Origin of the sequence: Mesorhizobium sp. LNHC209A00 (genome assembly GCF_000502915.1) — a bacterium.
Classification (GTDB): Bacteria; Pseudomonadota; Alphaproteobacteria; order Rhizobiales; family Rhizobiaceae; genus Mesorhizobium.
In genome coordinates, this window is record NZ_AYWT01000004.1 from 57,225 (window position 1) to 111,984 (window position 54,760).

The 54,760-nt window shown below is 63.1% G+C and carries 61 protein-coding genes, 2 pseudogenes and 1 riboswitch (2 of these 64 only partly in view); of the genes and pseudogenes, 21 read left to right on the top strand and 42 right to left on the bottom strand.

All coding sequences use genetic code 11. The features are described 5' to 3' along the window. The 11 genes from X739_RS153925 to coxB all read right to left on the bottom strand — a co-directional run. Window positions 1-108, bottom strand: partial view of a homoserine kinase gene (locus tag X739_RS153925; RefSeq protein ID WP_023772913.1) — the 5' portion only. Its footprint begins 870 nt before the window's first position; only the first 108 of its 978 coding nucleotides appear in the window; it begins with the start codon at window positions 106-108; its stop codon lies beyond the left edge, outside the window. Window positions 109-114: 6 nt separating this feature from the next. Next, entirely contained in the window at window positions 115-1,125 is a 1,011-nt protein-coding gene (gene ispH, locus X739_RS153920; protein ID WP_015318789.1) for a 4-hydroxy-3-methylbut-2-enyl diphosphate reductase, read from the bottom strand. Window positions 1,126-1,212: 87 nt separating this feature from the next. Further along, window positions 1,213-1,968 carry an SURF1 family protein gene (locus X739_RS153915; protein ID WP_023772914.1) on the bottom strand — a complete coding sequence of 252 codons (756 nt, stop codon included), beginning with the start codon at window positions 1,966-1,968 and terminating at the stop codon, window positions 1,213-1,215. After that, window positions 1,965-2,351 (bottom strand): DUF983 domain-containing protein, encoded by a 387-nt coding sequence (locus X739_RS153910; RefSeq protein WP_015318791.1) that lies wholly within the window; start codon window positions 2,349-2,351, stop codon window positions 1,965-1,967. The genes X739_RS153915 and X739_RS153910 overlap by 4 nt, the downstream gene beginning before the upstream one ends. A gap of 21 nt (window positions 2,352-2,372) precedes the next feature. Beyond that, window positions 2,373-2,591: a hypothetical protein gene (locus X739_RS1000000169285; protein WP_023772915.1), complete on the bottom strand. Its 219-nt coding sequence runs from the start codon at window positions 2,589-2,591 to the stop codon at window positions 2,373-2,375. Window positions 2,592-2,676: 85 nt separating this feature from the next. Further along, window positions 2,677-3,558, bottom strand: a complete 882-nt coding sequence (locus X739_RS153900) for a cytochrome c oxidase subunit 3 (protein ID WP_015318792.1) — start codon at window positions 3,556-3,558, stop codon at window positions 2,677-2,679. Between the two features lies 1 nt (window position 3,559). After that, on the bottom strand, window positions 3,560-4,192 hold the full coding sequence (locus X739_RS153895; RefSeq protein WP_023772916.1) for a cytochrome c oxidase assembly protein: 633 nt from the start codon (window positions 4,190-4,192) through the stop codon (window positions 3,560-3,562). Next, a complete protein-coding gene (locus X739_RS153890; protein ID WP_084056264.1) occupies window positions 4,192-4,353 on the bottom strand; it encodes a hypothetical protein in 162 nt (53 codons plus the stop codon). Before X739_RS153890 ends, X739_RS153895 begins: the two co-directional genes overlap by 1 nt. Before the next feature lie 2 nt (window positions 4,354-4,355). Further along, window positions 4,356-5,300, bottom strand: coding sequence for a heme o synthase (locus X739_RS153885; protein WP_023772918.1), 945 nt, complete (start codon window positions 5,298-5,300; stop codon window positions 4,356-4,358). Between the two features lie 77 nt (window positions 5,301-5,377). Next, window positions 5,378-7,030 (bottom strand): cytochrome c oxidase subunit I, encoded by a 1,653-nt coding sequence (ctaD, locus tag X739_RS153880; RefSeq protein WP_023794583.1) that lies wholly within the window; start codon window positions 7,028-7,030, stop codon window positions 5,378-5,380. Window positions 7,031-7,068: 38 nt separating this feature from the next. Then, entirely contained in the window at window positions 7,069-7,935 is an 867-nt protein-coding gene (gene coxB / locus X739_RS153875) for a cytochrome c oxidase subunit II (RefSeq protein ID WP_023794584.1), read from the bottom strand. A 378-nt stretch (window positions 7,936-8,313) separates the two neighbouring features. Between coxB and X739_RS153870 the strand changes: the two genes are divergently transcribed. Both X739_RS153870 and tldD read left to right on the top strand, forming a co-directional pair. Continuing rightward, a complete protein-coding gene (locus X739_RS153870) occupies window positions 8,314-8,874 on the top strand; it encodes an invasion associated locus B family protein (RefSeq protein ID WP_023772920.1) in 561 nt (186 codons plus the stop codon). A 168-nt stretch (window positions 8,875-9,042) separates the two neighbouring features. Continuing rightward, window positions 9,043-10,455, top strand: a complete 1,413-nt coding sequence (gene tldD, locus X739_RS153865; RefSeq protein WP_023772921.1) for a metalloprotease TldD — start codon at window positions 9,043-9,045, stop codon at window positions 10,453-10,455. 25 nt (window positions 10,456-10,480) lie between these two features. Here the strand turns inward: tldD and X739_RS153860 are convergent, their stop codons facing one another. After that, window positions 10,481-10,765, bottom strand: coding sequence for a hypothetical protein (locus X739_RS153860; protein WP_031248058.1), 285 nt, complete (start codon window positions 10,763-10,765; stop codon window positions 10,481-10,483). 181 nt (window positions 10,766-10,946) lie between these two features. Here X739_RS153860 and X739_RS153855 point away from each other — a divergent pair, with 181 nt between their 5' ends. After that, complete coding sequence (locus X739_RS153855) at window positions 10,947-11,222, top strand: AbrB/MazE/SpoVT family DNA-binding domain-containing protein (RefSeq protein WP_023772923.1); 276 nt, start codon at window positions 10,947-10,949, stop codon at window positions 11,220-11,222. Then, complete coding sequence (locus tag X739_RS153850) at window positions 11,209-11,598, top strand: type II toxin-antitoxin system VapC family toxin (RefSeq protein ID WP_023772924.1); 390 nt, start codon at window positions 11,209-11,211, stop codon at window positions 11,596-11,598. Before X739_RS153855 ends, X739_RS153850 begins: the two co-directional genes overlap by 14 nt. A gap of 93 nt (window positions 11,599-11,691) precedes the next feature. Here the strand turns inward: X739_RS153850 and X739_RS153845 are convergent, their stop codons facing one another. After that, window positions 11,692-12,933: a class I SAM-dependent RNA methyltransferase gene (locus X739_RS153845; RefSeq protein WP_023772925.1), complete on the bottom strand. Its 1,242-nt coding sequence runs from the start codon at window positions 12,931-12,933 to the stop codon at window positions 11,692-11,694. Further along, entirely contained in the window at window positions 12,930-13,694 is a 765-nt protein-coding gene (locus tag X739_RS153840) for a TlyA family RNA methyltransferase (RefSeq protein ID WP_023772926.1), read from the bottom strand. Before X739_RS153840 ends, X739_RS153845 begins: the two co-directional genes overlap by 4 nt. Window positions 13,695-13,868: 174 nt before the next feature. Here X739_RS153840 and X739_RS153835 point away from each other — a divergent pair, with 174 nt between their 5' ends. Then, a complete protein-coding gene (locus X739_RS153835) occupies window positions 13,869-14,270 on the top strand; it encodes a GFA family protein (RefSeq protein WP_023772927.1) in 402 nt (133 codons plus the stop codon). Here X739_RS153835 and X739_RS153830 read toward each other — a convergent pair. The 6 genes from X739_RS153830 to X739_RS153805 all read right to left on the bottom strand — a co-directional run bounded on the left by X739_RS153830 (window position 14,267) and on the right by X739_RS153805 (window position 19,206). Then, window positions 14,267-14,548, bottom strand: coding sequence for a hypothetical protein (locus X739_RS153830; protein WP_023772928.1), 282 nt, complete (start codon window positions 14,546-14,548; stop codon window positions 14,267-14,269). The two genes, X739_RS153835 and X739_RS153830, sit on opposite strands and share 4 nt — an antisense overlap. Window positions 14,549-14,696: 148 nt before the next feature. Continuing rightward, window positions 14,697-16,634 carry a 1-deoxy-D-xylulose-5-phosphate synthase gene (gene dxs, locus X739_RS153825; protein ID WP_198019215.1) on the bottom strand — a complete coding sequence of 646 codons (1,938 nt, stop codon included), beginning with the start codon at window positions 16,632-16,634 and terminating at the stop codon, window positions 14,697-14,699. Between the two features lie 72 nt (window positions 16,635-16,706). Next, entirely contained in the window at window positions 16,707-17,627 is a 921-nt protein-coding gene (locus X739_RS153820; protein WP_023772930.1) for a pirin family protein, read from the bottom strand. 39 nt (window positions 17,628-17,666) lie between these two features. Further along, the gene (locus X739_RS153815) at window positions 17,667-17,933 is read right to left on the bottom strand and encodes a DUF2277 domain-containing protein (RefSeq protein ID WP_023772931.1); all 267 of its coding nucleotides are present in this window, start codon (window positions 17,931-17,933) and stop codon (window positions 17,667-17,669) included. Window positions 17,934-18,024: 91 nt separating this feature from the next. After that, on the bottom strand, window positions 18,025-18,276 hold the full coding sequence (locus tag X739_RS153810; RefSeq protein WP_015318808.1) for an exodeoxyribonuclease VII small subunit: 252 nt from the start codon (window positions 18,274-18,276) through the stop codon (window positions 18,025-18,027). 3 nt (window positions 18,277-18,279) lie between these two features. Beyond that, window positions 18,280-19,206: a histone deacetylase family protein gene (locus tag X739_RS153805; protein ID WP_023772932.1), complete on the bottom strand. Its 927-nt coding sequence runs from the start codon at window positions 19,204-19,206 to the stop codon at window positions 18,280-18,282. A gap of 178 nt (window positions 19,207-19,384) precedes the next feature. Continuing rightward, a riboswitch (cobalamin riboswitch) is annotated at window positions 19,385-19,567 on the top strand. Window positions 19,568-19,638: 71 nt separating this feature from the next. Between X739_RS153805 and bluB the strand changes: the two are divergent. Beyond that, window positions 19,639-20,244: pseudogene (gene bluB / locus X739_RS1000000170465) on the top strand (5,6-dimethylbenzimidazole synthase); the annotation flags it as partial. A gap of 116 nt (window positions 20,245-20,360) precedes the next feature. Here bluB and X739_RS153800 read toward each other — a convergent pair. Both X739_RS153800 and X739_RS153795 read right to left on the bottom strand, forming a co-directional pair. After that, window positions 20,361-21,344 carry a hypothetical protein gene (locus X739_RS153800; protein WP_023794587.1) on the bottom strand — a complete coding sequence of 328 codons (984 nt, stop codon included), beginning with the start codon at window positions 21,342-21,344 and terminating at the stop codon, window positions 20,361-20,363. Window positions 21,345-21,433: 89 nt separating this feature from the next. Next, complete coding sequence (locus X739_RS153795) at window positions 21,434-22,042, bottom strand: TetR/AcrR family transcriptional regulator (protein ID WP_023794588.1); 609 nt, start codon at window positions 22,040-22,042, stop codon at window positions 21,434-21,436. Between the two features lie 120 nt (window positions 22,043-22,162). Between X739_RS153795 and X739_RS153790 the strand changes: the two genes are divergently transcribed. After that, complete coding sequence (locus tag X739_RS153790; protein ID WP_023794589.1) at window positions 22,163-23,383, top strand: MFS transporter; 1,221 nt, start codon at window positions 22,163-22,165, stop codon at window positions 23,381-23,383. A gap of 20 nt (window positions 23,384-23,403) precedes the next feature. Here the strand turns inward: X739_RS153790 and ribB are convergent. Together ribB and aroC are read right to left on the bottom strand one after the other, a co-directional pair. Next, window positions 23,404-24,368, bottom strand: a pseudogene (gene ribB / locus X739_RS01000000166035) (3,4-dihydroxy-2-butanone-4-phosphate synthase). Window positions 24,369-24,477: 109 nt separating this feature from the next. Next, on the bottom strand, window positions 24,478-25,575 hold the full coding sequence (gene aroC / locus X739_RS153785; protein ID WP_023794590.1) for a chorismate synthase: 1,098 nt from the start codon (window positions 25,573-25,575) through the stop codon (window positions 24,478-24,480). A gap of 184 nt (window positions 25,576-25,759) precedes the next feature. Here aroC and X739_RS153780 point away from each other — a divergent pair, with 184 nt between their 5' ends. Beyond that, on the top strand, window positions 25,760-26,023 hold the full coding sequence (locus tag X739_RS153780) for a DUF1344 domain-containing protein (RefSeq protein WP_023783490.1): 264 nt from the start codon (window positions 25,760-25,762) through the stop codon (window positions 26,021-26,023). Window positions 26,024-26,044: 21 nt separating this feature from the next. Here X739_RS153780 and X739_RS153775 read toward each other — a convergent pair whose 3' ends face one another. The 4 genes from X739_RS153775 to X739_RS153760 all read right to left on the bottom strand — a co-directional run bounded on the left by X739_RS153775 (window position 26,045) and on the right by X739_RS153760 (window position 29,103). Continuing rightward, complete coding sequence (locus X739_RS153775) at window positions 26,045-26,632, bottom strand: histidine phosphatase family protein (RefSeq protein WP_023772938.1); 588 nt, start codon at window positions 26,630-26,632, stop codon at window positions 26,045-26,047. Between the two features lie 52 nt (window positions 26,633-26,684). Further along, the gene (fabI, locus tag X739_RS153770) at window positions 26,685-27,503 is read right to left on the bottom strand and encodes an enoyl-ACP reductase FabI (protein ID WP_023772939.1); all 819 of its coding nucleotides are present in this window, start codon (window positions 27,501-27,503) and stop codon (window positions 26,685-26,687) included. A 105-nt stretch (window positions 27,504-27,608) separates the two neighbouring features. Beyond that, window positions 27,609-28,541, bottom strand: coding sequence for a J domain-containing protein (locus X739_RS153765; RefSeq protein WP_023772940.1), 933 nt, complete (start codon window positions 28,539-28,541; stop codon window positions 27,609-27,611). A gap of 100 nt (window positions 28,542-28,641) precedes the next feature. Beyond that, a complete protein-coding gene (locus X739_RS153760) occupies window positions 28,642-29,103 on the bottom strand; it encodes an RT0821/Lpp0805 family surface protein (RefSeq protein WP_023783489.1) in 462 nt (153 codons plus the stop codon). Between the two features lie 40 nt (window positions 29,104-29,143). Between X739_RS153760 and pdxH the strand changes: the two genes are divergently transcribed. Further along, the gene (pdxH, locus tag X739_RS153755; protein ID WP_023772942.1) at window positions 29,144-29,761 is read left to right on the top strand and encodes a pyridoxamine 5'-phosphate oxidase; all 618 of its coding nucleotides are present in this window, start codon (window positions 29,144-29,146) and stop codon (window positions 29,759-29,761) included. Between the two features lie 8 nt (window positions 29,762-29,769). Here pdxH and X739_RS153750 read toward each other — a convergent pair whose 3' ends face one another. Further along, complete coding sequence (locus X739_RS153750) at window positions 29,770-30,522, bottom strand: crotonase/enoyl-CoA hydratase family protein (protein WP_023772943.1); 753 nt, start codon at window positions 30,520-30,522, stop codon at window positions 29,770-29,772. Between the two features lie 1,927 nt (window positions 30,523-32,449). On the opposite strand from X739_RS153750, the gene X739_RS1000000170470 reads away from it, so the two are divergent. Together X739_RS1000000170470 and X739_RS153740 are read left to right on the top strand one after the other, a co-directional pair. Continuing rightward, complete coding sequence (locus X739_RS1000000170470) at window positions 32,450-32,686, top strand: hypothetical protein (RefSeq protein WP_084056266.1); 237 nt, start codon at window positions 32,450-32,452, stop codon at window positions 32,684-32,686. A gap of 133 nt (window positions 32,687-32,819) precedes the next feature. Next, window positions 32,820-33,932 carry a glycoside hydrolase family 25 protein gene (locus tag X739_RS153740; RefSeq protein ID WP_031248062.1) on the top strand — a complete coding sequence of 371 codons (1,113 nt, stop codon included), beginning with the start codon at window positions 32,820-32,822 and terminating at the stop codon, window positions 33,930-33,932. Window positions 33,933-33,951: 19 nt separating this feature from the next. Here X739_RS153740 and purD read toward each other — a convergent pair whose 3' ends face one another. Both purD and X739_RS153730 read right to left on the bottom strand, forming a co-directional pair. Then, window positions 33,952-35,229, bottom strand: a complete 1,278-nt coding sequence (gene purD / locus X739_RS153735) for a phosphoribosylamine--glycine ligase (protein ID WP_023772946.1) — start codon at window positions 35,227-35,229, stop codon at window positions 33,952-33,954. Between the two features lie 153 nt (window positions 35,230-35,382). Beyond that, complete coding sequence (locus X739_RS153730; protein WP_023772947.1) at window positions 35,383-36,204, bottom strand: phytanoyl-CoA dioxygenase family protein; 822 nt, start codon at window positions 36,202-36,204, stop codon at window positions 35,383-35,385. 90 nt (window positions 36,205-36,294) lie between these two features. Here X739_RS153730 and X739_RS153725 point away from each other — a divergent pair, with 90 nt between their 5' ends. Then, complete coding sequence (locus tag X739_RS153725) at window positions 36,295-37,206, top strand: LysR family transcriptional regulator (protein WP_023772948.1); 912 nt, start codon at window positions 36,295-36,297, stop codon at window positions 37,204-37,206. Between the two features lie 82 nt (window positions 37,207-37,288). Continuing rightward, entirely contained in the window at window positions 37,289-38,272 is a 984-nt protein-coding gene (ubiA, locus tag X739_RS153720) for a 4-hydroxybenzoate octaprenyltransferase (protein WP_023772949.1), read from the top strand. 37 nt (window positions 38,273-38,309) lie between these two features. Here the strand turns inward: ubiA and X739_RS153715 are convergent, their stop codons facing one another. From X739_RS153715 to X739_RS153705, 3 genes are all read right to left on the bottom strand, one after another. Further along, on the bottom strand, window positions 38,310-38,876 hold the full coding sequence (locus X739_RS153715; protein WP_023772950.1) for a DUF6101 family protein: 567 nt from the start codon (window positions 38,874-38,876) through the stop codon (window positions 38,310-38,312). 190 nt (window positions 38,877-39,066) lie between these two features. After that, complete coding sequence (locus X739_RS153710) at window positions 39,067-40,497, bottom strand: FAD-binding oxidoreductase (RefSeq protein WP_023772951.1); 1,431 nt, start codon at window positions 40,495-40,497, stop codon at window positions 39,067-39,069. Between the two features lie 9 nt (window positions 40,498-40,506). Next, the gene (locus tag X739_RS153705; protein ID WP_023772952.1) at window positions 40,507-41,481 is read right to left on the bottom strand and encodes an L-threonylcarbamoyladenylate synthase; all 975 of its coding nucleotides are present in this window, start codon (window positions 41,479-41,481) and stop codon (window positions 40,507-40,509) included. A gap of 154 nt (window positions 41,482-41,635) precedes the next feature. Between X739_RS153705 and X739_RS153700 the strand changes: the two genes are divergently transcribed. Beyond that, complete coding sequence (locus tag X739_RS153700) at window positions 41,636-42,112, top strand: hypothetical protein (protein ID WP_245273834.1); 477 nt, start codon at window positions 41,636-41,638, stop codon at window positions 42,110-42,112. 175 nt (window positions 42,113-42,287) lie between these two features. After that, window positions 42,288-42,674, top strand: coding sequence for a hypothetical protein (locus X739_RS153695; RefSeq protein WP_023772954.1), 387 nt, complete (start codon window positions 42,288-42,290; stop codon window positions 42,672-42,674). A 73-nt stretch (window positions 42,675-42,747) separates the two neighbouring features. On the opposite strand, the gene X739_RS153690 is transcribed toward X739_RS153695, so the two are convergent. Both X739_RS153690 and glyS read right to left on the bottom strand, forming a co-directional pair. Further along, window positions 42,748-43,044 carry a hypothetical protein gene (locus tag X739_RS153690; protein WP_023772955.1) on the bottom strand — a complete coding sequence of 99 codons (297 nt, stop codon included), beginning with the start codon at window positions 43,042-43,044 and terminating at the stop codon, window positions 42,748-42,750. A gap of 175 nt (window positions 43,045-43,219) precedes the next feature. Beyond that, window positions 43,220-45,451, bottom strand: a complete 2,232-nt coding sequence (glyS, locus tag X739_RS153685) for a glycine--tRNA ligase subunit beta (RefSeq protein ID WP_023783482.1) — start codon at window positions 45,449-45,451, stop codon at window positions 43,220-43,222. Between the two features lie 195 nt (window positions 45,452-45,646). Here glyS and X739_RS1000000169950 point away from each other — a divergent pair, with 195 nt between their 5' ends. Continuing rightward, window positions 45,647-45,823, top strand: a complete 177-nt coding sequence (locus X739_RS1000000169950) for a hypothetical protein (protein WP_023772957.1) — start codon at window positions 45,647-45,649, stop codon at window positions 45,821-45,823. A 3-nt stretch (window positions 45,824-45,826) separates the two neighbouring features. Here the strand turns inward: X739_RS1000000169950 and X739_RS153680 are convergent, their stop codons facing one another. After that, entirely contained in the window at window positions 45,827-46,771 is a 945-nt protein-coding gene (locus X739_RS153680) for a glycine--tRNA ligase subunit alpha (protein ID WP_023772958.1), read from the bottom strand. A 202-nt stretch (window positions 46,772-46,973) separates the two neighbouring features. Between X739_RS153680 and X739_RS153675 the strand changes: the two genes are divergently transcribed. After that, on the top strand, window positions 46,974-47,435 hold the full coding sequence (locus X739_RS153675) for a GNAT family N-acetyltransferase (protein ID WP_023794592.1): 462 nt from the start codon (window positions 46,974-46,976) through the stop codon (window positions 47,433-47,435). 84 nt (window positions 47,436-47,519) lie between these two features. Here X739_RS153675 and X739_RS153670 read toward each other — a convergent pair whose 3' ends face one another. From X739_RS153670 to X739_RS153650, 5 genes are all read right to left on the bottom strand, one after another. Then, the gene (locus X739_RS153670; RefSeq protein ID WP_023772960.1) at window positions 47,520-49,295 is read right to left on the bottom strand and encodes a tetratricopeptide repeat protein; all 1,776 of its coding nucleotides are present in this window, start codon (window positions 49,293-49,295) and stop codon (window positions 47,520-47,522) included. A gap of 142 nt (window positions 49,296-49,437) precedes the next feature. After that, window positions 49,438-49,881 (bottom strand): DUF1284 domain-containing protein, encoded by a 444-nt coding sequence (locus tag X739_RS153665; protein WP_023794593.1) that lies wholly within the window; start codon window positions 49,879-49,881, stop codon window positions 49,438-49,440. A 1-nt stretch (window position 49,882) separates the two neighbouring features. Beyond that, window positions 49,883-50,476, bottom strand: a complete 594-nt coding sequence (locus X739_RS153660) for a biotin transporter BioY (protein WP_023794594.1) — start codon at window positions 50,474-50,476, stop codon at window positions 49,883-49,885. 106 nt (window positions 50,477-50,582) lie between these two features. Continuing rightward, window positions 50,583-51,251: a GntR family transcriptional regulator gene (locus X739_RS153655; RefSeq protein ID WP_023794595.1), complete on the bottom strand. Its 669-nt coding sequence runs from the start codon at window positions 51,249-51,251 to the stop codon at window positions 50,583-50,585. Between the two features lie 97 nt (window positions 51,252-51,348). Further along, window positions 51,349-52,365: a polyprenyl synthetase family protein gene (locus X739_RS153650; protein WP_023772962.1), complete on the bottom strand. Its 1,017-nt coding sequence runs from the start codon at window positions 52,363-52,365 to the stop codon at window positions 51,349-51,351. A gap of 185 nt (window positions 52,366-52,550) precedes the next feature. On the opposite strand from X739_RS153650, the gene X739_RS153645 reads away from it, so the two are divergent. The 4 genes from X739_RS153645 to X739_RS153630 form a co-directional block, all read left to right on the top strand. Beyond that, window positions 52,551-52,775: a DUF2007 domain-containing protein gene (locus X739_RS153645; protein WP_015318845.1), complete on the top strand. Its 225-nt coding sequence runs from the start codon at window positions 52,551-52,553 to the stop codon at window positions 52,773-52,775. Then, a complete protein-coding gene (locus X739_RS153640; protein WP_023794596.1) occupies window positions 52,775-53,575 on the top strand; it encodes a tRNA1(Val) (adenine(37)-N6)-methyltransferase in 801 nt (266 codons plus the stop codon). Before X739_RS153645 ends, X739_RS153640 begins: the two co-directional genes overlap by 1 nt. A 78-nt stretch (window positions 53,576-53,653) precedes the next feature. Then, the gene (locus X739_RS153635) at window positions 53,654-54,517 is read left to right on the top strand and encodes a S49 family peptidase (protein ID WP_023794597.1); all 864 of its coding nucleotides are present in this window, start codon (window positions 53,654-53,656) and stop codon (window positions 54,515-54,517) included. 82 nt (window positions 54,518-54,599) lie between these two features. Continuing rightward, a protein-coding gene (locus X739_RS153630) for a membrane protein (protein WP_023772965.1) crosses the window boundary here: on the top strand, window positions 54,600-54,760 show its 5' portion. 25 nt of this gene lie beyond the right edge of the window; the window shows 161 of its 186 coding nt (coding positions 1-161); its start codon is at window positions 54,600-54,602; its stop codon lies beyond the right edge, outside the window.

The following is a 54,760-nucleotide window of genomic DNA, read 5'->3' on the forward strand; positions in this document are numbered from 1 at the left end:
ATTCTCGGTGCCTTCGGCGATGCCCTTGTAGGATAGGAGATCGCCGACCGGATAGTGCTTCAGGAAAGCGCCGAGTTCGCCCTCCGCAACGTCGGTGTAGACCGCCATGGCCGTTCACGCGGTCCCGTTGACAAAGGCCATGTCGGCCGGCGTCAGTTCGACATCGCGCAGTACCCGCATGACCGGAAAATCCTCTGTTTCGGTGGCCGTGACGGCCAGGTCGATGGTGACGTCGAAACGCTGGCGGAACGCGTCGATGATCTCATCGACGATGATCTCCGGCGCCGATGCTCCCGCCGACAGGCCAAGCGTCGAAATGGTGCCGATGTCATTCCACGGAATTTCGGCGGCGCGCTGCACGAGAAGCGACATCGAGGCACCTGCCCGTTCCGCAACTTCGACAAGGCGGCGCGAATTCGAGGAATTGGGGGCGCCGACGATCAGATAGAGATCAGCACCGGGCGCCGTGTCCTTGACCGCTTCCTGGCGGTTGGTGGTGGCGTAACAGATCGATTCCGCCGCCGGCGCCTGCAGGTCCGGAAAGCGCTCCTGCAATGCGCGGATGATGCCGGCGGTATCCTCGACCGAGAGCGTGGTCTGGGTGACGAAACCAAGTGCTTTTGGATCGGCGGGCACAAGCCGGGCGGCGTCGGCCTCGGTCTCGATCAGCGTTACCGCGCCTTCCGGTAACTGCCCCATGGTGCCGATCACCTCGGGGTGCCCGGCATGACCGATCAACAGCACATGGCGGCCAAGCCGCTGGTGACGCATCGCCTGCTTGTGGACCTTGGAAACCAGCGGACAGGTTGCGTCGAGATAGAACAGGTTGCGCGCCTGCGCGTCCGCCGGCACGGACTTGGGCACACCGTGCGCGGAGAAGACGACCGGCGACTGCCGATGTTCGGCCGGGATTTCGGAAAGTTCCTCTATGAAAACGGCTCCAAGGCTCTGCAGCCCCTCGACGACATAGCGGTTGTGGACGATCTCGTGGCGGACATAGACCGGGGCGCCATATTTCTTCAGCGCCAGCACGACGATCTGGATGGCACGGTCCACGCCCGCGCAAAAACCGCGCGGCTGGCAGAGCCGGATCGTCAGAGGAGGCTTGGCGATTGTGTGAAGCATCAAATCCTGCCGGTTGGTCAGCGCCGAAATGAGGTGCCTACCCCTACCCTGTCAAGGGTATCGGTGGAAAGGGAGCGTAGCTTGCGTTCATTCCTCTTTCGCGGGCCGGCGAAGCCGGAGGACAAGCACCGCGGCGAGTGCCGCGGCAAGCCCGTACCAGGTGACGGCATATTGCAGATGGCTGTTCGGCAGGTCGATGATGGTGACGCCCCCGATCGGAAGGCCGCCGGGATTTGGCGTCTTGTCGGCATCGATGAAGACCGGCACCAAGTTGAACCCAGCCGGCAGGCCGGCGCTCGCGGCCATGACGTCGCGGTCCTTCCAGTAGAAGATGTTCTTCCCCACATCATTGTCGGGAAGCATCATGGAGGGCTTTGTCGGCAGCGGGTTGCGGGCCAGCCCGGTGACCGCGACCCTGCCTGTTACCTGTCCCTTGGCGCGTGTCGTCGCGTCCTTGAGGTCGTAGGGAACAAAGCCGCGGTTAATCAGGACGAAACGGCCGTCGTCGAGGACCAGCGGCGTATACACATTGAAGCCGGCATCCCCTTCCCAGGTCGCGTAGAAATGCCGCTCGCCGGAATGCAGGAAAGTGCCGGTGACCGTGACCGGGGTGTAGTCGACGTCACCGGTCGAGGCGAATTCCTTCTCGACCTCGGAAAGCGGTCGTGGCGCCGAATGGGTGCGCTGGTCGATGGTCTGTAGCAGGCCTTCCTTCCAGTGCAGGCGCTGGACCTGCCAGGTGCCCAGCGCCAGCAGAATCAAGAACAGCACAAGGCCAAGGACGAACAACAGTGCCGATCGTGGCCGCGAATGGCCGCGATCTTTGAAGGATGCTTCGCTCATTCGCCGCGATCCAGCCGCCCCTCGGCTGCTTTGTTGCTGTATTGCAGGGTGAGCAGAACGCCCTTGATCAACCGAAGCGCCGTCAGACACAGCACCAGTGCCAGTGGGATCCATATCAGCAGATGCAGCCAGAGCGGCGGGCTCAGCGTCACTTCCACCCAGAGCGCCAGACCGACGATGATGAAGCCGATGATCAGGATGACGAACACCGCCGGTCCATCGCCGGCATCGGCGTAGGAATAGTCGAGGCCGCAATTGACACAGCGCTTGCCTACGGTGAGAAAGCCGGAAAACAGCCGCCCCTCGCCGCAACGCGGGCAGCGGCCGTGCAGGCCGGCCGAAATCGGATCGATCGGAGGCCAGATCGCCTTGTCCTCACTCATGCGTAGTGCCGTCATTCATGGCTATTGCTCGATCTCGATCGGCGCCCCATCGGCCACCATCGCCCAGACTTGGTCCATGTCGGACTCCGTAACCCCAATGCAGCCATCGGTCCAGTCGACCAATTGAAGCAGCCAGCCCGACCAGCCGAAGCCGCTTCGCCCGGTCGACGCGCACCAGACCTTCTCAGCGGCAAGAGCCGGAATGCCAATGCGCAAATCGAAGTCAGCCGCATCTTTCATTGATCGGCTGCCCTTGCGCCGAAAAGAAGAAAGGCGGCCACGTCGCCGCGACCGCCTTCCCGAAATCGACATCCAAAAGGCTGGATCAGTGGCCTTCGATCACCGCGCCGACCGATCCCCAGACGTAGATCGAGGCGAACAGGAACAGCCAGACCACGTCAACGAAGTGCCAATACCAGGCGGCCGCCTCGAAGCCGAAATGCTGCTTGGGGGTGAAGTCGCCCTTCATCGCCCTGATCAGGCAGACCAGCAGGAAGATGGTGCCGATGATGACATGGAAGCCATGGAAGCCGGTCGCCATGAAGAAGGTGGCGCCGTAGATGGAATCCTTGAAGCCGAACGGCGCGTGCATGTACTCGTAAGCCTGCACCATGGTGAACAGCATGCCGAGCCCGACGGTCAGCACCAGGCCGTTGATCAGGCCCTTGCGGTCGCCATGGATGAGCGAGTGGTGCGCCCAGGTAACCGTGGTGCCCGACAGCAGCAGGATGATGGTGTTGTAGAGCGGCAAATGGAAGGGATCGAGAACCTCCATGCCCTTCGGCGGCCAGACACCACCGGTAAACGTGTGACGCGCGTAGTTTTGCACCTCACCGGCAAAAAGACTGGCATCGAAATAGGCCCAGAACCAGGCAACGAAGAACATCACCTCCGAGGCGATGAACATGATCATGCCATAGCGCAGGTGCAGCGACACGACGCGCGTATGGTGGCCCTCATGCGCTTCCTTGATCGTGTCCGACCACCAGGCGAACATGGTGTACAGCACGATCACAATGCCGATGAAGAACAGCCACGGATTGGCGATGTTGACGCCGAAGATCGGGAAGGAGCCGCCTTTCAGGTATTCCATGAGGCAGACACCGCCAAAAGCGGTGACAAGCGCCCCGACCGATCCCAGGAAGGGCCACGGGCTCGGGTCGACGAGATGGTAGTCATGGTGTGGTTTTGCGTGCGCGTCTGCCATATCAACCCCCGAGATTTCCTTCGGTATCTGAAACTGTCTTGCTATTGCCCTGGGCCGGCCCGGACGACGCCACCGGCTTGGTCTTCTCGACCGGGAACATCGTATAGGACAGGGTGATCGTCTTCACGTCCTTCAGTTCCGGCACATTCACGATGTCGGGGTCCACATAGAACAGGACCGGCATGTCCAGCGTCTCGCCCGGTTTCAGCGTCGTATCGGTGAAGCAGAAGCATTCGACCTTGTTGAAATACGGGCCCGCCAGTTCCGGCTGCACATTGAAGGTCGCGCGGCCGGTGACGGGGCGATCGAACTTGTTGGTCGCCTGATAATGCGCCTGCACGGTCTGCCCGATCTTCATGGTCATCGAGCGTTGGACCGGCTGGAACTCCCATGGCACGCCGGCGATGTTTGCGTCGAAGCGGACGGTGATCTCGCGGTCGAGCACGCGGCCGGCATATTGCTTCTCGACACGTTGCGTCGTGCCGCCATAGCCGGTCGCCTGGCAAAACATCTTGTAGAGCGGCACGGCGGCATAGGCCATGCCGATCATGCCGGTGAAGAAGGCAAGGCAGACAGCCGCGACAACGCGGTTGCCGGTCTTGCCTACCGTCTTCTTGGACGTCTCGGCGCTCATCACATCGAGCCCGACAAATTGTGGCCGAACTTCACGATTGTCGCGATGTAGAAGATCACGACCAGCACCGCCAGCGCCACGCCGATGGCGATAGAACGGCTGCGCTGGGCCTTCTTCTGGCGATCGGTCAAGGTGACCGTTTCGAGTTCTTTCTCGACCATGGTCATGCCCCACCCATGGCAAGCGCGCGTTCGACGACACTGTCAGCCAGATAGACAGCGAAGATCGCGAAGAGATAGAGCAGCGAATAGGCGAACAGGGCCTTGGCCGGCTTCATGGCGCGGTCATCGTCGGCCATGCCAAGCACTTTCCAGGCATACCAGACGAAACCAGCCCCCAGCAGCAAGGCGGCCACGCCATAGAACGGCGTCGTGTAGCCGAGCAGCCAGGGCAGCACGCCGACCGGAGCCAGCACCAGTGCGTAGGCGAAAATCTGACGGCGGGTCGATGCATGGCCGGCGACGTTGGGCATCATCGGGATGCCGGCGCGGCCATAGTCCTCGGACTTGAACAGCGCGAGCGCCCAGAAATGCGGCGGCGTCCACAGGAAAATGATCAGGAACAGGATGATGCTTTCGAGGCTGACCGACCCGGTCACCGCGGCCCAGCCGATAACCGGTGGGATGGCGCCCGCTGCACCGCCAATGACGATATTCTGCGGCGTCGAGCGTTTCAGCCACATCGTGTAGACCACGGCATAGAAGAAGATGGTGAAGGCCAGCAGCGTCGCCGACAACCAGTTGACCAACACGCCGAGCGTCATCACCGACAGCACCGACAACACCAAGCCGAAGCTCAGCGCCTCGTGCGGCTGGATCCGGCCGGAAGGCACCGGGCGGCTGGCGGTCCTGGTCATCACCGCGTCGATGTCGGCGTCGTACCACATGTTGAGCGCGCCAGAGGCGCCGGCCCCAATCGCAATGGCCAGGATGGCGATCACCGCCAGCAGCGGATTGATGGTCACCGGTGCCGCGACCAGTCCGACAAAGGCGGTGAACACCACCAGCGACATGACGCGCGGCTTCAACAGGGCGAAGAAATCGCCCGCCGTGGCTTCCGACATACGGAAGCCCGCTTCGTCAATGCTGGTTTTGTCGACTAGGGCCATGCGTACTCAAGTCCATCATTCCGTTGGCCAAAACCGCCGGCGGGCCGGCGGTTTCGTATTCGAGCGGGGAGCCGCCTTCACTTGATCTTCGGCAGCTGCTCCCACTGGTGGAACGGCGGCGGCGAAGGCAGCTGCCATTCGAGTGTGGTAGCACCCTCACCCCACGGGTTGGCGCCGGCGATACGCTTTTTCTGGAAGGCTTCGAACACGCCATAGAGGAAGATCACCACACCGACGGCCGAAATATACGAGCCATAGGACGAAACCATGTTCCAGCCCGCAAACGCGTCAGGATAGTCGATGGTGCGGCGCGGCATGCCGGCGAGGCCGAGGAAGTGCTGCGGGAAAAAGACCAGGTTCACCCCGACGAACATGACCCAAAAATGGGTGTTGGCGATGACGGGCGAGTACATGTAGCCGGTCATCTTCGGGAACCAGTAGTACCAGCCGGCGAAGATGGCGAACACCGCGCCCAACGACAGCACGTAGTGGAAGTGGGCAATGACGAAATAGGTGTCATGCAGCGACCGGTCGAGGCCGGCATTGGCCAGCTGGACACCGGTGACTCCACCGATGGTGAACAGGAAGATGAAGCCCAACGCCCACAGCATCGGCGGTTTGAACGAGATCGATCCGCCCCACATGGTTGCGATCCAGGAGAAGATCTTCACGCCTGTCGGCACCGCGATGACCATGGTGGCGAAGACGAAGTAGCGCTGCGTGTCGAGCGACAGGCCGGTCGTATACATATGGTGCGCCCAGACGATGAAGCCGACCGCGCCGATCGCAACCATGGCGTAGGCCATGCCGAGATAGCCGAATACCGGCTTTCTCGAGAAGGTCGAGACAATATGGCTGATGATGCCGAACCCCGGCAAGATCAGGATGTAGACTTCCGGGTGACCGAAGAACCAGAACAGGTGCTGGAAGAGGATCGGGTCACCACCACCGTCAGGCGCGAAGAACGTCGTGCCGAAATTGCGGTCGGTGAGCAGCATGGTGATGCCGCCGGCCAGAACCGGCAGCGACAGCAAGAGCAGGAAGGCGGTGACCAGCACCGACCATGCAAACAGCGGCATCTTGTGCAGGGTCATGCCTGGCGCGCGCATGTTGAAGATGGTGGTGATGAAATTGATGGCACCGAGAATCGAGGACGCGCCGGCGATGTGGATCGACAGGATCGCCAGATCCATGGCCGGTCCGGGCTGGCCCGAAGTCGAAAGCGGCGGATAGAGCGTCCAGCCGCCGCCCACGCCAAAGGCTCCGGGCGCACTCGGCACGAACATCGAGGTGAGCAACAGGATGAAGGCCGGCGGCAGCAGCCAGAACGAGATGTTGTTCATGCGCGGGAATGCCATGTCGGGAGCACCGATCATGATCGGCACCATCCAGTTGGCGAAACCGCCGATCAGGGCCGGCATGACCATGAAGAAGATCATGATCAGCGCGTGCGCAGTGGCAAACGCATTGTACATGCTCTTGCCACCGTCGATCGCGGCATCGCCGTTCATGCCATAGACCATCTGCGCAAGGCCGCTGAAGATCTGGATGCCAGGCTCCTGCAGTTCCATGCGGATAGCGACCGAAAGCGCGCCGCCGATAATGCCGGCCATGATCGCGAAGATCAGATAGAGCGTACCGATATCCTTGTGGTTGGTCGAATAAACCCAGCGCACCCAGCCATGATACGGCTTGTGATCGTGCCCGTCGTGAGCTGCAGCGTCTGCCATGTTCCGCTCCGTTCCCTAAATCTTGCTAACCCGCGGCATCAGTTGCCGGCGGCCGCTACCTTGTTCTGGCCATCGACCTCGGCCATGAGCGTCTTGTTGGCACCAGGCAGGTCGGTCTTGGCCGCGGCCAGCCAGGTCTTGAACTGCGTGTCCGACACAACACGAATGGCGATCGGCATGAAGGCGTGGTCCTTACCGCAGAGCTGCGAGCACTGGCCGTAATAGAGGCCTTCTTTATCCGCCTTGAACCAGGTCTCGTTGGTGCGGCCGGGAATGGCGTCGATCTTGATGCCGAAGGACGGCATGGCAAAGGAATGGATCACGTCGGTCGCGGTGACAAGCACGCGGGTCATCGTGTTGACCGGCACGACCAGTTCGTTGTCGACGGCGAGCAGGCGCGGATAGACGGCGCGATCCTCCTTGCCGGCCTTGGCGCGATCGCCATCCTGAAGGATGGCCGAATTGAAGGCGAGCGTGTTGTCGGTCTGGTATTCGTAATCCCAGTTCCACTGGTTGCCGGTCGCCTTGACGGTCAGCTTGGCCTCTTCCGGTGGCGTATACTGGGCGGTCAGGAGCGTGAACGAGGGGATGGCGAGGCAAAGCAGGATAACGACAGGACCGACAGTCCAGATCACCTCGATCAGCGTGTTGTGGCTGGTCTTGGACGGGGTCGGGTTGGCGCTCGCGCGGAATTTGATGATGCAGTAGATCAGCAGAAACAGCACCAGGACCGTGACCGGGATGATAAACCACATCGTGTAGTTTCCGAACCACTCGATCTGCCGCATCATGTCGGTCGCGGGCGCCTGGAAGCCGGTCTCCCACGGCCTGGGCTGGTCCGCATAAGCGGATCCGCAGGCGAGGAACGTGGCAGCAGCACCGGTGCTCGCTAGGAATTTTCTCATCGCCCTCTTCGTCTCCCAGTCTCTCACCGGCCGTGCCCGCGAGAATAACGAACAATGCCGGGACGGGAATCCCGGACAGTTTCAAGCTGGTTCAAACCATACTCTTTTTCCCTCCGCAAGAAAGGAGCGGTCGAAACCGTGCGGCATTTTTGCGCGCAAGCCGACGTGGCTCTTCCGGGGCAATGGCCGTAGTGGTGAATCGCGTATGTTCGGCGGGGTGCACGCCTTGTGCCGGCGGCACCCGCAAAGCGTCGTAATTCAGGCGAATTTGGCAAGGAAAAGCGCCGCATTGCTTTTTTAGGGACAGTCCGGCCACGGTCTCGTCCTTTACTTGGCATTGGCGCGGCTTAAAGTGCCGTGATTCGCAATGGAGCAGTCATGAACTCTTGGCTTTCGAGACTGAGGCATACGCGACTAGGCCTTTCGAGAACCCTGGCAAACGCCGTGTTTCTCGGGGTCCTTTGCGCGGCCGGTCTGTTCGTCGCCGGCAAGGCCAATGCTGCCCAGCCAAGCGGCACGGTGCGCTCGACGCATGGCGCATGGTCGATCATCTGCGACACGCCGGCCGGCGCCACCTCGGAACAATGCGTGATGATGCAGAACGTCGTCGCCGAGGATCGTCCGGAAATGGGGCTTTCGGTCGTCGTGCTGCGCACCGCCGACAACAAGGCCGAGATCCTGCGCGTGCTGGCGCCGCTCGGCGTGCTGTTGCCGAACGGCCTCGGCCTCAACGTCGACGGCAAGGACATTGGCCGCGCCTACTTCGTGCGCTGCTTCCAGGACGGCTGTTATGCCGAGGTCATTCTCGAAAAGCCGCTGCTCGACACACTGAAGACCGGCACATCGGCGACATTCATCGTTTTCCAGACCCCGGAAGAGGGTATCGGCATTCCCGTCGAGCTCAAGGGTTTCGCCGAAGGCTTCGCCGCTCTGCCCTGATCGCGGCTTCGCGCTGAACCAGGCATGGACGCGGCTTTTGCCGACCCCAGACGCATGCCCTGCAGCGAACGAAGTCATTCGTCGGCGCCGATTCCTCATTGCCGATTGTGCGGGCGCGGCTTCACGCCTACATCGGGGGAAAGCAATCATCCCACGGACGGACGCGCCATGAACAGCCTGATCGGCCAATTCGACATTTCAGACGACCGCATCAAGCAGATCGTCGCTGACACCATCAAGGGCGCCGATGACGGCGAGCTTTTCCTCGAATACAGCGAGAGCGAAGCGCTGATGTTCGACAATGGCAAGCTGAAGACCGCCAATTTCAACACCGACCAGGGGTTTGGCCTGCGGGCCGTCGCCGGCGAGGCCAGCGGCTACGCTCATTCCAGCGACCTGTCCGAGGCGTCGCTGCTGCGCGCGGCCGAAGCTGTCTCGACCGTCAAGGGTGGCTATTCAGGCACGCTTGCCGCAGCCCCCGCCCGTACCAACCGCCATCTCTACGGCGACGAGAACCCGATCCCCTCTCCTTCCTTCGAGGCCAAGGCGAAGCTGCTGCAAGAAATCGATGCCTGGCTGCGCGCCGAGGATCCACGCGTGCGCCAGGTGACGGCCTCGATCGCCGCGTCCTGGCAGCATGTCGAGATCGTTCGTGCCGACGGCCAGATAGTGCGCGATATCAGGCCGATGGTCCGCGTCAACGTCTCGGTCGTCGTCGGCGACGGCGACCGCCAGGAAAGCGGCTCCTACGGCATGGGCGGGCGCAAGGCATTCGGCGAATTCCTGATCGAGGATAGTTGGAGGCACGCCGCCAGGGAGGCGCTCCGGCAAGCGGTGGTCAACCTGGAGGCAATCCCGGCCCCGGCAGGCACTTTCGACATCGTGCTATCCAATGGCTGGCCGGGCGTGATGCTGCACGAAGCCGTCGGCCATGGTCTTGAAGGCGATTTCAACCGCAAGAAAACGTCGGCGTTCGCCGGCCTGATGGGGCAGCAGGTGGCCGCCAAGGGGGTGACGGTCGTCGACGACGGCACCATCCCAGAGCGGCGCGGCTCACTCACCGTCGACGACGAAGGCACGCCTTCGGCCCGCAACGTCTTGATCGACGACGGCAAACTGGTCGGCTACATGCAGGACCGGCAGAATGCCCGGCTGATGGGCATGAAAGCCACCGGCAATGGCCGGCGAGAAGGCTATGCGCACCAGCCGATGCCGCGCATGACCAACACTTACATGACCTCAGGCGACATGGAGCCGGACGAAATCATCGCCTCAGTCAAGAACGGCATCTACGCCGTCTCCTTCGGCGGTGGCCAGGTCGACATAACGTCGGGCAAATTCGTGTTCGGCTGCACCGAGGCCTACATGATCGAGAACGGCAAGGTGACGCAGCCGATCAAAGGCGCAATGCTGATCGGCAACGGGCCTGATGCCATGCACCGCGTATCGATGGTCGGCAACGACATGAAGCTCGACAATGGCATCGGCATGTGCGGCAAGGCCGGCCAGGGCGTACCCGTCGGCGTCGGCCAGCCGCATCTCAGGATGAACCAGATGACGGTCGGCGGCACGCGGGTTTGAATGACAACCTGATCGAGGCGGCCGGTTACGTCTTGCTGGTGGACCGCCTCGACGTCGAATAGAGGATTAGGAAGCCGACGACACCACCAATCGCATATTTGATCCAGGCATTCAGATAATCGACTGCGCCGTTCTGGCTGGAGACGTACAGCGCCGCGCCGACAAAGGTCATGACCGCGATGCCAAGAGCATAGGACGGCACCAATCCTATGCGGGCGATCTTTCTCAAAAGCCAAGCGACCAGCGCTCCGGTGAGCGCCATAATCAAAGCCGCACCCAATATCTCGGCCACAAACCCCGGTGAAATCATCTTTTTCACTCCCTTTTCCCGCTGCGGAATGTGCCTGTTTCGCAAAGCGAATTCAATGGTGCCGATTGGACATCGTTTGCAGCCTTCGAACGCACGGTTTCAGACACGGGCCGACACCTAGCGGCTTGAATTTTGCTGGCCGCTTCAATATCTTACCTTTGTCTTACGAAGGGAGTATCCTATGGCCGCTTCTGAAAAGCTCATAACCACCGTCTCGACCAAGGGACAGGTCATCCTGCCCAGCGCGATCCGGAAACGCAGGGAATGGGTAGCCGGCACACGCCTTGTGGTCGAGGAGACCGCTGAGGGTGTCCTTCTAAAGCGGACGCCGGTTTTCACCGAGACGCGGCCTGAGGACGTGTTTGCGTCCTTGCCGTACAGCGGCAAGCCGAAGACGCTGGAAGAAATGGATGCAGGCGTGCTCGCCGAGGCACGGCGACGCCATGCTCGCGATTGATACTAATCTTGTCGTTCGTTATCTAACGGGCGACCATCCCGAGCAATCCTCGCGCGCCCGACGGCTGATCGATGGGGGAAGGGTTTTCGTCGCCACCACCGTGATTTTGGAGGTCGAGTGGGTGCTGCGCAGTGCCTACGGCTATATGCCTCCCGAAATCGCCCGGACACTAAGGGCGTTCGGCGGGCTTACCACGGTAGAAATCGAGGATGCGGTGATCGTTGCGGCGGCACTCGATCTGGCTGAAAGGGGAATGGATTTCGCCGACGCGCTGCATCTGGGAAAGTCCACCCACTGCGACGGCTTCGTGACCTTCGACCGAAAGCTCATCCAGGTCGCGCAAACCGCTGGACATGACAACGTCCTAGAGGCCTGACGGTGGTACGCTGCCCGCCATAGGCTCGATTCCTCTTGCAGATGCCGTTCGTACGAATCCTTGCCGTCGGAGATACGCTGAACGCCAGGCGCCCTACCGCTTTCTCCTCGGCTTCTCCAGCAAGGCGACCGCTTCGACATGTGGCGACCACAGGAACTGATCGATTGGCGTCACGCTGTTCAGGGTATAGCCGCCGTCGATGAGAATGCGCAGGTCGCGGGCCAGCGTCACCGGGTTGCAAGACACCGCGGCAATGTACGGAACGTCCGAGCGGGCGATCTGCTTCGACTGGTCTTCGGCGCCGGCGCGCGGCGGATCGAAGACAAGGCCGTCGAAGGCGTTCAACTCCTTAAAGGTCAGTGGCCTGCGAAACAGGTCGCGTCGTTCGCCCGTCACCCGCTTGAGGCCGGTCGCGAAACGTGATCCCCGGTCGAGCGCCGAAAGCGCGGCCGCATCGCCTTCGACCGCATGGACTTCCGATCTCGCCGCTAACCGCAAGGCAAAGCTGCCGCAACCGGCAAAGAGATCGGCGACCTTTTTTGCACGCTTTAGATGTCCGCCGACAATCTCGGCCATGGTCCGTTCCGCGGCCTCCGTCGCCTGCAGAAAGGCGCCGGGCGGCACGGCGACCGCAACACTGCCGAACATGACCACGGGCTTCCTTGGCTCGATGACGATCTCGTCATCGATGGACAGCCTGGCAAAGCCTTGCGCAATGACGAAGTTGGAGGCGATATGGCGTTGGTGTTCGCCGAGCTTGCCTGACTCGTGCACCGCGATGTCTAGGCCGGAACCCGTAACGGTGACCGCCATCCGGAACGATTTGGTGGTGGCGCATATCAATTCGGCCAGCGCCCTCAGCTGGCCGAGTGCCGCGACGATCTCGGGCAGTGAGATCGGGCATTCGGATATGGAGATGATCTCGGGCGACAGATGACGATTGAAGCCGAGCAGCATGCCTGTGTCCGTGCGCCGGGCGGCAAGCACGACGCGGCGGCGCGACTGCGGCGCGCAGGTGACCAGTTCGCCGGTCTCGCACTCGATGCCCTTGCCCTTCAATGCATGCACCACCTTTTCGCGTTTCCATCGGCGATAGGCTCCGATCTCGAAATGCTGGAGGGCACAGCCGCCGCATTCGGTGAAATGGCGGCAGGCGGGTTCGACGCGCAGCGGAGAGGCTTCCAGCACTGCCATCAGCGTGGCGCGATCCCGCTCGCGCGCGGCGGTGACGATCTCGCCCGGCAGCGTGAACGGAATGAACAGATCGCCGCTCTCGGTTTCGGCGATGCCGTCGCCCTGCGATCCGAGCTTTCGTATTGTGAAGCGTACGCTCATCGATCCTTGATCCCACCGAGCAGGAATTCGCGATTGCCGTCGCCACCTTCGATCGGCGACAGATGCAGGCCAAGCGAGCGCCAGCCGGGAACGGCATCCAGCCAATCCTGCAGCAAGCCCGCGACACGGGCGGCATCGAAGGGATCCTTCAACAAACCGCCCTTGCCGATCGCCTCGCGACCGGCCTCGAATTGCGGCTTGACCAGAAAGATCGCACCGGCGCCGGGCTTGGCAATCGCGAGTGCCGGCGGAAGCGCCAGTTTCAATGAGATGAAACTGACGTCGGAAACGATGAAATCCGGATTGCGGCCGGCAAGATCGGCAGCGGTGAGATCGCGCGCGTTCAGGCCCTCGATCACTGTCACGCGCGGATCACCACCGACATCAGGATGCATCTGGCCATGCCCGACATCGATTGCCGTGACATGGGACGCGCCGCGTTCGAGCAGCACCTGGGTGAAACCGCCGGTCGAGGCGCCGATGTCGAGGGCCTCGCGACCGGCCGGGTCGAGGCTGAAATGGTCGAGTCCGGCGATCAGCTTGAGCGCGCCGCGCGAGACATAGGCTTGCGCCGGATCGTCGATGGCAACAACGCATTGCGGCGAAACGTTCTGGCCGGCCTTGCGGGCCATGGCGCCGTCGACCAGCACCGTGCCGCGCTCCACCGCGTCGCGAGCGCGCGAGCGGCTGGCAAACAGCCCGCGCTGGACGAGCAGGTCGTCGAGCCGCTGGCGTGTGCTGGCTGGCAGAGGCGAGTTCATCGGCCTTCTCTGACGAAAGCCCGCAGTGAAGGCAAGGACATTAGATGGACCGAAGTGCTCCTACGGGAGCGGCTGGTGCATCGAACCAGGCCGCGGCTTGCGCCCATCATGCCGGGTCCGGCAGAATATTGGTCACAAAGAGTCCACTGTTTGTCGCAACTCGAAGGAGAACGAATGCTGACGGGAACCTGCCACTGTGGCGCCGCCCACTGGACGCTGGAGGGCGACCCCGGCCCGGTGACGGCCTGCAACTGCACGCTTTGCCGCCGCTATGGCACGCTCTGGGCCTATGATTATGTCGACGAACGCATTCGCGTTTCGGGGCCGACGGCTAGCTATACGCGCGCCGGAAAGGAAGACCCCTCGCTCGAGATCCTGTTCTGCCCGCGTTGCGCATGCGTGCTCGGCTGGCGCGGACTGCGCGCCAGCGCCTCGGGTCGAAGACGCATGGCCGTCAATGTCCGGCTGGCGCCCCCCGAGGCCGTCGCCGATCTGCCGATCGACCATTTCGATGGCCTCGACACGTACGATGACCTGCCGCGCGACGGCCGCTGCGTACGCGACATGTGGTTTTAGAAGATGGTTCGGGGTGCCTGGCGCTCGATGGCTGGAGACAATCCGTCGTCTCGACCCCCTGAAGCCTGCTCACGCGCATGCTCTGTCGCAACAGGCGAAGGATCCGGCGACACCACAAGCTGCGGAATTTGCTTGTAGGAAAAGCCACCGCGGATATCGCCCATCTTGCTGGCGACAATGCCTACCGCCGCCTTTTCGAGATTGCGGTCGTAGGGCGTTTCGGCAGCAGCCGGTACGACCATCACCGCCAAGGCCGCGCCGCACAGAAGCATCTTCATTCTCGCTGTCTCCCTGCCTGCCTGTGATCTAGCAGGGCGGCGTTGAAAAACGGCCAAGGGACAGGGTAAGCAAAACGCCAAACGGCAGCGTTAACAACGCATTACGAAATCGAACCGGCAAACTGATTCAAGCTGTTGAGGTTTTGATTCAAGCGCGCTGGGCACGGACCGTATGACCGAGCGCGGTGAACACGGTGCGCACGATTCCGGCGACGTCGAGACCAGCATCGGCATACATCTTTTCTGGCTTGGCGTGGTCGGTGAAGGCATCGGGCAGCACCAGCGGGCGTACCTTCAGGCCGCTTTCGAGCAGTCCTTCATGGGCGAGGAATTGCAGCACATGGCTGGCGAAGCCGCCAATGGCGCCCTCCTCCACCGTTACCAGAACCTCATGGGAGCGGGCCAGCCGCCGGATCAGATCCTGGTCGAGCGGCTTGGCGAAACGGGCATCGGCGACCGTGGTGGAAAGCCCGGCCGCGCCGAGTTCCTCGGCTGCGGCAACGCAATCCTGCAGCCTTGTGCCGAAGGACAGGAGGGCAACCTTGCTGCCTTCCCGGACGATGCGGCCTTTGCCGATCTCCAGAACCGAGCCGCGCTCGGGCATTTCGACGCCGACGCCGTTGCCGCGCGGATAGCGGAAGGCGATCGGCCCGTCGTCGTAGCTGGCGGCGGTGCGAACCATGTGACGCAATTCCGCCTCGTCGGCCGCGGCCATTACGACAAAGCCCGGCAGGCTTGCCAGGAAGGTGGTATCGAACGCGCCGCAATGGGTGGCACCGTCGGCGCCGACAAAGCCAGCGCGATCGATGGGGAAACGCACCGGCAGTTTCTGGATCGCGACGTCATGGACGACCTGATCATAGGCACGCTGCAGGAAGGTCGAATAGATCGCCGCGAAGGGCTTGTAGCCTTCCGTTGCCAGGCCGGCGGCGAAGGTCACCGCATGCTGTTCGGCAATGCCGACGTCGAAAGTCCTTGACGGAAACACCTCGCCGAACAGGTCGAGGCCGGTGCCGCTCGGCATGGCGGCGGTGACGGCGACGATGCGGTCGTCCTCGCGGCCCTCCTGGATCAGGCTTTCTGCAAACACCTTGGTGTAGGCCGGTGCATTGGCCGGCGCCTTGGCCTGTGCGCCGGTGATGACGTCGAATTTGTTGACGCCATGATACTTGTCGGCGGCCGCTTCCGCCGGCGCGTAGCCCTTGCCCTTCTGGGTGACGACATGGATCAGCACCGGACCCTTGCCGTTGTCACGGACATTTTTCAGAACCGGGATGAGATGCTCCAGATTGTGACCGTCAATCGGGCCGATGTGATAGAAGCCGAGTTCCTCGAACAAGGTGCCGCCGGTGACGTAACCGCGCGCATGCTCGACCGCGCGGGTGATGGCTCGATCGGCCCGCTTGCCGAGATAGGAGGTCAGCTTCTTGCCGAAGTCGCGCAGGCCGACATAGGCCTTGCCGGAAGCCAGGCGCGCCAGATAGGCGCTCATGGCGCCGGTTGGCGGGGCGATCGACATATCATTGTCGTTGAGGATGACGATGAGGCGCGCATCGAGCGCGCCGGCATTGTTCATCGCCTCATAAGCCATGCCAGCCGACATGGCGCCGTCGCCGATGACGGAAATGACATTGTTGCGGCCGCCTGAGAGGTCGCGGGCGGCGGCCATGCCGAGGCCGGCCGATATCGATGTCGAGGAATGGGCGGCGCCGAACGGGTCATATTCGCTCTCGGCTCGGCGGGTGAAGCCCGACAAACCGCCTTCCTGGCGCAAGGTGCGGATGCGGTCGCGACGGCCGGTCAGGATCTTGTGCGGATAGGCCTGGTGGCCGACATCCCAGATCAGCCGGTCATCGGGTGTGTTGAAGACATAATGCAGTGCCACCGTCAGTTCGACCACGCCAAGGCCGGCACCGAGATGGCCGCCGGTGCGGGAAACGGCATCGACCAGTTCGGCGCGAAGCTCAAATGCCAGTTGTGGCAAGTCGCTCTCGGCCAGCCTGCGCAGATCGGCCGGGACGCGAACCCTATCGAGAAGCGGCGTATGCGGCGTTGCGTTCACGTTGGGCCCAGACTTTCTGTTCATCTGCGGGATAGGCCGCCGGCAGGCGAAAGTAAATGCGTGTCGCTGACGCGGACGCTCAACCCTTCGATCCGCTCAACCTTCCGGCAGCGGGATGAATTCTTTCTCATCACCAGGAACGATATCGAAGCGGCCGGTCTTCCATTCCTGCTTGGCCTGCTCGATGCGCTCCTTGGACGAGGAAACGAAATTCCACCAGATGTAGCGCTTTGAGCCAAGCGAGGCGCCGCCGAACAGCATGAAATGCGCCCCGGTCGATGACGATATGACGATCTCGTCGCCGGGCCGGAACACCAGCAGCCGTTCCGCCGGAAAGACATCACCCGAAATCGAGACCTCGCCCTCCAGCGTGTAGATGGCGCGCTCCTCGGCATCGGCCGAGATTTTGACGCTGGCGCCGGGCGCCACCAGCAAATCTGCATAGAGTGTTTCGGTATCGGCCCGCACCGGAGACCGCAAGCCCTGGAACTCACCGATGACGACGCGGCCGCTGACGCCTTCGGCGTCGATTTCGGGAAGCCGCAGCGCCGCGGTGTTCTCGAACACCGGTGCCACCTCTTCCTTGCCGTCCGGCAGAGCCAACCAGGTCTGCAGGCCGGAGATCGACATCGGCGCGCCGCGCAATTCCTGCGGCGTGCGCTCGGAGTGGACGATGCCGCGACCAGCCGTCATCAGGTTCACGTCGCCGGGCTCGATGACCATCTCGGTGCCCAGCGAATCGCGATGCCTGATCTTGCCGTCGAACAGATAGGTCACGGTCGACAGGCCGATATGCGGGTGCGGACGGACATCGAGCGCCTGGCCGGCGCGCATGATCGCGGGACCCATTCGATCGAAGAAGATGAACGGCCCGACCAGGCGCCGTTTGGCGGTCGGCAAGGCGCGACGCACCTCGAAAGCGCCAATGTCCTTGGCGTTGGGGATGACCATCAGCTCGATCTGGTCGCTGGCGAAGGCATCGCCGGCCTCAGGGTCTTTGCCGGGGAAGAAGCTCATGAACTCTCCTCGTCAGCGGTCAGCGGGCGCGTGGGCATATCAGGCGAACCGGATCGCCGCTTTTGCTTTTAATTTGGCCGCCACCTCTTCGCGATTGCGCGGATGCTGGTGGGTTTCGAGGGAATCGAGCAATTCGCGTGCGGATGCGGCGATGGCTTCGACCGCATGATCGAACGCATGCTGGTTCTTGGCAGAAGGCCGCGTCGTGCCGCTCAGCTTCCCGACAAACTGCAGTGCCGCGTCACGGACTTCGTCGTTAGTTGCCGGCGGATCAAAATTGAACAGGGTCTTGATGTTTCTGCACATCGCTTCCGTATCTCCTCTTGTCCGTTTCAATCGGGACGAACTGTATCCTCAATGATGATCGTGTCCAAAAATCGGTAAGGCTGCTCCGGACTCAGTCCGCGTCGAGCGGCTCGGTTCCAACCGGCTTGCCGTCGCGCGACAGCCTGATCTTCTCGACCTTGTCCTCGGCGGCCTTCAGCAGCCGGTCGCAATGGACCTTCAGCGCCTCGCCCCGCTCGTAAATCCGGATAGACTGGTCGAGCGGCACGTCGCCCCGCTCCAGATCATCGACGATCTTCTCCAGTGCGTCGAGCGCCTGTTCAAAGCTCATCGCCTTGACGTCTTCGTTGATCTCACCGGTCATCATTCATCCTTTCATCAGTCGCCCGACATGGGCGGCGACCGAAAATGCCAATCCCTGCAGATCGTAGCCGCCCTCGAGCAGGCTGACGAGCCGGTTGCCGCCGTGGATTGCGGCGCGCTGCATCAGCTGGCCGGTCGCCCAGTCGAAATCGTCCTCGGTCAGATTGATTTCCGCCAGCGGGTCGCGATGGTGCGCATCGAAGCCGGCCGAAATGACAATCAGATCCGGCGCGAAATTGTCGAGTGCCGGCAGCACGCGCGACAGGAACGCATCACGAAACACCTCGCTGCCGGTCCGAGGCGCCAGCGGCGCATTGACGATGTTGCCGGCGCCGGTCTCGCTCTTCGCGCCCGTGCCGGGATAAAGGGGCATCTGGTGCGTCGAGCAATAAAGCACCGAGGGATCGTCCCAAAAAATATCCTGCGTGCCATTGCCGTGATGCACGTCCCAGTCGACGACGGCGACGCGCTCGGCGCCGTGCTTCTTCTGCGCGTAGCGGGCCGCGATTGCCGCCGTGTTGAAGAAGCAGAAGCCCATGGCAGTGGTCTTTTCGGCATGGTGGCCGGGCGGACGGGCGGCGACGAAGACATTGTCGGCGCGGCCCGCAAAGACGTCGTCGACGGCGGCATTGGCGGCACCGATCGCCGTAATCACCGCCTGCCAGCTTTTCGGGCTGGCGGTGGTGTCTGCGTCGATGCGGGCAATGCCTTCGTCGGGGATGGCGGCGCGGACACGCGCGACGAAATCGGCGGGATGCGCGTAGAGGATGGTCGCTTCGTCGCCTTGCGGTGCCTCGACGCGGTCAAGCGCGGCAAAAGCTTCGTCGTCGAGCACGCGCTCGATGGCGCGCAGGCGGTCGGGCCGCTCGGGGTGACCGGGCGGGGTGATGTGTTCGAGAAAGATCGGGTGCGTGTAGAGACGAGTTGCCATGCCCCCTATCTAGTGCCCCGGCGCCGTGATGGCCATGCGTTGCGGCTTGATCGCTGGGGAAAATCGAACCTGCGTCCATTCATGTCGCTGCGGGCATTGGCGTCGTCGGCCCTTCGGAGTAAGACTGCCGCTACTGCCTGGTGCCTGCTGGTCTGTTTGTTTTAGCCGCATTCCGCGACGCCAAGTGTTTCCACTTGGCTACAAATGCTCTGGCGGGAGAATCGGGAACACGGTTGAACTCCGTGGCGTGCCCAACGCTGTGAGGGGGACCGCGCCGGTAGATGCCACTGTCGATGACGGGAAGGCACCGGACGCGGGTTGATCCCGAGCCAGAAGACCGGCCTGGCAGGCATCGTCATCCGCATGGTCAGGCGGATGGCATCGATTGCAATCGCAAGGGGACACGCGATGCGGGAAGCCATGACCGCTCAAATGGGCGATGGATTTGACCAGAGTGCGCGCGACGCGGTTTACCGTGCCATGTTTACGCGGCGCGACGTCCGCAGCCATTTTACATCGGAGGCGATCGACGACGAGGTGCTGGCGCGGCTGCTGCTTGCCGCCCACCACGCGCCATCGGTCGGCTTCATGCAACCCTGGAACTTCATCGTCATCCGCGATGCCGCGCGGCGGGCGGAGGTGCGCGACCTGTTCCTGGCCGCGCGAGAACGGGAACTGCCTGAAATAGAGGCAGAACGGCAGGCGCTCTACCGCAAGCTCAAGCTCGAAGGCATTTGCGAAAGCGCGCTAAACATCTGCATCACCTGCGACCGCGAGCGCTCGAAAGGCTCGCCATTGGGGCGGTGGCACAATCCGGAGATGGATCTCTACAGCACGGTCTGCGCGGTGCAGAATTTCTGGCTGGCCGCGCGTGCCGAGGGCGTTGGGGTCGGCTGGGTCAGCATCATCGAGGCGCAAGCGCTGAAAAGCCTGCTGGCGATTCCCGATCACGTGACGCCGATCGCCTATCTCTGCGTCGGCCGCGTTTCCGAGTTCGCACCGAAGCCGGACCTCGAAACGCATGGCTGGGGCCGGCGGCTGCCGCTGCCCGAGCTGATCATGAGCGAGACTTTTCGCGGGCAAGGCGAAGCGCCGCTCAAATCAGCAGTGGCGCGCCTCGGCACCGTCGCCGGTGCGCCCGCGAGCCCGGCCGATCAGCTCGTCGCGCCGGCCGTGCCCCAGCGCGAACCGCCGAAAGTGGAGAGCGCCTTGTCCTTGAGTTCCCTGAACTTCGACGAAGCTTCGGCCAGCCTGGCGTCCCAGGCGGCATCGGGCACCTGACCCTCGATGGTCTTAAAATAGACCTGCATCAGGCAGGCAATGGCGAAGGGCTCGATGAAGGCCGCCTTGAAAGCCCAGGCAAAGACGATTGCCAGCACGAAAGCCCAGCCGGCGAGCTGCCCGGGCATGACGTAAAGAATAGCGGCTGCCGGAGCGAGCATCAGCAGGAAAATCACGAACGACACGGCCCACATGATGACCGCCAGCCAGACGGCGTTCTTGACCATGGTCTTACCGTTCTGGGCGTAGAGCACGACGCCTTGGCGCGCGGTTTCGAACGGCGAGGACGAATTGATGCGGATGTTGTAGCCAAGAATGATCTCGTCGACATAGGTCAGCGACAGGCGAATCACAGTGTTGAGGAACGAAACCAGTCCGCTCAGCCCAGGAATAGGCAGGAAGGCCGCGATGCCGCCGAGCAGGCCGGTGATGGCGCGGATGGCGCCCTTGACCAATTGGTCGACAACAAAAAGGATGTTGGCCTCGGCAAAACGCTCGGTCACGATCTCTTTTGCGTAGGCGATCTGGTTCTGGCCGTCGGGAACATCATGGCCGTCGATCAGATGCACCATGACGGCTATATGGCCCGCTTTGACGACGTAGAGGATGTATTCGCGGATCCAGTAGACGGCGATCGAGACGATGCCGAAACCGACCACGCCGCCCCACATCGCAAAAGACAATGGTCCGTCGGGATCGGTGGAAATATGGCCGACGCCATAGCCGACGGATGCGCCGGTGCCGGTTGCCATGATGTAGGCCAGCGTGATGCCGAAATAGACGATCATGCGAAAGACAATGAAAGGCCAGGTCCGCATCATGATGGACACCGACCTGCCGATACCGAAATCCCACATGCCCGAATCTCCCCTCAGAGATGGCTGCCGAGGATGCGCTCAAACCGGCTATTGTCAATTGCAGGTGGTGGCGGGACTGCCATGGAGGTTCATCTTGAAAGCGCTTCCGGTTTTTTCAGCAGGCCTTCGAGCAATTGCTTGAACGCGGCCACCACCATTTTCGAGGTCGCTTCGGGATCTGGCGAATTGGCGATCCGCTGCGCAGCCTGGCTGCTCGCCCCATTGATCAGCCGCGCTGCCGACTCCGGATCGACGCCGGGGACGACCACCCCCTCCCCTTGCAGCGCGGTCAGATGATCGGTCATTGAACCGACGCAGGCATTGGCATTCGACCACTGTGCCGGATCGCCCAGCACAGCCGGACCATCCCGGAACATGATGCGCTGGATTTCCGGCTCCAGCGCCATTTCGATATAGGTAGTGCATTCGTCGACGAAATGCTGCCAGCGGGTCGGCGCCCGCGACGCGACCTCATTCACCCGGGCCGCCATTTCCGCGTCGATTTCGGCGATAACCGCCTCAAGCAGCCCCTTCTTGTCGCCGAAGTGATGATAGAGGGCGCCGCGCGTCAGCCCGGCCGACGCGGTGAAATCATCCATCGACGCTTCGGCATAGCCGATGGTGCCGAAAGCCTGGCGCGCCGCGGCAATCAGCTTGGCGCGTGTCTCGGCAATCATCTCCTTGCGCGGTCGATGCATGCTTCTGGCCTTATCTACATACGCGTCGTATGCCAATTGACATACGCGGCGTATGCTCTATTTAACACTTATACGTCTCGTATGTAATTGTGGAATCGCCCCTTGTCGAGGAACAGAACCATGCAAAACCCCTATTCGGAAATCTTTCGCGCTCCCGGAGCCAGGGGCTTTGCCGCCGCCGGCTTCATGGCGCGCCTGCCGATCGCCATGGCGCCAATCGGCATCGTGGCGATGCTGTCGCAGACGCGTGGCGAATACTGGCTGGCGGGCGCGGTTTCGGCGACTTTCGCCTTGGCCAATGCCTTCCTGGCGCCGCAAATATCGAGGTTGGTCGACCGCCTCGGCCAGACACGGGTTGTCGTACCCACCACCATTATCTCCGTGCTCGCTTTCGCGGCCCTGATCGCATCGGCCAATCAGGACTGGCCGGTATGGACGCTGTTCGCGTCGGCGCTACTGGCCGCGGCAATGCCAAGCATGCCGGCCATGGTGCGGGCGCGCTGGACCGAGATTTTCCGGGGCCGGTCCGAGATGAACACCGCCTTCGCCTTCGAGTCGGCGGCGGACGAACTGGTCTATATCGCCGGCGCATCGCTGTCTGTGGGCCTCAGCGCCGCGCTGTTCCCGGAAGCGGGCGTGCTCGTCAGCACGCTGTTCCTCGCCTTGGGCTCGACAGCTTTCATCCTGCAGCGTTCGACCGAGCCGCAAGTGCGGCCGGTGGACCATGGCTCCAGCGGCTCGGCAATCCGTCTGGGGCCGGTTCAAATCATCACCTTCGCCATGATCTTCATCGGCGCGACCTTCGCGACGACGGAGGTGAGCACGGTGGCGATCACCAAGGAACTCGGCCAGCCGGGCACTGCCAGTCTCGTCATCGGCGTCTATGCGCTGGGCTCCTTCGTGCTCGGCATCATCATCGGCGCGCTCAACCTGAAAGCACCGCTGCAGCGCCAGCTCGCCATGGCGGTTGCCTTGGTAGGGCTCGGCACACTGCTGCCGCTTACCGCCAGCACCGTGCCAGCGCTCGCGCTGACTGTGTTCATCAGCGGCGTGGCGATCTCGCCGACCTTCATCACCGCCTTCGGCCTGATCGAACGGCATATTCCTGAAACGATGCTGACCGAAGGCATCACCTGGGTGACGACAGGCATCGGCATCGGCATGGCGCTGGGTTCGTTCGCCGCCGGCGCGGTGGTGGATGCATTCGGCGCCCAGAACGGGTTCTGGGTTTCGGTGACGTCAGGTGCTATCGCACTGATCACTGTGCTGCTCGGCCAGCGCAGCCTCGCCACCCACGAATGCGAGTTGGAAGGATGCGAGGCGGCAATCCCGGCCGAATGACAGGGCAGGGTTTGTCGAGCTCAGATGATCTCGGTCTTGGCGATGTGAATGCCAAAACCCTCGAGGCCGACATAGTGGCGTTCGCGTGAGGCAATCAGATTGATCGAGGAAATGCCGAGGTCCTTCAGGATCTGGGCCCCGAGACCGATCTCGCGCCATTCGCTCTCGCGCCGGCGCGCCTCTTCATGGTCCTCGCGGTCGCCTGGCGCCGGCCGGTTGCGCTCCTGATGGGCGACGCCGACCGAGCCTTCCCTGAGATAAACGATGACGCCGCGCTTGCGTTCACCCATCGCCTTCATGATGCCGTCGAGCCGGTGGCTGGTGCCGAACACGTCGGTCACCACATCCTCCGAATGCAGCCGCACCGGCACCTCCTCGCCGTCGCGGATGTCGCCGAAGACGATGGCGACGTGATGCATCGTGTCCCAGGGCAGCGNAAGGCCGCGACCTGCGGGCCGCGCTTGACGGTGCCATCATCGTTGACCAGTTCCGAGATCACGCCGATCGGCGGCAGGCCGGCGAGCTTGCACAAATCGACCGCCGCCTCGGTATGACCCGAGCGCATCAAGACGCCGCCCTCGCGCGCGATGAGCGGGAAGATGTGGCCAGGGCGGACAAAATCGGAGGCGCCGACATTGCCGTTGGCGAGGTTGCGCACGGTCAGCGTGCGGTCGTCGGCCGAAATGCCTGTCGTCGTGCCATGCTTGAAGTCGACGCTGACTGTAAAGGCGGTGGTATGGGCCGAATCATTGTCGGCCACCATCGGCGCGAGGTTCAGCCGCTTGGCCTCCTCGCGCGGCATCGGCGTGCAGACGATGCCCGACGTGTTGCGGACGATGAAGGCCATCTTCTCCGGCGTGCAATGGACGGCCGCGACGATCAGGTCGCCCTCGTTCTCGCGCCCGTCATCGTCCATGACGACGACGATCTCGCCACGTTCGAAGGCCCGAATGGCTTCCACGATCTTCTTCTGGTCGTAAGGCATAAAGCGCTCGTTTCACTCGATGGAACAGGGAGTAAGGGAGTAAGGCAGTAGGGGAATAGCGAAAAGAAAAAAAACGACGCGTCGGCGGACCGGGCAGCTTACTCCTTACTCACCTACCTGTCTGTCCTCGATGCCGCAGATAGTGGTCGGCAATGGCACAGGCGACCATGGCCTCGCCGATCGGCACGGCTCGGATGCCGACGCAGGGGTCATGGCGACCCTTCGTCATCACTTCGACATCCCTGCCGTCCTTGTCGATCGATTTGCGCGGCGTCAGGATCGACGAAGTCGGCTTCACGGCAAAACGGGCGACGATCGCCTGGCCGGTCGAGATGCCGCCCAGGATGCCGCCGGCCTTGTTGGACAGGAACACCGGCTTGCCATCATTGCCCATGCGCATCTCGTCTGCATTCTGTTCGCCGGTGATGCGGGCGGCCTCGAAACCATTGCCGATCTCGACACCCTTGACGGCGTTGATCGACATCAGGCCGGAGGCGATGTCCTGGTCGAGCTTGGCGTAGATTGGCGCGCCGAGGCCGGCAGGCACACCGTCGGCGACGATCTCGATGACCGCGCCGACCGAGGAACCGGCCTTGCGGATGCCGTCGAGATACTGCGTAAAAACAGGAACCGAAGCCGGGTCAGGCGTGAAGAACGGGTTCTCGGCATCGCCGATGAAATTCCAGTTCCAGTTCGCGCGGTCGATGGACTTTTCGCCCATCGACACGAGCGCGCCGCGCACCACCATGCCCGGCACCACTTTGCGGGCGAGCGCGCCGGCAGCGACCCTGGCAGCGGTCTCGCGCGCCGAGGAGCGGCCGCCGCCGCGATAGTCGCGTATGCCGTATTTGACGTCGTAGGTGTAGTCGGCATGGCCCGGCCGGAACTGGCGGGCGATCTCTCCATAGTCCTTCGAGCGTTGATCGACATTCTCGATCAGCATCGACACGGGCGTGCCGGTGGTGATCATCGTCGCGCCGTCCTCGTCGAGAACGAAGCCTGAGAGGATCTTCACTTCGTCCGGCTCGCGACGCTGGGTGACGAAGCGCGACTGGCCCGGGCGGCGCTTGTCGAGTTCGGCCTGGATTTCATCGCGCGTGAAACGGATGCCCGGCGGACAACCATCGACCACGCAGCCGAGCGCCGCGCCATGGCTCTCGCCCCAGGTGGTGACGCGAAAAAGATGGCCGAACGTGTTGTGAGACATGGAAAGTGCCCTGCCCGGCATCGAAACCGGCTGAAGCCAGCCTTCTATTGGCGTTTTCCACGGTGGTCAAACTGTGATCCGACGGATTTAGTTTTGACACATTCGGTTGGTTTCTGCTCTCCTCCATTCGCCGTTGAGCGATCCGCCGCCACCCAGGCCGGCGCAATGACCAAAGAGGACGATGATGCGTACCCTGATTGGCGCTGTTGCCGCCACGCTGCTGCTCTCCACCGCCGCCTTTGCCGGGCAGACCGAAGGCCTGATCAAGAAGGTCGACAAGGACGCGCTGACGCTGACGCTGGACGACGGCAAATCCTACAAGCTGAACGCCGAAACCGATCTCGATGCGCTGAAGCCGGGGATGGACATCGTCATTGCTTATGATGTGACCGATGGCGAAAACGTCGTCACCGACATGCAGTTGCCGGGTGACAGCGACACGAACTAGGAGTTGGCGTCACCGGGCGTCCTAAAGCCACTCCAGGCTCCTGCCCTCAAGCTTTAGCACGCGATCCTGCGGTATCTCCAGGTTCGCGGCCTCGTCCTCGGCCATATCAAGCACGAAGCGAAACAGCGTGCGCATGACACCCCCGTGCGTCACGCAAATCGTCTGCCCCCGAAGCTCATCGAACCATGGCTTCACCCGTTCGAGCAGCATCTGGTAACTCTCCGCGCCTTCACCTGGCGGCTGAAAATTCCACTTGTCCAATGCGCGGGATCGGCTCGCTCCGGGCGACTGCCTCTCAAGCTCGGCGAAGGTAAAACTCTGCCAATCGCCGAAATTGACTTCAATCAGTCTGATATCGGTTCGATAGGCGAGCGGATCGAGCCTCATGGCGGCGCGGATGCGTTCCATTGTTTCGCGCGTGCGTCTCATCGGACTGGCGACGAAGTCGAATTCCTGGGGAGCACCGACGAGTGCGGCCAGCCGACGCCCATTTGCGCTCGCCTGCTCGCGGCCAAGAGCATTGAGATCGGTATCGGCCTGGCCTTGAAGCCGGAACTCGGCGTTCCACGCGGTCTGGCCGTGGCGCACGATATAAACCAGCGGGTACATCAGCTCTTCCGGAGATCGGGCCAGTGCCTGGACGGAGGAAAGGCGGGGAGACCTAATCCTTGACTGTCGAAATATCCGGCGCGTCGACCGCTTTCATGCCGACGACGTGGTAGCCGGAATCGACATGGTGCACTTCGCCGGTGACGCCACGCGACAGGTCGGACAGGAAATAGACGCCGGAATCGCCGACCTCTTCCTGCGTGACCGTCTGCTTCAGTGGCGAATTGTATTCGTTCCACTTCAGGATGTAGCGGAAGTCGCCGATGCCGGAGGCGGCAAGCGTCTTGATCGGGCCGGCCGAAATGGCGTTGACACGGATCTTCTTGGCGCCAAGGTCGACGGCGAGATAACGCACGCTGGCCTCCAGTGCCGCCTTGGCGACGCCCATGACGTTATAGTGCGGCATGACCTTCTCGGCGCCGTAATAGGTCAGCGTCAGCAGCGAACCGCCCTCGGTCATCAGCGCTTCGGCGCGCTTGGCGATGGTGGTGAAGGAATAGACCGAAATGTCCATGGTGCGCAGGAAATTGTCGCGCGTCGTCTCGACATAGCGGCCGGTCAGCTCGTCCTTATCGGAAAAGGCGATGGCGTGCACGAGGAAGTCGAGCTTGCCCCAATGACTGGCGACATTGGCGAAGACCTGGTCCAGGCTCGCCGGATCGGTTACGTCGCAATGGCCGGCGACAAAGGCGCCCAGTTCCGCCGCCAGCGGCTCGACGCGCTTCTTGAAGGCTTCGCCCTGATAGGTCAGTGCTATCTCGGCGCCGTGATCGACGCAGGCTTTGGCAATGCCATAAGCGATCGACCTGTTGTTGGCGACGCCAAGAATCAGGCCGCGCTTGCCGGCCATCAGGCCCTGTCCACCCGCCATATGCGTGTTCTCCGCAAGATATCTGCTTTGTGGAGTGCCTATCGCACAGGCACACAGGCCCTTCAAGCGTTCAAACCGGACAGTTCGGGGGACAAAAGCTCTCGATCAGCCTTTTTGGCCGCGCAACAGCGATTCCAGCGCGCTATCGCCGCCTTCCGGCAGCATGATGCGCACATGGGCATAGAGATCGCCATGGCCGCCGGCTTTCTCCGGCAAGCCCCTGCCCTTGAGCCGCAGGACCTTGTCCGAGCTCGACCAGGCGGGAACGTTGACCGCGAGCCTGCCGGTCGGCGTCTCGACCGGCACCTTGGCGCCCAGCACCGCATCGACCAGCGAAACCGGCAGGTCGGCGTGCAGGTCACGGCCTTCGATACGGTAACGAGGATGGCGGCGGATATGGATCTTGACCAGTGCGTCGCCGGGTTGGCCCGGTCCCTGCTCGCCCTGGCCTTTCAGCCGGATGGTCTGGCCATCCTCGACATAGGCCGGCAGCTTGACCGCAACCTTGCGGCCATCCGGGAACATCGCCGTCACCTTCTCGGCATTGGCCGCTTCCTCGATGGTGACGTCGAGCGTGACGTTCAGGTCGGCTGCCGTCGCCGCCTGGCGGCGGTCGCCCGCGCCTGGCCCGCGCGCGCCTGAAAAGGCATCGCCGAAGATCTGGCTGAAGATATCGCTGTTGCCGTCGAACGGATCGCCGCCCGGACGGCCCGAGCGGAACTCGAATCGCGAGCCTCCTGCGCCCTGTTGCTGGCGGCGGAACCCGGCAAAGGGGTCGCCACCGCCCGCGGCACCTTCAAAACCCTGGAAACGCGGCTTGCCGTCGGCGTCGATCTCGCCACGATCGAAAGCCGCACGGTTCTTCTCGTCGCCGATGACCTCATAGGCCTGATTGGCCGCCGCAAAACGGTCCTTCGCCTTGGGATCATTCGGATTCTGGTCCGGATGATGCTTCTTGGCGAGTTTCCGGTACGCCGATTTTATGTCCTTGGCCGATGCGTTCTTTGCAACGCCCAGCACCTCATAGGGGTCGCGCATGCTTCCTGCCCTGGAAATGAGTTGAGTCCATACTTGCCTCCTATATGCGCTCGCATAGGAACAAATTCCAGTAGCGGACCTCCATATCGACGGCGGAAAATCAGAGTGCCTTGAAGCCCTGCATGCGCCAGCCGCCGGCACTGGCAAGACAGAGTTCACCCTGGAACATGGCAACGCCGTCAAAGCTTTCGCGCGAAGCCTTGAAGCGGCGGCAGGTCTGGCCCCCGTCCTTCAATTCCGCCAGTTCTGTGATGGAGCCGCGCGAGCCGGTGCCGGTGTTCGCCCACGGCACCGCCTGGCCGCCGAGTTGCTCGATATCGGCGGACGATACCGCATTGCCGATCGTCGTCTGGTCGGAGTCGCGATCCGAGTCAGCCGGCTTGAGCGAAGCCGATGTGCTGCTGGTCAGGATCGAGCGGTCGACTTCGGCCTTCTGCAGGCTGAAGCCACCTGCCCCGCAGGCCGCGAGCGGCAGGGCGACTGCCACGATCGCCACTTTCGTGCTGGCTGAAGCGATAACGCCCCATTGCCTGCTGTCAAAAGCTTGCGCGATACGCGACAATCGGCAACCTCCCTGGTCTCGTGACAATTTGAGAAAAACTATGAGTGACACAGAGTTAACAAGCAGTGACTTTACCGAGGCGGCCGAGCCGTTTCGCCTCTTTGCCGCATGGTTGGACGACGCTGTCAAAAGCGAAATCAACGATGCCAACGGCGTGGCATTGGCGACCGTCGATGCCGAGGGCATGCCGGACGTAAGGATGGTGCTGCTCAAGGGGTTCGATGAAAGCGGCTTTGTGTTCTACACGAATTTCGAGAGCGCCAAGGGCCAAGAGATTCTTGGCAGCATGAAGGCGGCGATGTGTTTCCATTGGAAATCGCTGCGCCGCCAGGTGCGCATTCGCGGTCCGGTGGAGCTCGTTAGCGATGCCGAAGCCGACAGTTATTACGCGACGCGGCCACGCGGCAGCCGCATCGGCGCCTGGGCATCGAAGCAATCGCGGCCGTTGGAAAGCCGCTTCGCGCTGGAAAAGGCGGTCGCCGAATACACGGCGCGTTATGCCATCGGCGACATCCCGCGACCGAAACATTGGTCGGGCTTCCGGATCGTGCCGAAGACGATCGAATTCTGGCACGACCGGCCGTTCCGGCTGCATGACCGCGTCGTCTTTTCACGAAACGCGGCAGGCGGTTGGGACAAGGCCAGGCTCTATCCCTGAAAAAACCTTCAGCCCTTTTTCCTGGTCATGAATGCCGTCAGGGCCGCACGCGCCTCGTCGGATTTCAGCCGCTCGCGAAAATGCTCGCTCTCTATCTCGATGCGGGCAACCAGATCGTCGCGTGAGCCACGCATCAGGTCGCGCGCGATCTTGAGCGCTTCCGGTGGCTTGGCCGCGATCTGGCCGGCCGCTGCAAGCACCGAAGCCTCCAGCCCACCTTCCTCGACCACCTCGTAGATCAGCCCGGCGGCCTTCGCGCGCTCGGCCGAAAAGCCCTCACCGAGACCGAGCAGGGCGAAAGCACCTTGCTGGCCCAGGATGCGGGGTGCCAAAAGGCTCGATCCTGCCTCGGGCACGAGGCCGAGATCGACGAAGGGGGTCCGAAACACGGTGCGCGGCGTGGCGAAAGTCAGGTCGCAGTGGAGGTTGATCGTGGTGCCGATGCCGACCGCGATGCCGTCGACGCCGGAGACGATGGGCTTTTCGACCCCGGCCAGGGCGATCAGGAAATCCCAGACTTCGGTGCCGCCATCGCCACCGGTGGCCACGACCATGAAATCGGCAAGGTCGTTGCCGGAGGAAAAGGCGCCCGGCACGCCGAGAAAGACATGAACGCGGACCGCCGGATCGGTGTCGCCTTCGGCAAGGGCCGCCGACATTTTCGCATACATGGCACGCGTCAGCGCGTTCTTCTTGTCCGGCCGGTTCATGCGGATGATCTGGATGGCGCCCTGGCGCTCGACGAGGATGTGGTCTGTCACGGTGTTTTCCTTGTGAAGGTCAGGCGGAAATCAGTGCCTCGGCGGCAGCAGCCAGGCTGCCGGCGCCATCGATGACGCGCCCCTTCAAAGCACTGGCTTCGCCAAGCAGGTTCTCGGCGAAGAAGCGGCAAAGGGCGATGCGGCCCTGGTCGGCAAGAGCGGCCCGCGCCAGATAGGCGCCGCCGGCGGCAAGCGAGATCAGCCTGAGATAGGGCGTAGCACCTGCCAGCGCCTCTTCCGGTCGGCCATCGGCCGACAGTTTTTGCAGAAAGCGCGTCGCTTGCGTCAGATCAGATCGGAAGAGCACACGTCTNAGCAGGAAACGCGTCGCTTGCGTCAAATCGGAGAGCGCCTGATCGAGAGCGTCGGCGGCGCGGCCAAAACCGTCGAGGGTCGACGTTCGCACAGCATTGGCGATACCAGCCAGTTCGTCGATGTAGCCATGCACATGCTCACCGCCGCCGAGCGGCAGTTTTCGGGTCACCAGATCGATCGCCTGGATGCCGTTGGTGCCCTCATAGATCGGCGCGATGCGCGCGTCGCGATAGTACGCGGCCGCACCCGTTTCCTCGATGAAGCCCATGCCGCCATGCACCTGGACGCCAAGCGAGGCGACTTCCACGCCGACATCGGTCGAAAACGCCTTGGCGAGCGGAGTCAGCAAATTAGCACGGTCGCGCCAATGCGCCGCCTGGTCGCCAGACGACGCACGCGCCATGTCGATAGCGTGGGCACAGGAATAGCTGATCGCCCGCGCGATCTGGGTCAGCGCTTTCATGGTCAGGAGATTGCGCTGCACGTCCGGGTGATGGACGATCGGCGCCATGCCGGCGCCAAAATAATCGCTCGCCTTGCCCTGGCGGCGCTCATTGGCATAGGCAATCGACTTCTGGGTCGCGGCTTCCGCGACCGCCACGCCCTGCATCCCAACGGCGAGGCGGGCATTGTTCATCATGGTGAACATGCAGGCGAGGCNTGGATGCCGAGCTTGTGCTCGAGGCCGGAACAGAAGACGTCGTTGCGCGCGCCGAGCGAGCCATCGTCCCCGACCAGGAATTTCGGCACCAGGAACAGCGAGATGCCACGCGTCCCGGCCGGCGCATCGGGAAGCCGCGCCAGCACCAGATGAATGATGTTGTCGGTGAAATCGTGCTCGCCATAGGTGATGAAGATTTTCTGGCCGAAGATGCGGTAGCTGCCGTCACCGGCCGGCTCGGCACGGGCGCGCAAGGCGGCGAGGTCCGAACCCGCCTGCGNCTTTCCCTACACGACGCTCTTCCGATCTCTTGAGCTCCTCGGAGGCGTGCTTGTCGAGCGCTTCGACCGCGCCCATGGTCAGCGTCGGGCCGATGCCGAAGGCCATGGCGGCGGAGTTCCACATTTCGAGTGCGGCGACACCGAGCATGGTCGGCAGCGCCTGGCCGCCATACTCTTCCGGCCCGGAAAGCGCATTCCAGCCACCGTCGATCCAGCGGCGATAGAGCTCCTTCCAGCCTGGCGGGGCGGTGACCGCGGCATCCCTGAGCACCGCGCCATGCTCGTCGCCGATTTTATAAAGGGGGGCCACCTCCTCGGAGGCGAAACGGCCTGCCTCGCCAAGGACGGCGTCGACCAGATCCTCGCTGAGGTCTCCGAACGCTCCCGTGTCGATGGCGGATTTCATGCCTGCCACATGCTTCAGGGTGAACGCGATATCCTCGACCGGTGCCCGATACATGCCGCTCGATCCTCCCTTAATGCATCGGCCTCGCCGACCCTAGAGCCAGCGCCGCCGCAAAACCACCCGCCTTTGGCGGTCTCCCATCGTCTTTTTACGTAAACGTCAAACTTTGTCACGCTGATTTTGCAATCAGGCGGGGCTGTATTAAATTCGACAGATGCCGGACAAATCGACCGGCGACCGAAGACCATCGACCGGAACAATCCCATCCTTGCCAGACCTGACGCCTATCTCTGCATCGAATGCGGCTTGCCCTATCGGGCAACGGGGTTTTCCTATTATCACGGCGACCTGGGAAACGGTGCTGCCTACTGGTCGGATCGTGGCATATTGTGTTCGCCGCAATGTTTGCTCGCCCACCACCGCAAGCGCCCCGCCGAAGGCACGCTGCGGCAAGAGCCCGCGCCGGATCCGTTCGAATTTCAACCATTCAGCCAGCGCTGACTTCACCGCGGCCTCAGCATCGGGAAGCATTTCTTAACCATACCGGCTCACCATCGGTGTTTGGTCAGCGGGGATTCCCTGTTTGAAAACGCCGGCGCATCCTCTTCGCCGCTCAGCGATCGCTCTTGCGGCGATGATGGTGCTGATATCAGCGGCAAAGGCCTCGGATTTTTCCGAGCCGTGGAAGAACGCCGACCGCGCGCTGGTGGTCGACGCCTACGAATACAATTCCATCGACTGGGCGCGGCTTGCCACCGACAAGCGCATCACCGCCTTCATCAACAAGGCGTCCGACGGCATGCCGCCGCCTTATTTCTGCTTCGGCGGCGACACCGAGGTGAAGCTCTGCAAGGCATTGTGGAAGCGCCATGCGGTGACGCGCGAACTGTTTCAGACGCGCCGGGTCGTGGCCAAAGCACTCGGCATGAAATGGGGTGCCTATCATCTCGCCCGCCCCGGCAATCCGGTCGAGCAGGCTAATAATTTCCTCGATTTCGCCGATCCCGCGCCGGACGATCTGATGGCTCTCGATATCGAGGGCATCGATGCGTCGCAATGGATGTCGCTCGACGATGCCGAGGAGTTCGTGCGCCAGGTGCATCGGCGCATCGGTCGTTTCCCGGTGCTCTACACCAACGGCAAGACGGCGCAATACATCGCCGACAACCGCTACAAGTATCGGCTGCTGTCGCGGCTGCCGCTTTGGTACGCACGCTACAAGCCTGATATCGACGTGCATTTTCCGATGGGTAACTGGCAGGGCTATGCGCTCTGGCAATTCTCGGCACAAGCCAATTGCGGCCGCTTCCGTTGCCCCTACAGGGTGGCCGGCACGCCTGACAATATCGACGTCAACGTCGCGCCGACGGATGCCACCACGCTGCGCCAGCAATGGCCCTTTGGCGGGCTGATCGACGTGCCATCCGACTATCTTGCCAGCGTACCGGTGCCGCTCTCGCGCGAAGCCGCGCTCGCCGGCAAGGCCACCCTCATCTATGCGGATGTGGCAACACCGCCGACATTCGAGGAAATGGTCGCGGTGCTCGGTTCGCGTTGGTCAAAATTTCGTGACGGGTTCCGCATGCCAGTCGTGAAGACGGTACCGCGACGGCCGGAGTTCGGCATTGTGCAATATGTCGCCTGGAAGCGAACCGAACAGCGCTCCCCAGAACAACTCGACGCCGCCTTTGCCGCGGCCGACCCGCTCAGCACCGCTTCGACAACCCTCGACCGAGGTCAGCGGTAGCCGCCATCCGGTCAGAGCTTCAGCCGGCCTGTTCGTGCGCCAGGGCCTGCCAGCCTATGTCGCGGCGGCAGAACCCGTCCGGCCAGTCGATGCGGTCGAGCGCGGCATAGGCCCGCGCCTGCGCCTCTCCGACCGTGGCGCCGGTCGCCGTGACGTTGAGCACACGGCCGCCATTGGCGACCAGCGCGCCGCCATTGATTGCGGTGCCGGCATGGAAAATCTGGACGCCTTCACCGGCGGCGGCGTCGACGCCGCGGATGACGGAGCCTTTCTCCGGTGTGCCGGGATAGCCCCTGGCCGCCATCACAACGGTCAGCGCCGCCTCGTCGCGCCAGCGTACCGACATATGCGCGAGCTGGCCATCGGTCGCGGCATTGAGCAGCACCAGCAGATCATCCCTGAGCCGCATCACCAGCACCTGGCATTCGGGATCGCCGAAGCGGGTGTTGTATTCGATCAGCTTCGGCCCGCTTTCCGTAATCATCAGTCCGGCGAACAGAATGCCGGCGAAAGGCGCGCCAAGCTCGGCCATGCCGCGCATCGTCGGCTCGATGATCTCGCGCATGGTGCGCTCGATCATGTCAGGCGTCATTACCGGGGCCGGCGAATAGGCGCCCATGCCGCCGGTGTTGGGACCGACGTCGCCGTCACCGACGCGCTTGTGGTCCTGCGCGGTGCCGAAGGGAAGCGCCGTGGTGCCGTCGCAGAGACAGAAGAAACTCGCCTCCTCGCCGGTCATGAATTCCTCGATCACCACCTCCGCGCCGGCGGCGCCGAAGGACCCGTCGAAGCAGGACGCGAGGGCCGCCTGTGCCTCCTCCATCGTCATGGCGACGGTGACACCCTTGCCGGCTGCGAGCCCGTCGGCCTTGATGACGATCGGCGCGCCTGTCTTCTCGACATAGGCCTTGGCCGAGGCCAGGTCGCCGAACCGGCCATAGGCGGCGGTCGGAATGTTGTACCGGGCGCAGAGGTCCTTGGTGAAGCCCTTCGAGCCTTCGAGCCGCGCGGCGGCCTTCGAAGGCCCGAAGACGCGGATGTTTTCGGCGCGCAGATCATCGGTGATGCCGGCGACGAGCGGGCCTTCCGGGCCGACCACGACGAGATCGATTTTTGTCTCCCGGCAGAAGGCAACGACCGCGGCGTGATCGGTGATATCAAGCTTAATCAGTTCGGCCTCGCTGCCGATGCCCGGATTGCCGGGGGTCGCGTAGAGCTTCGTCAGCAGCGGCGAAGCGGCGATCTTCCAGGCCAGCGCATGTTCGCGGCCGCCGGAGCCGAGAAGAAGAACGTTCATGGCCACCTCTTGATGCCGCCTATCCTATAGAGAGAACAACCCGCTATTGCTCTCTGGGCGACGGGTCAAGGCATCAGGGAGGATTGCGCACGGAAACGTTATCCCTGTCGAATAGGGGGCGCCGGCCACCGCCGCCCCTATTCCGGCGCTGGTTCAGCCCTGAAAGACCACCGGAAACCAATCCTCGCGCAACTTCTGTCCCGGCTGCATGCCATGGCCGGGATAGGGCGGCGAGGTGCGGCCCGGTCGCTCGACATAATGGGCATCATCGCCGACCCAGCGCAGCGACAACGCCCGGCGCCGGGCCGCGGTCATATTGCCGCGCGCGCCGTGTGCCGTCCTGAAGTCGAACAGGATGGCGTCACCCGGCTCCATCTCCCATTCGATAACTTTCATCGACGGATCGATGTCGGGATCGGGCACCGGGCGGTAATCGCCCTCGGCGGCGTAAAAATTGCCATCGTCCAGCCAGCGTACCGGCAGGATCATCTTGTCCCATTTGTGCGAGCCGGCGATCAGGCGCAGCGTCGCTTCCTTCACCGGATCGATGGGGATCCAGAAGCTCACCGTCTGCTGGCCGTCGACGAAATAATAGGGGATGTCCTGGTGCCACGGCGTCGGCTTCTGCGTACCGGGCTCCTTTACCAGGACATGGTCGTGGAAGAACTGCGCGGTGCGCGACTGCATCACCGCAGCCGCCAGTCGCGCCGCCGGAGAATTGCGCACGACATCGACGAATTCAGGGATGCGTTCCCAGTTGCAGTAGTCGTCGAAGAAGCTGCCCTTGCCGCCAGCGATGTCGGACGCGGTGGCGCTGCGGCTCCGCATGTTGCGCTCGATGCCGGCGGCAATCGCGTCGACCCAGCCCTTGAAGGCTCCGCGGATACAGACCGCACCGTCACGCTGATAGTCGGCAATTGTCCGCGCATCGATGATTTCGGAGTCGATTGGCTGTGCGGCGGTTTGGGGAGCCATGGTGTCCTCCTCTCAGGATCGAGGGCACTATCGCAATCTCCTCTCATTCAGTAAAATAATAACTTCTCATCTGACACATAGGTTCTGGCTATGAGCCTTACCCTCACGCAACTCCGCTATCTCATCGCCGTCGCACGCCATGGCAGCGTCACCGGCGCGGCGCGGGCGATCAACATTTCACAGCCGTCGATTTCAGTGGCCATCGACGCCATCGAAAGGGATTTCGGCCAGAAGCTGTTCGTACGCCAGCGGGGAAGCGGCGTCTCGCTGACCTCCTTTGGCCGTGTCGCGGTAGCGAAGGCAAAGCAGGTTCTTGCCGAGACCGACGAACTGATGAGCCTGGGTTCGGGCAATTCAGCCATCGGTGGCGAGCTGGTGCTCGGCTGCTTCGAGGATCTGGCGCCCTATTTCGCGCCGGGCCTCATCCGCGCCTTCTCCGAACGCCATCCAGCGGTCGCGGTCGTCGTCCGTGACGAGACGTTCGAGACGCTCGGGCGACGCCTGGCGGACGCCGCCGTCGATCTCGGCCTCAGCTACGATCTCGGCCTGCCGTCGCATTTCGCCCGCATCCTGTTGCACGAGCTTCGGCCGCATGCGCTGCTGCCGGCGGGCCATGCACTGGCGGGCCGCCCGGAGGTCAGCCTGGCGGATCTGGCCGGCTATCCGCTGATCACGACCGACCAGCCGCATAGCTGGCAGCATATGCTCGACCTGTTCCGCGGCCGTGGCCTGTCGCCGGTGGCCGACATGCGCACAAGTTCGTTCGAACTCCAGCGCAGCATGGTGGCCAACGGCTTCGGCGTCGCGGTCAGCTATACTCGCCCGCATGGCGACTACAGCTATGACGGCTTGCGCCTCGTCTGCAAACCGCTGTCGGATCCGCTGCCCATGCAGCGCATCATTCTCACCCACGACACGCATCAGCGCGTGTCGAATGCGGCGCTGGCTTTCATCGCGGTGGCGAAAGTCTGGTTTTCCACACGCGACATCTTCGTGTCGTGACCGTTGGCCGCCGCCGCTCCTCCGCTTGCCGCTCCTCCGCTTGCCGCTTGACGGTTTCCGCCGCTGCTGCCACTCCATGCCAATGGAACCTGTCCAGTCGAAAGCGGCCCAGGGTCGCGTCGCCGATGCGCCGAACCGCCATTGGGTCTATCGCGTGCTGCCGCGCGCCATCTGGCCCTATGCGCAGCTGGCGCGGTGGGACAGGCCGATCGGCTGGCAGTTGCTTTTGTGGCCATGCTGGTGGTCGGCCGCACTGGCGGCGAGCGCCTATCCGCGCCCAGGCGACCCGCTGCTCTCGCTACTGCCGGCGCCCTTGTACCTTGTGCTCTTCCTGATTGGAGCCATCGCCATGCGTGGCGCCGGGTGCAGCTATAACGACATTGTCGACCAGGACATCGATAGCCAGGTCGAACGCACCCGCTCACGCCCGCTGCCGTCCGGCCAGACCACGCGCCGGCGGGCTTGGCTGTTTCTTGTCCTGCAGGCCCTGGTCGGCCTGGCGGTTCTCTTACAGTTCAACAGCTTTGCCATTCTGCTCGGCGTCTGTTCGCTGGGGATCGTCGCCGTCTATCCATTCATGAAGCGGATAAGCAACTGGCCGCAACTGTTTCTAGGCCTCGCCTTTTCCTGGGGCGCGCTGATGGGGTGGGCGGTCGAGTTCGGTGATCTCGATGGACCCGCCATCATGCTCTATATCGGTTCGATCCTGTGGGTGATCGGCTACGACACGATCTATGCCCACCAGGACAAGGAAGACGACGCCATTGTCGGCGTGCGTTCGACCGCGCGGCTGTTCGGCGACAACACCAAGACATGGCTCGCAGGCCTTTATGGCGGTACGCTGATCTGCTTCGCCATCGCCTTCGCCTCGGCGCAGGCGCCGGTGGTGGCACTGGCGGGATTGATCGCCGCCGGCGCCCACATGGCCCGGCAGATCGCGGTTCTGGATATCGACGATCCAGACCAGTGCCTGCGGCTGTTTCGGTCGAATAACCAGGTCGGCTGGCTAATCTTCCTCGGCCTGATCGGCGGCGCATTGTGGGTGGCGCTGAAGCCGCTGGTGTAGTCTTCCTTCTCCCCGTCTCTATACGGGGAGAAGAAGGCTAGTCTCTGGAAATGATCTCCTCGCCGCCGATCACCAGCCTGAGACCGAGGTCACCGGCTCTGCGGCGGGCAAGGAAACGGGGGCGGCGCATATTGGAAACGCGGCCCTTGCGGCGCCCCTGCGGCGGCAGCGTCTTGATCGCGGCGCCCAGCGATTCTTCCAGGGTGCGGGCGACGCCATCGGATTCGATGAGCAGCATCGGCAGACGGTAGGCGTCGGCCCAGGCGCGCCAGTCGGCGGCGACGTCTTCGAGATCGTCGGCCACCAGCAGCGGCACCGACAGCATCGGATCGTTGTGCAGGAGTTCCAGGGTCACCGTGACATTGCCTTCCGGATCCTCCATCGCACGGGCGGCGACGCCGCGAAATGCATTGGCGGGCAGCACGATGATCGCCGGCAGCCCGCTCATCTCGAGCAGGCGGCGGATCACGGCGCCGCGCTGGTCGATCGTGAAGGTTACGTCGCCATAATCGTCGCGTGTGGCATAGCTCACCACCTGCGGCAGGCGGAATGGGTCGAGACGCATGTTGCGTCCCGCCCAGACTGGCTTCAGTCCAGTGTTCACGTTCATAGAGCGCCTTCCTGTCTGTCTCCTGAGAGCCGGTGTCCGGTTCTCTCCGGGCCAGTTTTCCCGGCCTCGTTATGGGGAAACAGTAGCGCCGGCTCCTTACCGCCGCGCTTAAGAAAGTCGGTTAAATTTTGCTGATCTCAGGGATGGTTATCGGAATGCCACCAGCAACAAGATGCTGAAAGGATCAGATAACCTTACCAGGATTCATGATGCCGGCCGGATCGAAGGCAGCCTTGACCCGGCGCATCAGATCAATGGCCATGGGCGGCGCGGTGGCGATCAGTTCGTCGCGCTTCAACTGACCGATGCCGTGCTCGGCCGAGATCGAACCGTGCAGGCTGCGCACCACGTCATGCACGGCCTTGTTCATGGCATGGTAGAGCGCCAGGAACGCTTCGTCGTCGCCGTCGACGGGCCGTGAAATGTTATAATGGAGATTGCCGTCTCCCATATGGCCGAAGCAGACCACGCGGGCACCGGCGCTCACTGACGCCACCGCGCCGGCGGCCTCCACGATGAAGCGCGGTATCGATGCGATCGGCACTGAAATGTCGTGCTTGATCGAAGCGCCTTCCGGCTTCTGTGCCTCGGGCAACAGCTCGCGAAAATCCCAGAAGGCATCGCCCTGCCCGAGGCTGGCGGCGATGACCGCATCGCCCACGAATTCCTGCTCGAGACCCGCCGAAAGCACATCCTCGATCAGCGCCCGAGAATCCTCCGCTGAGCGGCCGGACGACATCTGCATCAGCACGTACCAGGGCCAGTCTCCGGCCAGCGGCCGCACGACGCCCTGGGCGTGCGCAAGGGTAAAGTCATACGGGCGCTTGCCGATCAGTTCGAAGGCCGTGAGTGCGGCTCCGGCGCGGTCCATGGCCAGGCTGAACAGGGAAAGGGCGGCGTCGGGCGACGATAGGCCGACGAAGGCGACATCCCTTCCCTTCGGCTTCGGGAACAGTTTGAGCACGGCGGCGGTGATGACACCGAGCGTGCCTTCGGCGCCGACGAACAGGTTCTTCAGGTCGTAGCCGGTGTTGTCCTTCTTCAGTTTGCGCAAATCATCGAACACCTCGCCGGTCGGCAGCACCACCTCGACGCCGAGGCACAGTTCGCGCGCATTGCCATAGGCCAGCACGCCGGTGCCGCCGGCATTGGACGACAGGTTGCCGCCGATCTGGCAGGAGCCTTGCGCGGCGAGCGACAGCGGAAACAGCCGGTCGGCGGCATCGGCCGCTTCCTGCAAGGTCTGCAGGATGACACCGGCCTCGACCGTGACCGTATTGGACAGTACATCGATCTCGCGGATGCGGTTCAGTCGCGACAGCGACAGGACGATCTCGCGGCCGGATCTGTCCGGCACCTGCGCGCCGACCAGCCCGGTGTTGCCGCTTTGCGGCACGATCGGCGTTCCGGTCTCTGTCGCCAGCCGCATGATCCGGCTGACCTCGTCGACGCTGCCCGGCCGCAGCACCAGGGACGTCGCGCCATGCCAGAGGCCGCGCCGCTCGATCAGATAAGGCGCGATATCCTGCTGGTCGCGCAGCGCATATTTGTCGCCGACGATCGCCGCGAAACGATCGACGAGAGCGGGATCGAGTGTCTTTGCGGTTTCGGTCATCTGGGAAAACTACGTTGTGGGCCGCGCGTTGTCACGAGGAGCGGCGGCACGGGAGAGCCGGTCGTTGATGGCCTCGCCGAGCCCGTCAAAGGGAATTGGCTCGACGGCGATAATCCGCGCGCCGCTGCGATCGAGATCCTGCATGTAGGCAAAGAGATTGCTTGCCGCTTCACGCAGGTCAGCTGACAGGGAGAGGTTGAGGAAAGCGGTTGCGCCGCGCCAGCCTTCCGCGCGCTGGTCGCCGAAGGCAAGCAACGCTTCTCCTTCACCAACCGTGCCGGCATTGAGCCGAACAGCCGCGCCCGGTGCGTAGTGCGAGGCAAGCATGCCCGGCGCCTCGATGCCGGCAATGCCGCCGCGCTGCAGCTCCATGCGGATGGCCGCCTCGATCTCGTCGGCGGCAATGCCGCCGGGCCGAAGCAGGCGCAATCTTTCGCCTTCGGCCTTGACGATGGTCGATTCCAGGCCGACCGGCGTGGCGCCGCCATCGACCACCAGTTTGATGCGCGCGCCTAAATCCGCAGCCACCGCTTGCGCTGTCGTCGCGCTGATCTTGCCGGATGAGTTGGCGCTGGGCGCGGCAAGCGGTCGGCCAAGCCTGGCGATCAGGTCGCCGCCAAAACCCCTCGGCATGCGCACGGCGATCGTGTCGAGCCCGGCCGTGACCAGCGGATGAATGCCATTGCCGGGGCGCTGCGGCAGCACCAGCGTCAGCGGACCCGGCCAGAAGGCAAGCGCGAGCTTCCTAGACAGCGGATCGAACGAGGCGATGCGCTCGGCCATCGCCATGTCGGCGACATGGGCGATCAGCGGATTGAAACGCGGCCGCCCCTTGGCTTCGAAAATGCGCGCCACGCCAATGCCGTTGGTGGCATCGCCGGCCAGCCCGTAGACGGTTTCCGTCGGGATGGCGACGACATCGCCGCCCAGGAGCAGCGCCAACGCCGGTTCCATCGCTTCGCCGACGGCAAGTATCTCAGCCACTCTCGTCACCTCGCGGATGCCGGCTGCGTAATACGACGGGGCCGCCGGGGCAAGCGGGCATCGGCAATTCACCAATCCCTAAAATGCTATCTTTCCACGAAAGCCGGCATCAATCGCCAAGTACTATCATGCGGCTTCTGGGCAATGGGGAGCTATGTCGGTGTCTGTTCGTATTTGGGGAGCGCTTGCCATCACTCTGGCCTCAATGGGTGGCGGGGCTCAGGCCTCGTCGCTGGTCTTTCCCGGTGCGCCGGCCTCGACACCCTCCATCCTTGCGCTGAAGGCGGCCGACGGCAAGGCGAGCGACGTTGTGTCCGTCATTGCGCTTGGCGAGCCTGACGTCACCTACGAGAAAGTCGCGGCAATCCCGGACAAGACCGAGGCGACGCACTCCTTCGCGCAGAGCCCGATGATCATCAGGGGTGGCGTCGTCGGCGGCGCTTTCTCGACACCCGTGCAGGCCAAAGCGCCGGCCGCGGCAACGGCCCCAGCCACCCCAACCGCCCCTGCGACGGCGACAGCCTCGGCAGCCCCCGCGCCGGCAGCGCACGGGAAAGCAGCGGCACCGGCGGCAGCCGTGCAGCCACCGCCAGCCCACCAGCCTGCTTCGGGAGCCGGCAAGGTCAAATAGCGATCTCGCCAACCGGGCGGGCAAAATGCTCGGCGGCTTGACGGCGGTCTGGCGCCCTGCGCACGATTGTCCGGCGAATTTCGTCTAGAGTATCTCGCTGGCGGCTCTGCGCCTCAATTTCACCAAGCGGCTCCGGCGGACGCAATTGCATTGTTCAAGGCAAAGGGGGTTGCTCATGAAAAATTCGAAGACCGTTACGGTGGCTGGGTTTCTGCTGGCGTCATTGCTTGGGGGCGTGGCCCAAGCGGAGGACATGCTGGGATCCTATGTCGCGCGCATTTCCGATCGCGATCACCAGGCGAGCGACGGCTATGCGCTAAATGGGGCCGCGCAGATGGTGCGGCAGGACCGCGCCAACTGGCACAAATTCCATCGCCGCGACGGCGACGACGAGAGCGACGCCTGGTTCAGGACCAACGACCAGCGCGCCGACCTGCAGCGCATGTTGGAGCGCCCCGGCGCGATGAGTTCCTCGACCAAGCGCGCCATCGTCAATGGCGAGCCGCTGATCCAGGTCGACGTCTATGAAAACAGCGTGCGCGTCAGCATTCTGGAAAACTGATCAAATCAATTTGGGGAAGACGGCGGAAGGGCGGCGCGAAAGCGCCGCCCTCGAGAACCTGTTACCTGAAAAATCAGGCTGCTTCTTCCTTGTCGTCGTCGTCGTCTTCGGACTCGCCGTCGTCGGATTCTTCTTCAGCGTCATCGCCTTCGGCCTTCACGGTATCATCGGCGTCGTCTTCGTCAGACTCTTCGCCGTCTTCGTCGTCGCCTTCCTCGTCATCGCCATCTCCATCTTCGTCAGACAGATCAGCGGCCTCGACCGTGGTGGCAGCAGCGGCATGATCGAGGGCGGTTTCGGAAGCGAATTCAAGCGGCTCGGCAGGAGCCGAGGTTTCTTCTGTCACTTCGATTTCGTGATCGGAATTCATGGAAGCCTCCGTTGGGGTAGGGAACACGCCCCTTTTGCCACGGAGAGATCATCGTCATATGACTGTAAGCCGGCTCGAGGGGCCGGCCGGAACATATTTTCCAGCGGCCCGCGGCCCCTTTATCCCGGCATGATCTTGTCCGAAAATCGGTGCCGACTTTTCGGCAAAGTGCTTCTTAACCAGCGATTTTCGAGAAATCCGCGACCTGACCGGTAGCCGTGCGAATGCGCGCGAGCAGCGCCAGTCGGTTGGCACGCACGGACAGGTCCTCATCATTCACGAGAACATGCTCAAAGAATGAATCAACGGGTTCACGCAACACGCTAAGCGCCAGCATGGCAGCCGAAAAGTCTTGGTTTTGAATCGCTTCGCCGGCTTGCTTCTCGGCCTGATTCACCGCGGCAAACAGCGACTTCTCCGCATCTTGCCGGAACAACGCCGGCTCAACGGCTTCGGCGACCGCCGTTTTCTTCTTCTCCTCGGCCGCCAGAATGTTGGCAGCACGCTTGGTGCCGGCGAGCAGGTTTTTGCCGTCCTCGGTGTCAAGGAAAGAGCCAAGCGCCTCGACGCGGCGCACGATCTGCAGGAGGTCGTCGGACTGAGGCGTGATCACCGCGTCGATGAGGTCATGGCGCGCGCCCTGGTCGCGGAGGTAGACTTTCAGGCGGTCGTGGAAGAAGGCGAGGAGGTCTCGATCCACGGACTTCCCGTCGCCGACTTGCCCGCCCCCGTGCGCATGGTCGCCGCCTGACTCGGCTTGCTCCCTGGCTTGCCTTTTATCAATCTGGTCAACAGTGGTCTTTCGATGGTTGGCCATGGTGGAAAGAAGCGATAGCCGCGTTCCATTCTCCAGAGCCAGCCTCACCATCCCAAGCGCGGCTCTGCGCAATGCGTAGGGGTCCTTCGACCCAGTCGGCTTTTCATCGATGATCCAGAAACCAACCAGCGTATCAAGCTTGTCGGCGACCGCCACGGCGACCGACACTGGATCGCTCGGCACATAATCGGACGGCCCTTGCGGCTTGTAGTGCTCCTCGACGGCCGCGGCCACGGATGGATGCTCGCCCTGCAGCAGCGCATATTTGCGGCCCATCGCGCCCTGCAATTCGGGAAACTCGCCGACGACTTCAGTGGTGAGATCGGCCTTGGCGAGAACCGCCGCACGGCCCGCGAGCGTGGGGTCCGCGCCAACGACCGCCGCCAATTCCTCCGCCAATCGCTTGATGCGCTCCACCCGCTCGCCCTGCGTGCCAAGCTTGGCGTGGAAGGTCACATTGAGATGGTCGAGGCGGGCCATGCGCTGGTCTAGCGGCTTCTTCAGATCGAGGCCGAATTTTTCGGCGGATGCCCGGAGCTGGTCGAGATCGGGCAGGTCGCCCTGGTCGGTCGTCCAGAAATAAAGCGCGTCGGACAGGCGGGCGCGCACCACTTTGCCGTTGCCGTGGGCGATCTCCTTGCCGCCGTCCTTCGCCTCGATGTTGGCGGTGAGGATGAAGCGGTTGGAGAGCGCCTCGCTTTCCCCCTGCGGCCGCGTGACAAAGCATTTCTGGTTGGCGCGGATCGTCAGGCGGATCACCTCGGCTGGAATGGCAAGGAAAGCCTCTTCGAACTCGCCCATCAGCACGACGGGCCATTCGACCAGCCCCGACACTTCCACAAGCAAGCCCTCGTCCTCGACCAGGTCGAGCCCGTTGGCGAAGGCGAGGTTGCGGGCGTCGGCGAGGATGATCTCCTTGCGACGGTCGGCGTCGAGCACGACCTTGCCCGCCTCGAGCTTGCCCACATAATCGTCGAAGCGGCGCACGGTGATTTCGCCGGGCGCGAGGAAACGGTGGCCGTAGGTGATGTTGCCCGAACGGATGCCGTCGATCTCGAAATCGACCACCACCGGCTCCTCGGTCTCGGGGCCGAAGGTGCATAGAATCGATTGCAGCGGCCGCACCCAGCGCAGCGAGCCCGGCTTGGCCGAGGCTGGTCCCCAGCGCATCGACTTCGGCCACGGAAAATTCCGAATGATGTCAGGCACCAGTCCGGCGATGATCTCTTCGGCCGCCCTGCCCGGCTTGGAAATATGGGCGACGTAGAAGTCGCCTTTCTTCGGGTCGGAATGGACGTGCGCCTCGGCGATCGAAGACAGGCCGGCCTTGCGCAGGAAGCCTTGGACGGCCTGTTCTGGCGCCGATGTCGACGGCCCCTTGATATCCTCGTGAATGTCTTTCGAGCGTGCGTTGAGTCCGCGTATATCCAGCGTCAGGCGCCGCGGCGTCCAATACTCACGCGCGGCCTCATAGGTGAGACCCGCCTCGACCAGACCGTCGGTCAGCATCTTCTTCAAATCACCCGCCGCCTTGCGCTGCATGCGGGCAGGAATTTCCTCGGAACGAAGTTCAAGAAGCAGGTCAGGCATCGGGGTCAGCTCATGCGGGAGAGTGGTCCGCGCGGGGCATAGCAACTCGGCTGGCCGCTGTCACCCTTTCCATAAATTTCAATAGGCCTGTCGGGACGAGCCGAACCCGCCCGTCCTTGGATCAAAGATTTTCATGAACCGAAGGCTGCGCTGAAGCGACCCACGCTCAGGCAGGGGACTATTGGCTGAACGACGATGAAAACGGCATCCAGACTTCTTCAGATCCTTGCGCTCAGCGCCTGCTTCACCGCGCAGGCCCACGGCGCCTTCTCGATGCCGGGCGTGCGGCAGGCGCTAAGGACAATGGCTGGTCCGAGCGGCCAGATCCTGCCGCCGATCAGTGCTTCCCTCGAAATGATCGAGGACGCTTGAGGCTCAGGCCGCCAACCCACCCGCCTGCGTCTTCAAGAACGCCTCGCCGCAGGCCTTCGCCAAATTGCGCACCCGCAGGATGTAGCTCTGGCGCTCGGTGACGGAGATCACGCCACGCGCGTCCAGCAAATTGAAGACATGGCTGGCCTTGATGCACTGGTCATAGGCCGGGAAGACCATCTTGTGCATCGGCAGATTGTCGTTCGACGCCGGCGCGCCGGCCTCGAGCAGCGCCTTGCACTCGGCCTCGGCGTCCTCGAAATGCCTGAGCAGCATCGCCGTGTTGGCGTATTCGAAATTGTGGCGCGAATATTCCTGCTCGGCCTGCAGGAAAACATCGCCATAGGTTACCTTGTCGGCGCCCTCGCGGCCGTTGAAGTTGAGTTCGTAGACATTGTCGACGCCCTGCACATACATGGCCAAGCGCTCCAGGCCGTAGGTGAGTTCACCCGCCACCGGCGCGCATTCGATGCCGCAGACCTGTTGGAAATAGGTAAACTGCGAGACTTCCATGCCGTCGCACCAGCATTCCCAGCCAAGGCCCCAGGCGCCCAACGTCGGGCTTTCCCAGTCGTCCTCGACGAAGCGTATGTCGTGCAACAGAGGATCGACGCCGATCGTCGCAAGCGAGCCGAGATAAAGCTCCTGCAGGTTCGGTGGATTGGGCTTCAGGATCACCTGGTACTGGTAGTAGTGCTGCAGCCGGTTGGGATTCTCGCCATAGCGGCCGTCCTTGGGACGGCGCGAAGGCTGGACGTAGGCGGCGTTCCAGACCTTGGGCCCTAGCGCGCGCAACGTCGTCGCCGGGTGAAAAGTGCCGGCGCCGACCTCCATGTCATAAGGCTGGAGAATGACGCAGCCATATGCCGCCCAGTAATTGTGCAAAGTGAGGATCAGCCCCTGGAACGAGCGGCTGGGATGCATATGGGCTGGGATTTCAATCGTCACGGTGGCCTCGGCGACACAGGCTAGCTTGCGGCCACGTCCTAGAGACACGGCGGCGAAGCGTCAAGCAAGCGCGTCCGATGCGGCCCGCCGTGAGCATGCCGGGCGATGTTGAGGATTTTGCGAGCGACTGGCCCATTGCCCGCCGCCACGGTCCGCGATCCAATTCGACGAAGCGTCCGCTCCAAGCACCGTAGGTTCAGCCATGTCCAGCCCGATCAGCATCCGCCCCGTCACGCCCCGGGATTTCGACCGATGGCTGCCGCTTTGGGACGGCTACAACGCGTTCTACGGCCGTTCGGGCGAGACGGCGCTGGCAAGCGAGATCACCGCAATGACGTGGTCGCGCTTCTTCGACGCCTACGAGCCTGTCCATGCGCTGGTCGCGGAAAACGAAGGCGAGTTGCTTGGCCTCGTCCACTACCTGTTCCACCGCAGCACCACGGCGATCGCGCCCAACTGCTATCTGCAGGATCTTTTCACCAACGAAGCGTCGCGCGGCAAAGGCGTCGGCCGTGCGCTGATCGAAGGCGTCTACGAGCGCGCTCAGGCGGCCGGTTCCGGCCGAGTGTACTGGCTGACGCATGAAACCAATCACACGGCGATGAAGCTTTATGACAAGGTCGGCGAACGCTCTGGCTTCGTCGTCTATCGAAAGATGTTCTGAGCGCGTCGGCAGGCGTTTTAAGCGGACGGATATCAAACGAAAACGGGGCTCCGAGAGCCCCGTTCGCATTCCAAAAAGGCGGTTTCACCCCTTCGGGGCGGGAACCGGCTCCGGCTTGACCTTTGGGGTTTCCTGCGCCGTGTTGGACTCGATCGGCGGCAGGCCCTTCATCAGCTTCTGCTGCAGGGTGGCCAGCACATCCGGATCAGGCTTCAAGTCGCGGGCCTGGTTCCACTGGAAGGTGGCTTCCAGCTTGCGACCGACGCGCCAGTAGGCGTCGCCGAGATGGTCGTTCAGAACCGGATCTTCCGGCTTCAGCGAGACAGCGCGTTCCATCTCGCGCACCGCGTCATCGAACCGGCCGAGGCGGAAATAAGCCCAACCCAGGGAATCGACGATATAGCCGTCGCTCGGCCTGAGATCGACGGCCTTCTGGATCATCTCCAGGCCTTCCTTCAGGTTGGTGTTCATGTCGACCCAGGAATAGCCGAGATAGTTCAGCACCTGCGGCTGGTCTGGCTGCAATTCCAGCGCCTTGCGGAAATTCGGCTCGGCCTTCGGCCATTCCTTCAGCCGTTCATAGGCGATGCCGCGCTGATAGAAGATGTTCCAGTTGGCGGCGGTCGGTGTCTTCAGCACCTCGACGGCCTTGTCGTAGAGATTGGCGGCGGAGCGGAAATCGTCCTTCGAGGAGTAGACACCGCCGAGCGCCAGATAGGCGCGCATGTCGTTGGGATGAGCTTCGACAAAGGCCTTCAGATGCGTGATCGCCTCGTCATGGCGGTCGAGATCGGCAAGGTTGAGGCCAAGCTGCAGGTCCGAAATCTCCTTCAGCGGCGAAGAGTCGGGGATGCGCCGATAGAGCGCGATGGCGCCTTCGCCGTTCTTCAGCTGTTCGGCTACGGCGGCGAGTTGCACGAGGGCAGCGTCGCTGTCGGGCTTCAGGGCCAAGGCATATTGCAAATAGAGGCGCACGAATGGCTCGCCGCCGCCACGGTTGAGCGCGGTGGCAAGATCGAGCAGGATCTCGGAAGCACCGTCGGACGGACCGGACACGAAGGGCGCGATCTTGTCGCCCTTGCTGATCCTGTCGCGCAAGGCGACGATTTCCAGCTTGCCCGGCGAGAACGCCTCGGCCTGGTCGAGAACCGACATCGCTTTGGCCTTGTCGCCCTTGCGGGCCAGAAACGAGGCATAGGCCTGCGCATTGCGCATCCAGGTTTCAGGCGCCGCACCGCCGGCGGTGGTGTCCTGCATCGTCGCGGCATAAATAGCCTCGGCCTTTTCAGGCATACCAGACGCATCGGCGATCAAGGCGCGGTGGAAGGATTTGAACAGGCCGAACCAGTCCGGCCCCTGCAGCTTGTCGATCGAAGCCATCGCTTCGCTGGCCTGGCCGGCACCTTGTTCGGCCCAGCCGGACATGACGCCGGAGATCAGCCGGTCGAGATCGGATTCCAGCGACAGCTTGAGCCAGTACTGCGCCTTGGTGAAATCCTTCTTGTGGAAGGTATCGACCGCAAGCGCCAAGCGCGAGAAGCGCTCGACATCCGGCACTTCCTTGAGCTTGTCGGCATAGACCAGCGATTCATCGAAGCGGCCTTGAGCGATCAGCGACAGCATCAAGCTCTGCTGCAGGGCTGTGTCACCAGGATTGAAGGCCAGGGCCTGCTTGTAATAGGCGATGGCGCTGTCGAGGTCGTTGTCGCCCTCGGCGATCCTGGCAGCCAGATAGGCGCCCGAAAATGACGAGATCTTGACCGGTTCGGTGGATTGCTTGGCATAGGCCGGCAATGCCGAAATCGCCACGCCCGTCACAATTGCCAGCCTTGTCAGCCAGCGCGCACGTCCTTGCTGCATCATATCCCTTTCAGCCAGGCGCCATCTCCGCGTCAGCGGATCGACCCAGACTCGATCTTTCCGGGCAAAGCATGGCCTTTTTGGGGTCGCGCTTCAATCCGCCTGAAATTCACAATCGGGTCACCCGATTAACAAACCATGGCTAAATGGGACGGTTTTGCGCGTCAACAGGCCGCTGCAGCCGCGTATCGCGATAGCCGCCGCTTGCCACCGCGCCGCACAGCACGCTCCAGTCGCAGCCGCCGCAGGCCTTGCGCACGTGGCCGGCCGAAAACGCCTGCCGCAGCCGTATCAGGGTGGGCGCATCGACATCGAGGCGTGCGCCGTCCCGGATGGGCCGAGCCAGCAGCGCTTCCACGTCTTCCGCGGCCTGCCGGTCCCGCTCGGCCGCGCCCTCTCGCAGGCAGTGCGGTTCCGGCTCATAAAGCAACGGTGCGCAGATGTCGTCCGAGCCGGCGACGAGGACGATGTCCTCGCCCCGGCTCAGACGCTCCGCGATCCCGTCATAATTGGCGGTGAAAACGGGGCTGTAGCCCTTGCCCACATAGGTGAGCAGGCAAAGGAGATGGTGGGCGCGCAACCTGATCTCACGGCTTCGGCAAGTTCATCTTGGCGCGCGGGAGCGCCATCAGCGTCGCGGCGCCAAGCGCCGATTTCAGCAACCCGCCGACGATGAACGGCACGAAGCCGAAGGCGATGGCCTTTTCGGCGCCGATCATGACGGCAAGCCAGGCTGTGCCGAGCGCTAGACAGGCAAGATTGCCGAGCAGCATGGCGGCGAAGGCAAGCAAAACCCTGTTGCCGTTCCAGCCGCGCTCGGCCATCCAGCCGACCAGCGCGCCGGTGACAGGAAAGGCGAAGAGATAGCCACCCGTCGGGCCGACGAAATGCTGAATGCCGGCAGCACCGCCGGCCAGGACCGGAAAGCCGACAGCACCTTCGACCAGCCATGCGGCGATCGTCACCGCGCCAAGCCGCCAGCCATAGAGCGCACCGATCATCGTCACGGCGAAGGTCTGCATGGTCACCGGAACCGGCACCATCGGCACCTCGATGTAGGAGCACAGCGCCAGGAACAGCGTGCCGAGCACGACGGCGCCGGCCTGCCAGCCGAGCGATCGCTGCTGCAGGCGCAACGGGCTGAAGGACGGTCTGGCGGACGAGAATGCGAGGTTGGTCATAAGCTTCCCTTCGGTCGATCCAAATTATAGATAATTTTTGCTTTCGATCTATTATCGAATCCACATTTCTTGAGTGATAGCAAGCCCGGGCTTGGAAAAAGGCACCTTAACCCACGATGGCGAAAGCTTCGCGCGTGGCGCCGGAGGCTGTCCTGACCGGCTTGCGGCCAATCCATTGGACATGCCGTCCCAATGTTGCCGCGGCCGATTCGGTATTTCCCTGCCGCAAGGCGGTGAGGATCGCCCGGTGGTCCTGGTCGGTGCGCGTCTCCCACTCCGAGCGCCAGGCCGCGAACAGGAAGCGCGCGCTTGCCGCGTGCAGGTCGTCTATGGTGGCAAGCAGGCGCGGCATGCCGCAGGGCGCCAGGATCAGCCGGTGAAAGGCGCGATTGGCCTCCTCCCACGACCTGACGTCACGGGATTTGTCGCCGGCCTTTGTCGCCTCCTCGGCCTGGTCCAGAATGGCCGAGGTCAGATGCGGCGCGGCGTGGCGCAGTGCCAGCACTTCGAGCGCGGCCCGCATTTCGGCGACCTCCTTGACCTCGCCCAGATCGAAGGCCGCGACACGCACGCCACGGCGCGGCTCGCTGACGGCGAGGCCCTGCGCCTCGAGGCGGCGAAAGGCCTCGCGCACGGGAACGTGGCTGGTGTTGAATTCCTCGGCGACATGATCCTGCCGCAACCTCGCCCCCGGCTCGATCGCGCCGGAGATGATGCGGTCCGCCAACGCCTTGCCGATGCGCACCGCTATGGTGTCGTCCGTGCCTTTTGCCATGATTTATAGATAATTTGCGGTGGTGCGGCTTGTCGAGACGGCAGGGCGGATTCACAGGCGTCTTTTTACTGACGGCCCCTTAGGAACCTTCAGGCGCTCAGTTCACCCGGCTGATGCAGAAATCGATGACGTCGATCAGCGCCGATTTCTGCGACGTCTCTTCAAGCGGCGCCAAGGCGTCGCGGGCGATTTCGCCGAAATGGCGGGCGCGCCCTATCGTATCGGCAATGGCGCCGTGGCGGGTCATGAGGCCGATCGCCTTTTCCAGCCCGGCGTCGTCGGTGACATTGTCCTCGATGGCGCGCTTCCAGAAGGTGCGTTCGGCCTTGCTGCCGCGCCGGTAGGCGAGGATGACCGGCAAGGTCACCTTGCCCTCGCGGAAATCGTCGCCGACATTCTTGCCGAGATCCTTGCTGGTGCCGCCATAGTCCAGCGCATCATCGATCAGCTGGAAGGCAAGCCCGAGATTCATGCCGTAGGAACGCAGCGCCGCACGGTCGTTGCGGGTCGCCTGGGCGATGACCGGGCCAACCTCGGCGGCGGCCGAAAACAGCGCGGCGGTCTTGGCCTTGATGACGGCAAAATGCTCGTCTTCGGTGGTTTCGAGGTTCTTGGCGGCGGCCAGCTGCATGACTTCGCCCTCGGCGATGATCGAGGCTGCACTAGACAGGATGTCGAGCGCTTCGAGCGAGCCGACATCGACCATCATGCGGAAGGCCTGGCCAAGCAGGAAGTCGCCGACCAGCACGCTGGCCTGGTTGCCCCAGATCATGCGGGCGGTCTTCTTGCCGCGCCGCATGCCGCTTTCATCGACCACGTCGTCATGCAGAAGCGTGGCCGTATGCATGAATTCGACCGAAGTGGCGAGCTTGACGTGGCCCTCGCCGGCATAGCCGAACATCTGCGCCGCAGCTAGCGTCAGCATTGGCCTGAGCCGCTTGCCGCCGGACGAGATCAGGTGGTTGGCGACCTCGGGGATCATCTCGACGTCGGAGCCGGCCTTGGACAGGATCAGCTCGTTGACACGTCCCATATCGGCAGCAGTCAGATCGATGAGATCCTTGATGGAGGCGGGCTCCCGCTTCCCGTTTTCGATGTTGAGAACGACACCCACGACAATCACTCCCGTCTTGGTATAACGCGTGCGACGGCACCCTTAGTCCCGACAAGACTCTAGGGCCGCTGGCACGGCCACGGCAAGTGGCGAATTGGCGCGGCGGCGACAGCGTGTCAACGCCGGGAAATGCGGGAATGCGGCCGCACGTTTACATGCACGCCGCAACCTGCGAGTTTCTTGCGATGATAGAGCTCATCCGCACCAACGACGCCGTCATCATCTCCTTTGTCGAATCGCTGATGCGCGATGCCGGGATCGGCTGCTTCGTCGCCGACCAGAACATGAGCGTGCTCGACGGCTCGCTTGGTATCCTGCCGCGACGCGTCATGGTCGATGCCGACCAGGCCGACGCCGCGCGCCGCATCCTGACCGATGCCGGCATCGCCAACGAGATCCGGGGGAAATAATGTCGGCCGCGCCAGCCGCCCTTGTCCCGGATACGCCGGCTCATACGGTCGATGCGTTCCACCGCGGCCGGTTCTGGCTCGTGCAGCCCAAGCATGGCGGCCATCGCGCCGGGATGGATGCAATGATGCTGGCCGCATCCGTACCATCCTCGTTTGGCGGACGGCTCGCCGATTTCGGGGCCGGCGCCGGTGCTGCCGGTCTTGCGGTGCTGTCGCGCTGTCCGGGTGCCCAGGCTGTGCTGGTCGAACGCGCGCCTGAGATGGCGTCTTTCGCGGCAGCCACGCTTGCCCATCCGGGCAATGCGCACCTCAGCGATCGCGCTGCCGTGCTCGTCGCCGATGTCACCGTGTCGGGCCGCGCACGGGCCGCCACCGGCCTTGCCGACAATGATTTCGACTTCGTCATCATGAACCCGCCTTTCAACGCCGCACGGGACCGCGCCACTCCCGAGCCGCTAAGAAAGGAAGCGCACGTCATGGAGGATGGGCTGTTCGAAAGCTGGATCCGCAGTGCGGCGGCGGTTGTCAGGCCGCGCGGCGGGCTTGCCGTCATCGCCCGGCCCGAACAGCTCGGCGCCATTCTCGACGCGATTTCAGGCCGCTTCGGCGAAGCCGAGATGCTCGCCGTGCACCCTCGCCCGGACGCGGCCGCAATCCGCATTATCGTGCGGGCGGCCCTTGGGGCACGAGGAAAGCTCGCCATCCGTCCGCCCCTGATGCTTCACGCGCGATCGGGCAACGGCCCCGACGAGCGCAGCGAAATAATCACCAACGGGCTCGCCTCGCTGTTCGGAGACTGAACTGTTGCCTGGCCCGCACATTGCCGTTGGCCGGGAACTCCCTACATGCCTGCAACCATCGCCGGAGACCACGCCATCGTGAAACGTCTTTTCAACCGCCTGCTGCCGAAGTCCTGGCGCTCCACCGTCGTCACCGTTCCGGTCATCCGACTGCACGGCACCATCATGGCCGGCGGGGGGCAGTTCCGGCCGAGCCTGTCGCTTGCTTCCACCGCCGGACTGATCGAAAAAGCGTTTTCCTTCGAGGCGCCGGCGGTCGCGATCTCGATCAATTCGCCGGGCGGCTCGCCGGTGCAGTCGCGGCTGATTTTCAAGCGCATCCGCGACCTTGCGGTCGAGAAGAATAAAAAGGTCCTGGTCTTCGTCGAGGATGTCGCGGCGTCCGGCGGCTACATGATCGCGGTCGCAGGCGATGAGATCTTCGCCGATCCCTCCTCCATCGTCGGCTCAATCGGCGTGGTATCGGCTTCCTTCGGCTTCCCGGAACTGATGAAGAAGATCGGCGTTGAGCGCCGTGTCCACACCGCCGGCCAGAACAAGGCGGTGCTCGATCCATTCAAGCCCGAGAAGAAGGAAGACGTCCAGCGGCTCAAGGTGCTGCAGCTCGAAGTGCACGAGACCTTCATCGATCTGGTCAAGGAGCGCCGCGGTACGAAGCTGGCGGACGATCCGGATCTGTTCACCGGGCTGTTCTGGACCGGCAAGCGAGGCCTGGAGCTCGGCCTCGTCGATGCGCTGGGCGACATGCGCACGGTGCTGAAGACCCGCTTCGGGCCGAAGACCCAGCTCAGGCTGGTGGCGGCGCCGCGCGGTTTGTTCGGCCGCTTCGGCCTGTTCGGCTCGAGCAAGGGCTTTTCGGCGCCCGATATCGCCGCGGCTGCCGCCAGCGGCGTCATCGATGCGGCGGAAGAGCACGCATCGTGGGCGCGCTTCGGGCTTTGAAAAAGCCATGAAAGCGTCTAGCATGGTTGCCCGAAAGACCCGACCGGCCGGTCTTACCGGCCCAGCGTGGTAGGAGCTTGACATGCCGCAGATCATTTTCTTCGCCGTCGTCGGCGTCGCCGCCTATTTCGGCTACCGCACCTTCGTGCGCGAGGCTGAACGCGTGACGGCCAAGGTGCGGCGTACCGAAAAACAGGCGGCCAACGGCGCGATGGGAACGCTGGTCAAGGATCCGCGGACCGG

Bases quoted from the DNA above. Each gene is read 5' to 3' on its own strand.
- ispH (WP_015318789.1), bottom strand. From the start codon at position 1,125: ATGCTTCACACAATCGCCAAGCCTCCTCTGACGATCCGGCTCTGCCAG.
- X739_RS153915 (WP_023772914.1), bottom strand. From the start codon at position 1,968: ATGAGCGAAGCATCCTTCAAAGATCGCGGCCATTCGCGGCCACGATCG.
- X739_RS153910 (WP_015318791.1), bottom strand. From the start codon at position 2,351: ATGAGTGAGGACAAGGCGATCTGGCCTCCGATCGATCCGATTTCGGCC.
- X739_RS1000000169285 (WP_023772915.1), bottom strand. From the start codon at position 2,591: ATGAAAGATGCGGCTGACTTCGATTTGCGCATTGGCATTCCGGCTCTT.
- X739_RS153900 (WP_015318792.1), bottom strand. From the start codon at position 3,558: ATGGCAGACGCGCACGCAAAACCACACCATGACTACCATCTCGTCGAC.
- X739_RS153895 (WP_023772916.1), bottom strand. From the start codon at position 4,192: ATGAGCGCCGAGACGTCCAAGAAGACGGTAGGCAAGACCGGCAACCGC.
- X739_RS153890 (WP_084056264.1), bottom strand. From the start codon at position 4,353: ATGGTCGAGAAAGAACTCGAAACGGTCACCTTGACCGATCGCCAGAAG.
- X739_RS153885 (WP_023772918.1), bottom strand. From the start codon at position 5,300: ATGGCCCTAGTCGACAAAACCAGCATTGACGAAGCGGGCTTCCGTATG.
- ctaD (WP_023794583.1), bottom strand. From the start codon at position 7,030: ATGGCAGACGCTGCAGCTCACGACGGGCACGATCACAAGCCGTATCAT.
- coxB (WP_023794584.1), bottom strand. From the start codon at position 7,935: ATGAGAAAATTCCTAGCGAGCACCGGTGCTGCTGCCACGTTCCTCGCC.
- X739_RS153870 (WP_023772920.1), top strand. From the start codon at position 8,314: ATGAACTCTTGGCTTTCGAGACTGAGGCATACGCGACTAGGCCTTTCG.
- tldD (WP_023772921.1), top strand. From the start codon at position 9,043: ATGAACAGCCTGATCGGCCAATTCGACATTTCAGACGACCGCATCAAG.
- X739_RS153860 (WP_031248058.1), bottom strand. From the start codon at position 10,765: ATGATTTCACCGGGGTTTGTGGCCGAGATATTGGGTGCGGCTTTGATT.
- X739_RS153855 (WP_023772923.1), top strand. From the start codon at position 10,947: ATGGCCGCTTCTGAAAAGCTCATAACCACCGTCTCGACCAAGGGACAG.
- X739_RS153850 (WP_023772924.1), top strand. From the start codon at position 11,209: ATGCTCGCGATTGATACTAATCTTGTCGTTCGTTATCTAACGGGCGAC.
- X739_RS153845 (WP_023772925.1), bottom strand. From the start codon at position 12,933: ATGAGCGTACGCTTCACAATACGAAAGCTCGGATCGCAGGGCGACGGC.
- X739_RS153840 (WP_023772926.1), bottom strand. From the start codon at position 13,694: ATGAACTCGCCTCTGCCAGCCAGCACACGCCAGCGGCTCGACGACCTG.
- X739_RS153835 (WP_023772927.1), top strand. From the start codon at position 13,869: ATGCTGACGGGAACCTGCCACTGTGGCGCCGCCCACTGGACGCTGGAG.
- X739_RS153830 (WP_023772928.1), bottom strand. From the start codon at position 14,548: ATGAAGATGCTTCTGTGCGGCGCGGCCTTGGCGGTGATGGTCGTACCG.
- dxs (WP_198019215.1), bottom strand. From the start codon at position 16,634: ATGAACAGAAAGTCTGGGCCCAACGTGAACGCAACGCCGCATACGCCG.
- X739_RS153820 (WP_023772930.1), bottom strand. From the start codon at position 17,627: ATGAGCTTCTTCCCCGGCAAAGACCCTGAGGCCGGCGATGCCTTCGCC.
- X739_RS153815 (WP_023772931.1), bottom strand. From the start codon at position 17,933: ATGTGCAGAAACATCAAGACCCTGTTCAATTTTGATCCGCCGGCAACT.
- X739_RS153810 (WP_015318808.1), bottom strand. From the start codon at position 18,276: ATGACCGGTGAGATCAACGAAGACGTCAAGGCGATGAGCTTTGAACAG.
- X739_RS153805 (WP_023772932.1), bottom strand. From the start codon at position 19,206: ATGGCAACTCGTCTCTACACGCACCCGATCTTTCTCGAACACATCACC.
- X739_RS153800 (WP_023794587.1), bottom strand. From the start codon at position 21,344: ATGTGGGATTTCGGTATCGGCAGGTCGGTGTCCATCATGATGCGGACC.
- X739_RS153795 (WP_023794588.1), bottom strand. From the start codon at position 22,042: ATGCATCGACCGCGCAAGGAGATGATTGCCGAGACACGCGCCAAGCTG.
- X739_RS153790 (WP_023794589.1), top strand. From the start codon at position 22,163: ATGCAAAACCCCTATTCGGAAATCTTTCGCGCTCCCGGAGCCAGGGGC.
- aroC (WP_023794590.1), bottom strand. From the start codon at position 25,575: ATGTCTCACAACACGTTCGGCCATCTTTTTCGCGTCACCACCTGGGGC.
- X739_RS153780 (WP_023783490.1), top strand. From the start codon at position 25,760: ATGCGTACCCTGATTGGCGCTGTTGCCGCCACGCTGCTGCTCTCCACC.
- X739_RS153775 (WP_023772938.1), bottom strand. From the start codon at position 26,632: ATGTACCCGCTGGTTTATATCGTGCGCCACGGCCAGACCGCGTGGAAC.
- fabI (WP_023772939.1), bottom strand. From the start codon at position 27,503: ATGGCGGGTGGACAGGGCCTGATGGCCGGCAAGCGCGGCCTGATTCTT.
- X739_RS153765 (WP_023772940.1), bottom strand. From the start codon at position 28,541: ATGCGCGACCCCTATGAGGTGCTGGGCGTTGCAAAGAACGCATCGGCC.
- pdxH (WP_023772942.1), top strand. From the start codon at position 29,144: ATGAGTGACACAGAGTTAACAAGCAGTGACTTTACCGAGGCGGCCGAG.
- X739_RS153740 (WP_031248062.1), top strand. From the start codon at position 32,820: ATGATGGTGCTGATATCAGCGGCAAAGGCCTCGGATTTTTCCGAGCCG.
- purD (WP_023772946.1), bottom strand. From the start codon at position 35,229: ATGAACGTTCTTCTTCTCGGCTCCGGCGGCCGCGAACATGCGCTGGCC.
- X739_RS153730 (WP_023772947.1), bottom strand. From the start codon at position 36,204: ATGGCTCCCCAAACCGCCGCACAGCCAATCGACTCCGAAATCATCGAT.
- X739_RS153725 (WP_023772948.1), top strand. From the start codon at position 36,295: ATGAGCCTTACCCTCACGCAACTCCGCTATCTCATCGCCGTCGCACGC.
- ubiA (WP_023772949.1), top strand. From the start codon at position 37,289: ATGGAACCTGTCCAGTCGAAAGCGGCCCAGGGTCGCGTCGCCGATGCG.
- X739_RS153710 (WP_023772951.1), bottom strand. From the start codon at position 40,497: ATGACCGAAACCGCAAAGACACTCGATCCCGCTCTCGTCGATCGTTTC.
- X739_RS153700 (WP_245273834.1), top strand. From the start codon at position 41,636: ATGTCGGTGTCTGTTCGTATTTGGGGAGCGCTTGCCATCACTCTGGCC.
- X739_RS153695 (WP_023772954.1), top strand. From the start codon at position 42,288: ATGAAAAATTCGAAGACCGTTACGGTGGCTGGGTTTCTGCTGGCGTCA.
- X739_RS153690 (WP_023772955.1), bottom strand. From the start codon at position 43,044: ATGAATTCCGATCACGAAATCGAAGTGACAGAAGAAACCTCGGCTCCT.
- glyS (WP_023783482.1), bottom strand. From the start codon at position 45,451: ATGCCTGACCTGCTTCTTGAACTTCGTTCCGAGGAAATTCCTGCCCGC.
- X739_RS1000000169950 (WP_023772957.1), top strand. From the start codon at position 45,647: ATGAAAACGGCATCCAGACTTCTTCAGATCCTTGCGCTCAGCGCCTGC.
- X739_RS153675 (WP_023794592.1), top strand. From the start codon at position 46,974: ATGTCCAGCCCGATCAGCATCCGCCCCGTCACGCCCCGGGATTTCGAC.
- X739_RS153670 (WP_023772960.1), bottom strand. From the start codon at position 49,295: ATGCAGCAAGGACGTGCGCGCTGGCTGACAAGGCTGGCAATTGTGACG.
- X739_RS153660 (WP_023794594.1), bottom strand. From the start codon at position 50,476: ATGACCAACCTCGCATTCTCGTCCGCCAGACCGTCCTTCAGCCCGTTG.
- X739_RS153655 (WP_023794595.1), bottom strand. From the start codon at position 51,251: ATGGCAAAAGGCACGGACGACACCATAGCGGTGCGCATCGGCAAGGCG.
- X739_RS153645 (WP_015318845.1), top strand. From the start codon at position 52,551: ATGATAGAGCTCATCCGCACCAACGACGCCGTCATCATCTCCTTTGTC.
- X739_RS153640 (WP_023794596.1), top strand. From the start codon at position 52,775: ATGTCGGCCGCGCCAGCCGCCCTTGTCCCGGATACGCCGGCTCATACG.